Below are 56726 nucleotides of genomic sequence, written 5' to 3' on the forward strand. Positions count from 1 at the left end.
TGCTCCATGCCGGGTGCGGTCTTCGCGGCGTGCTCGACGTCGGCGAGGGTCCACCCGGACACCGCGGCCGCGAGCAGGCACAGGTAGCCGGTGCGGGACGGGTCGCGGCCGCCGGCAACGGTTCCCATGTGCGCCTCACCCCACGCCGGCAGCGACCGGTGCACCCGGTGGTGGGCGTCGACGGGACCGGTGGGGGATGAGTCTGCGGGATCCACGGTCGGGCGGAGCTCGCGGAACGCGGCTGTGACGCGGAGGAGATCGCCGGCGGTGACGGTCGGGGTGCGGAGCACGTCGACGTCGTCGGCGCCCGCCATCACCTCGGACGCGCCACCCCGTGCGTGCGGGGTCAGGGGCGGGCGGACGGCGCCCGTGCGGTCGTTGCAGAGCAGCCCGTGGTCAAGGGACGGCAGCACGGCACGGGCGGCGCCGGCGAGCTGCACCATCGTGGCCTTGTCGACGCCTGCGAGAGGTACCCAGACGTGGAACCCACCTGTCGGGCTCGAGCGGCACACCACGTGCGGCACCTGCGCGTCGCGGAGGATCCGCACCAGCACGCCAAGATCCTCAGCCGCCTGGTCGAAGTCCTCCGGGGTCTTCGCGTCGAGGTCGAACGCGGCGAACCAGAACCGTCCGTCAAGATCGGTGAGATCGATCGTCCACGGCGTCGACGGGGGAGTGGGCCCTGCAGTCGGGAACTTCGACGGGTAACTGTTCGACCGAATCGTCCCGTCCGCCTCCGCGATCATGCGGTTCACGTACCGACGAGGCGCGATCGAGCGCGTCAACGCCCAGGCGGTATCCGGAGAGGACACGCGGGCAGATTGATCTATACCGGGCGCAGCAACGTGCGTTACGATGGCGACACCTCCTCCTCTCGGGGTGGCGGTACGACGAAGGCTCCCGGCTCCAACCGGGCTTCTTCTATCGGAAGCTCACGACCTGATCTGTTTGGCGACGTAGCAGGTAGTGAGAAACATGACTTGGGGCCTAGCCCCGAACCCCCGCCTCTGGCGGGGGTTTTGTCGTTAAGCGGCTGGGATCGGCAACTCCACTCGGTTAAGCCGACGGGGGTCCTCGACGAGCGGCATCGCGCCGTTTTCGGCGACGAGCGAGCGCGCTAGCGCGTCAAGGTAGTAGGCGACTGAGACGCCGCTCTCTTCAGCGGCGTCCTTGAACGCCTGGCGGGTCTCAGGAAGCACACGGCCCTGCAGAAGGACCGTAGGGGCGTTCTGCGCTCGGCTGGCGCGTCGTCCAAAGTCGCTCATAGTCACACCTTGGCGGGAACATGCATGCGCGTGGTCGCCTGGGGCGGCGTGTCGCGAGACTGCATGGATGTTCCTTCTCCTTGCGGGGTAGACGACTCGAGCGACTGGCGAGCACGACTCCATGGTGCCGAATGTCGCAGCCTGTCCAAAGCGCTAAGTGCCACCAAGGTACCCTATTCGTGCTCCGTGGATGCCGTGGATAGAGCCGCTTTCCGGGAAAGGAAGCGTGCGATCGAGCCGTGGAACAGCTGAGGCTCGCGGTTAAGTTCCATGCCGTGCGGGCAGGGCGCGATCTCCACGAGGGTGGCTGCCGCGCCAGGCGTGGCCGCGAATCGCTTGGAGACACTGAGGGGGACATCGCGGTCGCCAGAGCTGTGGACGAGGAGGATTGGCAGCCCAGCGGGCGGCGTGGGGCGCATCCAGCGCATGGGGATGGCTTTCTGGAGGCCGGCGAAGCGAGCGAGACCCGGGATCGTGAGCGTGACGGCACCCATTGACCCGAGGAACCCCGGGAAGCCTGCCTTTGACGCGCCTGCACGCAGGGCAGCGAACCAGTCGAGTGCTGGACAGACCAGGATCATGGCGTCGATCCGCTTGCGGAGGGTGGAGCGCGCGGCCGCGTGAAGAGCAATCGTCGCGCCCATCGACCACCCGACGAGCACCAGGCGCTCTGCTCCGTGGTCGACAGCGTGACGCATCGCCGCATCCAGGTCCTGCCACTCGTCTGTGCCGAACGTCGCGGGCAGGCCGCGGCCGTCTTCGACGTCGCCGCGGTATCCGATGACGAGGGAGCTCATTCCGGCAGAGAGGGTGTCGGGTACGGCGCGGAGGATGGCTTGCCGGCCCGAGTGGATCCCGTGCACATGGATGGCCCAGGTGGTGGCGCCGTCGACGGGGAAGTACCACGCCTTCCGGGTGTCGCCGTCCGCGGTGATCGCAACCTCTTCGAAGGAGGACGACACAGATGCTGGAGTGTCGAGGAGGTATCCGCTCCAGACAAGCTTGTCGTCCGCAGCCGGGAGGATCTCGGGTTCACCCAGGATCGTCCGGCGGACGTGACGGCCGTCGTCGTCGAGCACGTCGCCGACGAGGATGCTGTGCTGGCCGTCGTGGAAGTACACGCGGTACTCACCGGGGCACCGAGTCTGCTCGTCCGATGGGATGGTGATGCTGGCGGAGTCGACGTCGACGACGGTGACGGTTCGTTTCGGCCGCGGGTGAATCGCCTTCTTCGCGACCACCACGCCCGCGGCAGTCGCCGCCGCGATGACTGTCAGGGTCGCCGCCCCTGCTGCTACACCGATAACGCCCATGCCGTAACTCCCTTCGCGAGCCGTTCGTCTACTCGCTGCAAGTAACGCTGCTCTTGTTCTGTGACCTCGAGGCGACCGGCGACGATTTTGTCGCGGAGCTCGATGTACCGCTGCGCTGCGACAACTTCAGCGCTGCCCCGGAGGCGCAACGACAGCCTGCCGGCGCTCTGGTCGCGGGCTGACATGACGAGCAGGCGGAGCGAGATCACACGCCACCCGAGGACGGTGATGAGACGGCGCAGGGTCCGCCATCCGTGTGCGACACCAATGGCGACGATGCCGGGGTAGAAGAGGCTGTTAAACACGACGAGCATCGCCCGCGAGAAGGGGGTTTGCTGTCCGTCGATGAACACTCTGGTGACGTCGACGAGCTCGGCGATGATCGCGAGTACCACGAGCGCAAAGCCGATGATGAACAGGATGTTCGCACCGCGGGGCTGGGGCAGGAGCACGCCGATGGAGTCGGCGGCGAACCAGCCCATCGCAACCATGTAGATGACGATGTGCACCCACGTGGCCGGGTACTGCAGGTGCTCGTGGATGTAGGTCGTCGGCTCCCCGTTGTGATCGGGGATCGCGATGAAGGTGGCCGTCTCCGCGACGAGCACGGCGATCAGGATGGGCAGGCGCGATCGGGCTTCCGAGCCAGCGTGAGCGCGTGTGGCGTCGCGCAGGAACCAGAACGCTGCAGTCGCTGCGAGTACCTGAATCAGATCGATCGCGTTGACGTCACCCAAGAGCGCATCGATGTGCTCGACGGGCCAGACGACGCCCACCGTGGCGATGCCGACGACGGCCAGCGCTGCGGCGAGGAACGCCGGACGTCGCGCTGCGTTACCGATCGCATTGACACGGAGGAGCAGGAGTCCAACGGCAGCCCAGAACGCAGCTGGGATCACGCGAAGGCTGCCTCGCTTGCAGACAGCGTGGACTTCTGGAGGCGTTCGAGCAGGAGCATCGCCCCGCGCTCCGCCACGAGCTCCTCGACGTCAACAGCGTCAGCGTCCTCGAGCGAGGTCCGCACCGGAACGCGTGCCCGCGCCGCGGTGATCTCTGCGGTCACGCCGGCATAGCCCCGCTCCATCACCTCGACGGGCACGTGGCACCCTCCATGTCCCGCGGCGATGTGCATGAACTCGTGCAGGATCACGAACAGCTGGTAGAGGCGGGGGTCGTCAGGGTGGAAGTACACCCGTCCGGCGTCTGCAGTGTCGAGGTACAAGCCCGTCACGCTCGCGGGGTGGTCACGCGGAGGAAGCGAGTTCAGCGGATCGATGATGAGTGGCTTACCGAGCCAGGTGGTCACGGCCGTTCGCAGCGCCTCAAAGGTGAGCGGGCCGGCGGGCAGGGACAGCCTGGCGATGGCGTCCTCAGCAAGCTGAGTGGTGAGTCGTTGCGTTCGGATCTTCTTCATTCGGTACCTCCCCGCTCGTTCGGCGCCGCTGCGCGGATCGCTTCGGCGATCGCCAGGAGCTCGGCCGGAGACGCTGCGTTGACCGAGCGAGCTGCGATCCCCACACCAGTCTCTGCCAAGGCGATTTCCACTTCCAGCCGTGCGTCGACGAGATCGACGACACCAGGGAGTGCGATGCGCAGCAGGTACTCCGGCGGCACATCGAAGAAGTCCGCGATCGCGCGGAGGTCATCGCTGGTGACGTCCGTCGGTTCGCCAGCGAGGAGGCGTTCCCAGTCGGCACCGGCGAGGAGCCGTCCGCGCTTCGCCAATGCTGCGCGAATCGCGCGGTCGAGCGGGGGTGCGGGGGTGCGAGCGACGTGCAGGGCGACAAGCTTCCGGAGCCGGTAGCCGAGGAGTGCCGGTTCGAGGCGTTCGTCCCGAGGAGCGTGCAGCCGCTCCATCTCGGTGATCGCCGGTTCCAGGAGCTCGCCGACTGAGACACCGAGCGCTTCCGCGATCGTCTGCACGTCATTCGTATTGAAGGAGGTCTCGCCGCGGGTGCGCTTGTAGTAGTAGCCGCGGCTGAATCCGGCCTGCGCGATGAGGGCCGGCGTCGTGATGCCTCGGCGGATGCGGAGGTCGTCGACCGCGTCGACGAACGCCCTCGAGAACTCGTTTGGTTCGCCGCTGCCCTGTCTACCCACGCGCCGACTCTATTGGCGTACTGCGGGAACTCTAGACGCCTCATTTGGAGCGCATCGCAACACGGCTTGCCCTAAATAGGGCATACTAGCGGAACGGTACTTCTACCCCAGCAGAAGGGACACGATGGATATGGGGTCTAGCCCGATTCGTGCTTCCCGTCCATGCTCGCGGACCGGGCTTTCTGACGGCTCTGGTTCCGCGTCCGTCGTCGGCAACGGCGACGACGGTCAGGTGCAGACGCGTCGACCCCTCTCGCGCCTGCACCTGGCCCACAACCCGCGCGCGACCATCGTGCGGAACGTTCTCGCGGCTGCAGCGGCCGCGGTCGTGGTTGGTACCTGCATCACGGTGGCCGTGGTGGCTCGTCCAGCTGAGCAGCTTTCTGCACCCACAGCGGCGCCGAGCACTGCGGTGTCGATTCCGGTTCGTCCCGGCCCGTTCCGTGCTTTGACCGCGGGCCAGGTGTCCTCCCTGCCGGAGGCTCGGTACGACGCGGTGATCCCGGGCCTGATCCGCTACGACAGCACGAACACCACGGCGTTGACCCGATCGGCGACGCTCACGAAGGACGTCGCCCTCTATGGTGCCGCGCAGAAAAGTGCAGTGGCGCACCTTTCTGCAACGAACTTCCTCGGCGATCCAACGACCGTCGTCCCGGTCCGGACGGACGGCGCGTGGACGCTGATCCTGACACCGGCCCGCCAGCAGCTCCCCTCGAGCACGAACGGTGACGCTGCAGCGCAGACCTCCGCGTGGATCCGCACGGACGCCCTCACCGCGGGGGAGGCCCTGCCGTCCCGCGTGGTCGTGTCCGTGAGCAAGCAGGCCCTCAGCATCATCACCGGCAAGGACGTCGCCACCTACCAGGTGGGTGTCGGCACGAAGACAACCCCGACGCCGACCGGTGTCACCGGGTACCTGCAGGCCCGCTACCTCGACCCGAAGCAGGGGCAGAGCGTCCACCCGATCGAGCTGACGTCGCTGCACTCCGCTGCGAAGGACGAGCCGTTCGGCGGCTCGGACGGCGGCCTGATCGGGGTGCACTTCAACACCACCAGCTCTGGTGCGGTCTCGCATGGATGCATCCGGCTCACCGCCGAAGCGATCACGGCAGTCAACCGGCTGCCGCTGGGTACTCCGATCACGATCACGAAGTGAGAGCACGATGACGGACACCACACACGACTCCGCAGACGTCGACGAGCGTCCCGCAGTCACCTGCCCGTTCTGCACGGAAGCGGTGCCGCAGGCCACGTTCTGCATGCGCTGCGGCCGTCAGATCGGCCAGCTCGACCTGACGAAGATCTTCACCTCCTCCGAACGGGCCGCCGGATACGCCGAGGTCGACCAGCGCACACCGCTGGCCCGGACCGGGGACGTCGACAGCTCTGCGTTGGACGAGCCCGATGTGGAGCACGAAGAGCCCGTGGGTGAGACGGATGCCCGCCCGACGCTTCGCGTGCTGTTCGGTGGCCTGTTCGGCCGCGGCACCCGCCCGACCGACGCCGCCGCCGATGCGCCAGCCGTTGAGGGGGAGGCCGTCTCGGGCGCAGAGGACGAGAACCCGAGCCTGCGGACCTTGTTCGCCAGCTGGTTCCACCGCGCACCGGTGGACCCCTCGGCCGAGAACGACGAGCAGGGCGGCGTGAACGCTGCCCCGCTTCTCGACGAGAGTCACCGCCGGTGGGTCTGGGTTGCGGCTTTCGTCGTCGTCGTGGTGGGTACAGCGGCCTTGTTCGTGGCCGGCAGCGGACACGAGGATCAGCAGAGCTCGACGGCGCAAGTCGCCTCGGCCCCCGCGACGACGCTGCCTGGGTGGTCGAAGCAGCCTACGTGGGTGAAGAGCGGCGCGGTCGGCGCGGTCGGTGTGACCAGCGACGGGAACTACGTCGGCTACGCCCACGGGCGCACCGTCACCGTCCTGCACGCCGGGTCCGGCCGCACCGCCGCCACGCTGACCCTGCCGGGGAAGGCCGTCGGTGGCGTGTCCGCCGTGACCGTCGACGGCAAGCCGGCACTCGCGGCCGCGTCCAAGACGGCCGTGACCGTCTGGGGTGCTGGGAAGCTGCAGCTCGAGGCAGGGATCCCGACTGCCGGCGAGTTCCAGGTGCGCGCCGGAGTGCCGTTCGTGACCACCGACACCACCGCGGCGATGCTCACCGGACACGGCGCCGTCCCTGTCACGTTCCCGCGGCCGGGGGCGCTCATCATGGGCGGCACCGCGAACGGGCAGGTGCTGTGGGCCTCCGCTCGAGGTGAAGTCCTCACCGCGGCAACGAACGGCACCGTCACCCGCACCGCGAAGCTCGCTGCCCCGAAGAACGCAACGGAGATCTCCTCGTGGGTCGTCGCCACCAACAGCACGGTGTGGGTGCGGTGGAAGACCCGCGAGAAGGGTTCCGTGCTCGCCGCCCACGACGTCCGCGACGGCAAGGCCATCAGCAGCACCGGCACGAGTTCGGATGAGCCGGTCACGGCCAGCCAGGACGGGAAGACCCTCCTGGTGCAGGGGACCGCGTTCACGGCCGCCGGGAAGACCGTCGCCATGCCGAAGGGGTTCGTCGCGGACGGATTCGTGGGCAACCACCTCTACGGCGCTGACCAGGACGGCACGACCGCGTACGTGGCCGGCGACGACGTCCGCACCGGTCCTGCACCGACTGTCGTCCCGGTCGCCGAGACCGGATCCGGCGCCCTCATCGCCGTCACCGACGGCCGCATCAGCACCTACGCCACCTCCGACCAGACCACGAAGCAGTAAGGACCCTCCATGCACCCCCGCACCCGCATCGCGCTCACCACCGCCGCGATCGCCACGATGACGCTCGGCCCCGCCGCCGTCAGCCACGCCGACACCGCAGCCCCCGACGCCTCGATCGCCGTCGACGTCCCGGTCGACCCCACCCAGCCGGTCGACCCCACACTGCCCGGGGACCCGACCGTCCCGGTCGACCCGATCCCGACAGACCCGATCCCGGTTCCGACCGACCCGACGGACCCGACCGCCCCGGGCACAGACCCGACGGTGCCGACGGACCCGATCCCGGACCCGTCGGAGCCTGCCCCTGCGGACCCGACGACGCCGGTCGACCCGAATCCCGCCCCTGCGGACCCGGGCACGGATCCCACGCAGCCCACCGACCCCGGCACGCCGGCACCCGCGCAGCCCGCCGACCCGGCACCCGCGCAGCCTGCTCCGGCTCCGACGGCAGCGCCGTCCTCGGCCGCGAGCTCGCCGGCGCGGGCTGCCGCCCCTCGCTCATCCGGAGCGTCACAGACCCGTGGCACCAGCAACACCGCCACAACTCCCCGGCACACCACTGACCCCGGAACGACCCTCCCGGTCGTCGCCGGCTAACCCCGAAAGGCAACGCTCATGAGCGCACTCCTCGCCCCGGTCATCAACATGACCACCAGCGCCGTCATCGCAGCACACACCCCCTCGCACGTGGTCGCCGGCAACGCCGACATCAACCCGTTCGACGGCGTCAAGCCGGACTCGTCGTGGCTCGGCGACAACTTCACCACTCAGTGGAAGGCCGCGCTCGGCGGCGTCTGGTTCGTCTGCATCCTGGCGGCGGCGTTCTTCCTGCTCAAGGCCGTCACGAAGCTGCGTCACTTCAAGAACGCGAAGATGCCGCAGAAGGCCGAGGCCGCTAAGGGCGAGGTGATCGGCACGTCCGTGATGACCGGGGCAGTCATCATCGTGCCGGCGATCTTCGGGTTCATCCTCAACGCCGTCAACGGCTGAGCCGTTCACACCAGCGAGGGGAATCGCACATGAGCAAGCAGACCGCACCCCAGCCCCGGCGTCGCCGCCGGTGGTGGCTGATCCCAGTCGGGATCCTCGCGGCGATCGCACTCGTCGCGGTCGGCGTCACCATCGCGAACCTCGCCTCGCCGAACACCACCCGAACCCCGGCCGGGGCAGCCTCGGGGGCCCCCACAGGCACCGGGAGCACCGCCCCGGTCCAGGGCGTCGACTACGCCTCTGGCTGCGTCGCCGGCCTGGACATCACGTCGAAGGATCTGCTCGAGCTCCGCGAGAAGAAGCAGTTCACCCCGGCCGGGGCGGCGGAGTTCCTCGGCGCGTTCATGCAGGTCTACAGCGCCGCGGACCCCGACCGCCGGCCGAACCTGCGGGAGACCGTCAACGACGTCACGGACGGGACCGCGCACTCGATGCTCGCCGCGTCCGATCTGTCGAAGTCGGGCTACGACGACGGGCAGACGCACGGCGTTGACCTGTCCGGGTCGGCGTACCTCGTCCGGGACAGCACCGACACCACCGTCACCATCGCGTTCGCCGGGCTCACCACGACGAACGGCAAACCCGACCCCGCCGAGGACAGCGCCTCCAAGTACCAGTACACGGGCGGCACCTTCACCCTCACCACCAGCGCGCAGGGCTGGGTCATCTCCGACGCCGACCCCTCTCCCGGCTGGGACGAGGGCCTGACGTCCGGCACCAAGTACAAGGAGGGCTGCTGATGGCATGCCAAGCAGGAGCAATCGTCTGCGGCGGCGGTGACGCAATCGCCACGGGCCTGTCATGGATCTCCGGCGTCTTCGCCAAGGGCAAGGGCGCGGTCGAGGGCGTGAAGAAGGGCATCGAGTTCGCCCAGGATCCGCTCGGGTTCATCACGCAGCAGATGCAGGAAGCGGTGCACGCCGTCGCCGGCGTGCTGATCCCGTGGTTGCTCAGCGCCCTGCACCCGAACTACGACGCGCAGTGGTGGCTGAAGTCCTACGCGGTGTCGTTCTCGATCTCGATGTTCGTCCTCGCCGTCCAGCTGCTCATCATCACCAGTCGACGCAGGAAGGGCTCGCTGGGCGCGAAGGAGATGCTCGAGTCGATCTTCCTCGCCGCACCCGCATTCCTCATCGGCGCCGCGTTCGGCCCCGTGGTCGGTATCGCGCTGACGAAGGTGTTCACCGCTGCCGGCGACTCGATCGCCGCGTGGGCGGTGAACTCCACCACCCAAGAGTTCTTCACCAAGATCGCCGAACTCGCCGCCGCCGACGATGCCGGAGCGCTGCTGAACTCGTCAATCGTCTCGATAGTCGTCCTCGGCACCCTGTTCCTGAGTCTGCTCGGGGTGGCGTTCATCTTCATCATCCAGCTCGCCACCCAGTACCTCGTCGGCGCGGTGCTGCCGCTCGGGTTCGTGTGGATCGTGAACCCGGACACCCGGAAGATCGGCAAGGCCGTCCCGATCATCTGGGTCGTCATCGGCCTCACGCAGGTCGCGTTGATCCTCCTCGTCGGCCTGGCGTTCCGCGCCATTAACGGGATCTCGATCACCGCTGACCCGGGCACCCTCGGCAAGCTCGTCAACCCGATCCAGACGTTCGTGAACCTCGCGGTGCCGGCGGTCATCTCCTTCATCGTCGTGTTCGCGCCGCTGTCGATGCTGAAGTTCATCCCGCGCCCCGGCGGCGGTGCCGGCACGTCCCGCTCGAGCGGCTTCACCCCGCCACAGGTGGCGCCGCAGATCCCGAACACGCCCTCGCACGCCCCGCAGACCGCGCACCAGACCGCGGCGTCACAGCCGGCCGGACAGAGCGGTGGCGGCGGCTACCAGTGGAACATGCCGACCGCCCCCGCGCAGGTCGGCGGTGGGTACGGCGGCCAGGCGTCCCAAGTCGGTGCTGCCGGGAACGCTGCGGCTGCCGGTGGCGGGGGTTCGGTCAACGTGACCGCGTCCGCTGCGAGCACGGCCGGCAAGCACGCCGCCGGTGCAGCCGGTGCTGCAGGGAAGGCCGGAGCCGCAGGTGCGGGTGCCGGCGCTGGCGCTGTCGCTGTCGGTGGAGCGGGAGCGGGAGCGGCGGCCACGGCGGGCACCGCATCGACCGGTGTCGGCGCGCCCCTAGCCGTCGGGATGCTGCTGGCCAACTCGGCACTCAAGGTCGCGCAGCAGGCCTCCCAGGCCGCGTCGACGGCCGCTGAGCAGGCCGTCGAGCACGGCACCCACCAGGAGGCATGAGCATGCGTACCTCGATCATCGGCGGCGACAGCGCCCACCGTGGGCTGTTCGGCGGTCGGATCTCCAAGCCTCGGCTCTGGGCGCTCGGATCGAGCGTCGCGGTGACGCTCGTCCTCGTGTTCGTCATCGGGCTCTGGGCGCTGCTGGTTGGCGTGGTCCTCATCGGGGCCGCCTGGTTCGCGACGATCGACACGGCGAACAACACCATCCTGCAGCGCCGGATGAAGGCCGCCCGGTGGAAGGAGCGCCTCCGCCGCGGGACGACGAAGTTTGTCCCGTTCGACCAGGACGGGTGGGACATGCTCACCGACCGGTGGGCCGAGGCGAGCACCCGCGAGGAGAAGCGAGATTCCATGCAGGAGCTCCACGCGATGCGGGACACCCCGGACGGCGTCTCCGGGATGCTGTGGCTGCAGGACGGTGTCGGCGAACCGGGGATCCAGTGGCACCAGACCCCGGAAGGGGAGGAGTACCTCGCGGTCACGTTCACCACGACCGGGCAGGTCACCGGCATCGAGACCGACCAGGTCTTCGACGTCGCCTCCGCCGGGTTCTCCGCCGTCGTCGCGTCGCTCGGGGACCCGCTCGGGTTCGCCAAGCGCATCCAGACCATCAGCCGCAACATGCCCACCGACTCCGCGCAGCACGAGGCGTGGATGGCGGAGAACGGCGACAGCAGCGTCCCCGCGGTGTTGCTGCACTCCTACAAGGACGTCGTCGACGGTGTCGCCGCTGGGCAGCTCATGCAGCGGCCGATGTTCACCGTCTCCTGGCCCGTCTCGGACCGGTTCGTGCGCCGAGCCGCCCGCCACGGCGACGCGGCGCTTGGGTGGCGGCTGTTCATGGCGAACGAGATCGAGGGGATGCGGCGCATGCTCGTCGGCGCCGGCTACAAGAACGTGCAGGCGATGAGCGCCCGGCAGACCGCCGCGGTGATCCGGCACATGCAGCACCCCGGCTTCCCGATGGAGCAGGTCGCCGACGTCACCCCGAACACCGGGTGGCTGCCCTCCGAAGACGCATGGTCGTACACGACGTACGTCGGCGCACCCAAGGGCGGCCAGGTGTCGGTGTCGCTGTCGCGCACCGCACGCATCACGGCGAAGAACCTCGAAGTGATCGAGCGGAACGCGCTGTGGATGGCGCCGCTGCTTGGCGGGATGCAGTCCCAGGTGGTCCGGACGATCGCCTGGCACATCGAAGGATCCCCGCAGGACGAAGCCCGCCACCTCTCCGAGCAGGACCGGGTCTCCGACATCGCCGACCAGATCAAGCGCTCCAAGGACGGGCAGATCGAAGACGTCGCCCTGAACGTCGAAGCCGACGCAGCCCGGCGCCGCCACCAGGACCTCATCCCGGGAACCGGCCACGTCGGCGCGAACTGGGTCGGCTACATCACCGTCACCGACGGCACCGAACGCGGCCTGGCTGACGTCTCCGAGCTCATCGAGGACGCCGCGAGCCGAGCCGGGATCCGCACCCTCGAGTGGCTGGAGGTCGACTCCGCCACCGCCAACGCGTTCACCTGGCCCGTCGGCCGGGGAATCGCGCCGGCGAACGTGTCGATCGGCTCGAAGGTCGAGCAGTTCGCACAGGGCAAGGAAGCGAAGGAAGCCCTGTGAGCGGCCGCCGCCTCCGAGCGCCCAGCGAGCACACCACCGTCGAACGAACAGGAACGAACCGATGACCGACACCACCGTGCTCGAGCAGACGCAGCTCCCCATCGGAGATTGGGAGTTCCCCCGCCTCGAACCCCGCGGCTACGTCGAACCGCGCAACCGGATCTTGAAGCGCACCGGCTACTACGGCGGGCCCGTCAAGGGTGCCCCGTCGACGTCGCGGCAGGTCGAGGTGCTGAACCAGGGGATCCTGGAATCCCCGATGCAGTTCGAGGGCCTGCTGTCCGGGGTCGAGACCCTGTCGAAGACGCCGAGCGTGAACGATCAGTTCCAGGCGTACGCGCTCGGTCTGGTCGACTCCCCGAACGTCGTCGAAGCCGGCGACGTCGGCGTGGGCAAGTCGACGCTGATGAAGTGCGACTACGTCCTCCGCGCGCTGACGCTCTTGCGTCGCCGGGTGGTCGTCGTCGACAAGAAGCAGCAGTCCCCGACGGAGCCGTGGGGCGAGTACACCAACGTCGCCCACACCGCCGGGGTCGACCCGATCCGGCTCGCCCTCGGCGACCGGGACGGGTCCCGGATCAACATGCTCGATCCGGCGCTGTCGCAGACCCGGTTCATCGCCGGCGACACCGGCGCCCTCATGGTGCTGCAGCAGGCGGCCGCGCTCCTGAACGACGGCACCCCGCTGGACACGTGGGAGCGGAAGGCGCTTCGAGCAGCGCTCCGTGACGGCGCCGCCCAGGCGCGGGCCCGGGGCCGGGTGGTGAACATCTACGACGTCCTCGACCACTGCGGTGTCATCAGCGACGAGCTCACCAGGCAGATGAGCCCCACCGCGCTCGAGCGGATGCACGAAGCCGGCCTCACGCTGCGGTTCATCCTCGAACGTCTCCCGGAGGAGATGCCGGGCCTGTTCGACGGCGAGACGTCGGAGAACGTCAAGCTCGGCGAGAAGCTGACCGTGTTCGACATCTCGCAGCTGCCCGAGGACGGCCCCGCGGTCCCGCTGGCGATGATGCTCGCCAACGCGTGGACCCTCGGCACGATCCGCCGCTCTGAGCCGGGATGGAAGACGACGTTCTGCGTCGACGAGGGCTGGTTCCTCGTCGGCGGGCCGATGGGGAAGGTCATCCAGTCCAACGCGAAGCTCTCCCGCGCGCTGGGCCTGTCGAACGTGGTGAACATCCACCACATCTCCGACATCCCCGCCGACGACCCCGCGGTGGCGTTCATCAAGGAAGCCGGAACGATGCACCTGTTCCGGCAGTCGAAGGCCGACGACGCTGTCGCGGCCGCGCAGATCGCCGGGCTGAAGCCCGGCGCGGCCGAGCAGCTGATGACCCTGCCGAAGGGGCAGCACTTCAAGAAGGTCGGCCTCGCCGCGGAGGTTCGGATCGCGCACTTCCGCTCCGAGCTCGAACGGCAGATCACCGACACCAGCGCCGGCCTGACGGGAGCAGCACTGTGAACCGAACCACCCTCGCGATCGCCACCGCCGTGGTGGTCGCCGCAGCCCTCACCGGGTGCGCCAGCACGCCGGCGCAGCCGGCCGTTTCCGTCCCCGCAGCACCCACCAGTGTGGCCACGAGCGACGACGGGCAGCCGAAGGTCACCGGCCCCGGCCAGGTGACCCCGTCCGCGCAGCCGACGGCACCGGTGAACGCGGAAGACCCGATCACGCCAACGCAGGAGGGCGCCGCGACCGGGACGGCGTCCGGGTTCGTGTCCGCGTACGTCGACAAGAGCGTCACCGGCGACGCATGGGCCAAGGGATGGATGCCGTACCTCACCACCCAGGCGCAGGCCGCGTACGAAGGCACCAGTCAGCAGGCGGTCCCCGGGACCACCCTCTCCGGCACGGTGAAGCTCGAGGGCGGTGGCACCAACGGTGCCGCGATCGTCGACGTCCCCACCGACGCCGGCACGTACACGGTGCAGCTCAACCAGGTGAACGGCTCCTGGAAGGTGCTCCGCGCGGTCCTCCCCGGCGAGGACGACTGAGATGGTCAAGTTCGTTGTCGGCGCCGTCGCGGTCATTGTGCTGTTCATCGGGATGCTCCTCGGAGCCTCCGGTGGCGGCTCGACCGCGGCCGCGGCGTGCGGTGCAGGCGCCGGCGACACCGCGGCGGTCACGAAGGACCTCCCGAAGAAGGTCGGCACGTGGGACACCGACCAGGTGAAGATGGCCGCACGTCTCGTCGGAGCCGCGCACGAGGTGAAGGCCAACGAGCAGGCCACCACCATCGTCGTGATGACGGCGATGGGTGAGTCGTCGCTGACGAACCTGAACCACGGCGATGCCGTCGACAACACCACCATCGGTGTGCTGCAGCAGGACGACAGCTACGGAGAGCGCGCCGACCGGCTGAACCCGGAGAAGGCCGCGAAGGCGTTCCTGGCGAAGCTGGTCAAGGTGCCGGACTGGGAAACGCTCGAACCGACGATCGCCGCGCACAAGGTGCAGGTCAACGCCGACCCGTACCACTACGCGAAGTTCTGGACCGACGCGCAACAGATGGTTGCCGCCGTCACCGGCGCTGCGACAACGTCGGGCTGCGACGTCTCCGGCGACCAGGTCGAGCTCGCGAAGACCCTCAAGGCCGCGTGGGAGAAGGGAACCTTCACCGACACGTACCACCCGCAGATGGTGAAGCAGGAAATCCTCCCCATCGTCGACGGCACCACGAAGGACGGCTGCCAGGTCGACACCCGGATCCTGCAGCTGCTCGTCGCGGCGCTCAACAAGTACGGCTCCGTGCAGATCAGCGACATGAACCGTCCCTGCGTCGGCATCGGCACGCACTGCGAGTCCGGGTCGCTGCACTGCAAGAACCCCGCGGTGGCCGTGGACTTCAACGCCGTCGGCGGGAACGTGCTCCTCGGCTCCGGGAAGCAGGACATCGAGTTCCTGAAGTGGCTCGACACCGTGATGCCGAAGGGCTCCCAGGCGGGCCAGGTCCAGTGCCGGCCCAACACGCCGCTGGAGAACTTCCGCCAGTTCGAAGACCCGTGCTCGCACCAGCACATCGACCTCGGCTCCACCACGGAGCCCTTGACCCTCGGCAAGGACGCCTCATGAGCACCCTGACCATGCCGCTCGACGCGGCGACCGTCACGTTCGAGATCCTCGACCAGCTGCAGGAGCACGCTCCGGTCAGCTGGGGCGAGCTCACCGCACCCGCCGGCGAGCTGCATTCGCCGCTGCGGGGTGACGCGTGGCCGGACTACTCCGTGTTCCCCGACCGCGAGAGCACCGACCAGGTGCTCATCCTGCGCCGCTGGGCCGACGTCGGCCGCGGCCGCGACGTCGTCCGCTTGGAGCACCGCACCATCGGCGACGCCCTCGACCACCTGCAGGCGGCAGGGCCAGTGTGCCGGTTCATGATCGGTCACGACATGGACCCGTTCGACGGGGACGGCTCCCGCGACCTGCCCGTGCTGTCGGTATGGACCGGACCTGTCGTCGACGCCGGCGACGTGCCGGCGTCCAGGCCTGGCCCGGAGCTCCGCGGCCGTGTGCGGTTCCGCGGCCGTCTCTCCGACCGCACCAACGTGCTCGAGGAGCATCCCGGCCTGGTGGTGTGGGAGAAGCTCGTCCTCGAGCAGGCGGCCTCGCTCGAGGAGTGGGTGCTGCGGTCCGGGCCACGCGTCGCGGACGACCTGCAGGTGCACGAGCACGCGTCGGAGCTTGGCACCCTCGACGACGTGCTGACGTGGGCGGAGCAGTTGCTGCACACCTCGTACGACTCGCCCTATCCGATGGCCGTGAGCTCGTTCGTGGTTTCCTCCCGCGGCGCCGGGCAGCCGATGACGGTGCGGGTCTGGTGAGCGTCGTGGGGAAGATCGTCGGCGCTGTCACGGGCGGGGTTGACGAGGTGCACCGGACCGTCGCCGCGTACAAGGCCGCCCGTGAAGCACGCGACCTCGCGATCGCCGAGGCCGCCCTGACGGTCGGCCACCACCGAGTCGCGCAGGAAGCCGGCCTCTCTCCATCGCGGGTGCGGCAAATCCTCCACGACGTCACCGCGCCGGAGGGCCACCACGGTGACCGGGAAGGGGACCCCCAGTGAGACGCCGCACGAAGCAGCAGCTCGTCACGGCGGCCGCCCTGTTCGCGGCCGCGGCTGTCGGCGCGATCGCCGCACCCTACGTGCACCCCACGACCGCGACCGGCGAGGTCCGGTCGACGTCGACGGGACAGCCGTCACCCTCGAGCACGGTGTCCGCGGCCGAGGCGCTGCGAGATCTCCGAACGCTGGAGATCTCCGACGCGTACGTGCCGGCGCGCTACGACCGGGACGCGTTCGGGCCGGCGTGGGCCGACACCGACCGGAACGGCTGCGACACCCGCAACGACGTCCTCCGACGCGACCTCACGGCCGTCGTGGTGAAGCCGGGCACCAACGGGTGCGTGGTGCTCGCCGGGACGCTCCACGACCCGTACACGGGCCGGACGATCACGTTCGAGCGTGGGAACACGTCGAGCCTGGCCGTGCAGATCGACCACCGCGTCCCGCTCGCCTACGCATGGCGCCACGGCGCCGCGTCCTGGACGCCGAAGCAGCGGGAGCTCTTCGCCAACGACCAGGCGACGAACCTCGTCGCCGTCGACGGGCCCGCGAACGAAGAGAAGTCCGACTCCGGGCCCGCGGAGTGGATGCCGGCGAACGCCGGCGACACCTGCAGCTACGCGGCGTCGTTCGTGACCGTGGCCACGAAGTGGCACCTGTCGATCGCCACCGCCGACGAGCACGCGCTCGCACGCACCCTGACCACCTGCAGCTGAAGGACATGACGATGACCGACAAGCCCGTCGACACGGACCGTTCCCGCGCACCTCGGTTCGGCCTGTCCCGCACCCGCGTGGTGTTCCTCATCCTCGCAGTGGTGCCCGTTCTCGCCGGCATCGGCTGCGGGCTCGAGTCCTTCCGCGCGGGGTGGCAGCCCTACGTGGCCTACTGGGGCGCTCCGATGCGGGCCGTTCCGGCCAACGACACCGCCACCGCCTGGTGGATCGCGGGCGTGGCGGCAATCTGCGCCGGCGCCGGAACGGCGATCAGTGCCACGGCGCCGAAGCCGTTCGCGGCCGCCGCGTCGATCGCCGGCGCCTGCGTCGCGGTGACCGCGGTGTTCTTCCTCGTACTGGCGGCGATCGCATGAAGCGGCCGACAGCACCTGAGCCGCGGGCGGCGGTGCGGCGTGGTCGCCTGGCGATCGCGCGGCTGTGTCTGCTCCTCGGCGCGGTGTGCGGGATCGCTGCCACCGCGGTGGGGCTGCCCGTCGTGCAGCTGCTCCCGGGCGGCACCACGGTTCCGGTCGAGCTGCATCTGACCGCACAGGCGGTGTGGGCGCTGCTCGGCATCGCACTGCTCATCGCCGGCAACGCACTCGTCGCCGCCGAGTTCAACCGCATCGACTGGGAATGGCAGCTGGAGGGCCTCCTATGACCCCGATCCCCACGGAGTGGGACATCACCCACACCTGCGGTCACACCGTCCGCAAGAACCTCTCCGACAAGCCCGCCGGCCAGCGTGCAGGCACGGCACGGTGGTTCGCGAAGAACCGTCAGTGCCCCGCGTGCGAAGCCGAACAGCGGGCCGCGGAGGATGCCGAGCTCCGCGCGGAAGCCGAGCGGGACGGCATGCCCGAGTTGGTCGGCAACGACGGCGCCGTTCGGTGGGCGGTGCGGATCCGCCAGGAGTTCCTGCGGGCATCGTTCCGCGAGCTCGTCGAAACGAACCTGGTCGACCCCGCGGTGTTCCAGCGGGACGTGCTCGCGGCAGCACGCCGCGTGACGGCCGCGCGGTGGTGGATCGACAACCGGGAGATCGCCGCCTCCGACCTCCCCGAGCTGCTCGCCGAGCCCGGCCCCGGAGCCATCGCGAAGACGCGGGCGCCGGCTGCTCGTGCAGCCGCATCATCCGAACCAGCACCCGCCGCCGACAGGGTGTCCTTCTTCGACAAGAAAGCGAACCGCTGATGGACACGCTCAAGGAACTCTGGACCACGGTGTCGGTGTACGTGTGGCTGGCGGTCGTCGTCGTCGCGGCCTGGACCGGACTGCACATCGCAGCCGTCCAGGACCCGAAGGTGCGGGATCTGTCGTGGAACCCCCTCGACGTCGCCATGGACGCGTTGAAGGGGCGCTTCCGGATGCCGGAGAGCGGCATCGTGTTCGCGATCGGAGCGGTCATCGTCGCCGTGGTGATCCTCATGGTGCTCTGGTTCGCCCTCCCGGCGATCTGGCACAAGGTGTTCGGGCCGTCGAAGCCGAAGGCGGAAGAGGGTTTCGCCGGCGTGCAGGAGCTCCAGGACCGCGCCGAGATCGGCTACAAGGTCGAAACGACCGCGCCCTACGCCTACATGGGTGACCACCCGATCCGGGCGACGACCGAGGACGTGGCCACCGTCGTCGCACCGCCCCGGTCGGGCAAGACGATGCGCTTGGTCATCCGGCTGATCCTCAAGGCGTTCGGGCCGGTCGTGTCGACGTCTACGAAGCCCGACGTCGTCCGGCTCACGGCCTGGCTGCGGGCCAAGGTCGGCACCGTGCACGTGTTCGACCCGGAGGGCGTGACGAACTGGCCAACCCGGGTGAAGTGGAACATCCTCGTCGGCTGCGAGTCGGCGAAGGAGGCAACGCAACGGGCGAAGACGATCATCGCCGCCCGTCCGTTGAATGACGCCGGCAACGCGAAGTTCTTCGCCGGCACCGCGCAGAACGTGCTGCAGTGTCTCCTCCACGCCGCGGCGCTCGGCGGCTACACCATGCGCGACGTCGTGCTGTGGTCGAAGGACTTCTCGATCGATACCCCCTTCGACGTGCTGCGGGAGCACCCGAACGCGAACCCGGGGTGGCTGTCGGACCTGCGTCGGTTCTGCCGCTCCGAGGCTCACGACACGGTCGACAGCACCGACATGACCCTGCGCCTGGCGCTCGAGACCCTGGCGCTCGAGGAGATCCTCGACGCCGTCTGCCCGAACGAAGGCGACCGGGTGTTCGACGTCGACGCGTTCATCGGTTCAACGGACACCCTCTACCTGCTCAGTGAGTCTGGCGACGCCTCGCTCGCAGCGCCCGTCATCACCGCGCTGGTGTCGACGATCGAGCGGCGCGCGAAGGCGCACGCGACGAAGTACCGCACCGGTCGTCTGCCGAAGCCGCTGACGCTGGTCCTCGACGAGGTCGCGAACATCGCCCCGATCCCGGGCCTGCCGGCGCTCGTCACCGACGGCGGCGACCGCGGCATCATCGTGTGGTCGTTCCACCAGGACCCGAAGGACGCTGAGACCCGGTGGGGGAAGGCCGGCGGGAACAAGATCCTGAAGTCCTCGAACATCCTGATGGTGCTCGGCGGGATCAAGGACGACGACTACCTGGAGAGCCTGTCGAAGCTGTGCGCGGAGAAGGAAGCCGAACGCGTCGGCACCACCGAGGGCATCAACGGCATGTCCACGTCGACGTCGACGATCAAGGAACGCGTGATGACCGCCGGCGCGATCCGTCAGCTCGAGCCCGGCAAGGGGATGCTCTTCTACCGTGAGCTGCCGGTCGCGATCGTCGACCTGCCCGGCTGGTGGGAAGAGGACGACAAGGCCGCTATCGAAGAGGGCCAGAACTGGGCGTTCGAGCAAGAAGGGATCGCAGCATGAGCGACGTCGACGGCGCAGCACCGGAGCAGGACGAGAACGCCGGAGAGAACGGGACGCCGCTGACGCCGGAAGAGCGGATCACCGCACTCGAGCAGCTCATCGTGCCCATGTTCAAGGACTGGGCCAGCCGCGACACCGGCGAAGACGACAGACCCGCTGTCGGGACCGCGGGCGCCGTCGCCGAGACCGCTGAAGAGGACGCCGGCGGCCCCTGGGCCTGGGACCGCGTGAACGATGAGCGACGGCAGGCACTCGCGGGCGAACTCACCGCGTTCGTCACGTACCTGACGGACCGGTACCTCCGGTTCCTCAGCGCGGAAACGTACCCGTTCGCGGCCCGGTGGTTCGAGAACCCGATCGCGGTCGAGATCCTCACCGGCGTGATGGTCGCCCACCAGGCGGTGTACACCGACTACAAGACCGAGCCGAGCCGAGACCTCGCAGACTGGCACGAACACATCCTCTGGCCCGCCCTCGCCCGCATCAAAGCGCTCGCGCTGTTCCCGAACGGCGAGATCAAGCCACGCACCCGGAAAATCGACGTCGACAATGAGGCGCGAGCGTTCCTCACCGGCAAGTTCGCCGAGCCGGGTACGTCGGAGCCGACCTCCGCAGCAGTGAGTGTGCACGAACCTTCGACCGGTCCGATCGCGTCTTCGCAGCAGTCAAGAGGCCTTGATTGAAGTTCGCGCGAGTAGGGGAGTGGCAACAGCGTGTGTGACTTGGACCTAATGATTGAATTGCCTTTTTCGAAGGGGATGGCTACTCACTACCGCACCTGCTCCTAGAAACGACAAACTACTGGATTTGATCCAACCATTCACACTGAACAGCTTGAATAGTATCGCTGCTAGGTGAGGCGTCAGGAGCATATGAGTACGAAACGCGACCGACCGACGGAACCGCATTACTAGACGCCTACTTCACGTGCAACATTTCCCGAGCAACTTGGCGTAGTTCCGGGCCGAGGAGCCCGACAATAGGGGACCGTCGACCGAGACTTTCGACGAATGAAACAGCTATCGCATTCTGCAACCATTCCTCACCGCTGGCATAATCGATTTCTAAATCGTCAAGCGTCTTTTGAATGCGTGCATCCGTGGGATCGAGCCGGTATGCGGCGGAGATCTGGATGACAATGTCGCCTAGGAACAAGTGCTCCATGAGATCCTGGTTGTCATCCCAATTGACCGGGTCGTCGAGCAGGTGCTTGTATTCCGGGTGCTTGGCCACGAACTGTTCGCCCCATTTGTTCGGTGTCAAGGCTTAGCCTCCCATCGCGTTCTGCAGATCGTCCAAGAGCGCCTGTGCCACTTGGCGATCGTGTTCGGAGAGGGGTCCTGACTTGCCCTTGAGCAGGTTTCGCAGACCGTTACTGTCCTGCTTTCCCTTGATCATGTGGTTTTTCCCACCGACCAGCTTTCCGGTTGCGCGCTCCCATCGGATTGCTGACGCCGTCGTGCCGTCACCGATGCGCTTATAGCTGTCGCCTCCCTTGAATTGGTTTTCAATGATGTTCGCGAGCTTGGGGTTCGACACGACGGGTCTGACTGCTGGTCCGGTGCTACCGGCGCTTGCGACCGTCGTTGCGACGGTCCCGAGGACTGTTCCAGTCGTGTACCACCCGGTGTTTGATCGCACCTGGCATGCGCCAGTGGGCGCAATCGCGTCGGTGAGCTGTGCAGTGAGTCCCAAGCTTGCCCCGTCCCCGAACCCAACGACAAGGCTTGTTATCTTTCCTGTCCAGCCGGTGGTTAGTGCGTCGCCGAGAGCGAGCCCGGCGTCGGAGAGCACGATTTGGTCCGCTCCCGCTTGCCAGTTCTCGGCGTACCAGTCCCATCCCTCGCTCAGTGACCAGAGGCCGCTCGGGTCGGTGTGATTCAGCGGGTTGTTGTAGGTGTACGCGTACGGGGTCGCTGTGTCGCGTGTCAGCGGGTCGACCGTGAGAAATTGACGGGTGGTGGGGTCGTAGTCGCGGGTGCGGAGGTAGACGAGCCCTGTGTCGGGGTCTGTCAGGTTGCCGGAGAAGCCGATGGCGCTGTCTACTGTGCCGGTGTGCGTGGTTCGCTTTCCGAACGCATCGTAGGCGTTAGCGCTGACGACAGCCCCGCTCGCGTTGGTGATGAGCCGTGTGGAGCCGACGAGATCCGCGGTGAGGTACTGGACCGCGCCGGAGGCTGTGTCGATCTGGTAGATCGGGTTGGACTCGGGCCCGTAGACGTAGCTCTTTGCGCCGTCGTCAACCAGTAGCGGCAGGTCTCCGTGAAGGTCCCACAGGTACTTGCTTGTGGAGGAGGTGCCCTTGGTGCGCGACTGACGGAGTCCGTCGCCGTTTTCGGTGTATTTCACAACGTTTGCAGATGTCGTGGACGGTGTGACAGAGGCAAGTCCACCTTGCGGCGTGTAGGTGAACTTGGTGGTGGCGGCCGCGGTGCTACCGGATGCAGCAACGGTCGAAGCAGAACGAGCACCGTTGGCGTCGTATGTATAGCTCGTCGACGGCCCGCTTGTTGGCTTGAGGGCAATTACTTGCTCTGCTGCGTTGTAGGTTTGAGTGTCACCGTTCGCAGCCTTCGTCAAAAGCCCGGCGGCCGAGGATGTGTACGTTGTGGTCGCTGAGCCCGTCTTGACGGACTTCAACTGGTCGATCGCGTCGTAGGCGTAGGACCGGGCGAGCGAAGTCGCAACGGGGTCGGTACTGGTGTCCGCGGCGACGTTACCCGTCGAGGAATAGGTAGTTCCGTAGGAGCCGAGAGTTGCAGACTTAGTGGTCGCAACGATCTTGGTGGCTCGGTCCGCCGCATCGTAGGTGAACGTCTGTGTGACGCCGTTTGGCGTGGCCTGCGATGCCAGGCGCCCGTTACCCGTCCACCCGAACGTAGTTTTGTTGCCAAGCCAATCGCTGGCTGCAGTCATCTGACCGGCGGCGTCATAGGCGTAGGAAACTTTTTTAGCACCAGGGTAGGTGATACCTGTGGTTTGGCCCGCAGCGTCGTAGGAGTAGGTCATTGCTTGACCCGCGCCGTTGATCGAGGACGCAAGCTGACCTACTTTTGTATACGAATACGTTGTGGTTCCTGACGAATCAACCATCTTGGTACGTCGCCCCAGGGCGTCATAGGTGTATGACTCATCAACGGCGTTCTTCGTCGAATTCTGAATTTGAGTCACCTGCCCGTTGCCGTTGACGGTGCGCTTATCTGAGGTACCGTCTGGTCGGGTGGTCAGCGTGAGATTACCACGCGCATCATACGCGTAGGTTGTCGACAATCCACCGGGTCGGGCCTCGTTTTGTAGTAGCCCTCGGCTGTCATACTTATAGGAAGTTGTCTTGCCATCCTTATTTGTGAAGGAGATTGGCAAACCCAGCGAGCTGTAAGTCGATGTTTCGCTCGTATTATTTGGGTAACTCACTTGAGTAATTTCGCCATCTGGCGCGTATCCATATACCGTAGACCGTTTCGCACCATCCGTTGCTACTATCAGCCTGTTGTCGGCAGAATATTCAAAGGTCTCGGTTGTTCCAACCGCATCGGTGGTCTGTGTGACATTGCTCGCTGCGTCATACGCGAGTGAAGTGGTCGCTCCGGTCGGAGATTTGGATGTGGTTCGACGATTGAGCAGGTCGTACGTGAACGTGCTGGTTCGACCAACTCCGTCGGTTGTTGCCACAACGTTTCCGCGCTTGTCGCGAGAGTAGGCGATTGACCGTCCCAGGGGGTCGGTCGTACGTGAGAGGAGACCATCTTGGTCGTACGCGTAAGTGGTCTTACCACCGGCGACGTCCGTGTCCGATACATGTTCGCCTGCCGCGTTAAACCCCTTGGACTGCGTCTGACCGAGAGGGTCGACGACAGACGTCAGATTGCCAGCCGCGTCGTATGCATAGGAGGTCACATTCCCGGCACCATCCGTGCTGGAAAGGGTTCGCCCGACCTTATCAAGTGTGATCCTGCTTATCACTCCGAGAGCATCTCGTGTGCCTGTGACAAACCCGGCTGGATCGTGGTCAGTAGTTATTACCGAGCCGCTGGGGTCCGTCGTTGTAGATAGGTCGTGAGTGTCGTTGTAGCTGTATTTCGTGACACCCCCCGCGGGGTTTGTCATTGATGTTGTTGTGCCGTCGCTTCCATATGCCCAGGTCTGCTTGCGACCTCCAGGGCTGGTGAGGGACAGCAAACGAGACTGATCATCGTAGGTCATTATAGTGAACCGGCCGGCGGCGTCGGTTACTTTGCTGACATTACCGGGGGAGTCGTACTCGAATTTTGTGGTTCGATAGTTGGGCTCCGCGATCGACAGTACATGGCCTTGTGCGTCGTATGTGTAACGCGTCTGATTCCCTAACGGGTCGGTCAGGCTCATCAGATTGTTGGCGTTATCGAACGAATAGAGTGTTGTAGCTTCCTCAGGGCTTCCGGCAGCAACCGTTTCGCGAACTAGAAGGCTGTTGAAGTATTGCAATACCCGCTTGGTACCACTGGGCACTGTGACCGTTGTTTGACCGTCGGCGTAGTCAAAAGTGGTTACTCGACCCAACGGATCGACCTGCTTGATTACCCTGGATTTCGTGTCGTAAGTATTTGCGGTGGAGCCGCCACCGGCGGCTGTCACCGAGGTTACGCGATGCTGAGAATCGTAATTGATAGTGGTTTGTGCGCCAGCCGGGTCCGTGAACGAGATTAAATTGCCAGAGGCGTCGTAATCGTAAGTCGTGCTCCGGCCGGTGGAATCAGTCGCTTTTGTAACGTGAGCGTTTGTCCAAGTGAGCGTGATGGATCGCCCAGATAGAATGTCAGCAATTTCGCGGAGCAGGCCGGCCTCGTCGTAGGCGTACCGGACCGCTGAACCCGACAAGGTGCCCGTCTCCATGAGACGACCATCGGTGTCATAGGTTGCAGTGCGTTGGTCCTGGTAGACGAACTTCGTCCCACTCCAGGCACCAGAACCAGTGTCGTAGGTAGGTGTTGCCTGGGTTCGGATGCGTTCAGCTGTCTCGTATCCATTCCGCGACCCCGAGGTGTAGCGCGCAATTGAACCGTTTTCCTGCACCAATGCAATAGACCGTGGAGCTTCGCCGTAATACGGCGACTCTTCGACCGTTTTCACCTGCGAGCTGAAACTTGCCGTCGATCCGTAGCCAAACGGCCCGTCGTTCATAGCGTTGGCAGTGGAATAAAAGCGTGTTAGTTGCACTCCGCCTCGCTCACCTGGCATAGACAGATCAACTTTCGAGTCGTAAAACTCGCCGGTCGCGGTGCTGACGGGATCGCCATGACATTGCTGGCACGTAGTTTCGGATGGGTTTCCACTTCCGACGGTCTCGCCGGCCCATTCCGGTTCGCGCGATGCTGACCCAAAGTACTGAAGCCGAGTTGTGGGCGCGCTCGTTGAGGTATTGGCGGATACTGTTACTGGAGCAGCGGATACATAGCTAGACACGCCACCGTTCCACTGTTTGAGAAACGGCGTTCCTTGGTGAAGCGACCATTCGCCGCGATCAGTATCGTAGGTGATACCGTCTGTCCCATTGAACCCCAGAGTATAGCTACCCGGATTAAGGTGGTCTATCTCGTAGTTGCCCGCCTTGTCCGATTGCCCCTCCGTCACCACCGAATTTTGGCGATCCCGGGTACCGCCTTGATAGACAGCAATGCTTGCATTCTGAACAGGGTTGCCGGCGGGATCCACTACGCGGCCTTTGATGCTGCCGAACGGTAGCTGGGCGGTGGTGTCGAGAGTTACGGTCTGATTTTCTACCCGCACGTATGTCGCGGTAATAGGGCTCGCTCCGCCGCCGTAGAACTGCTTGGAGCAGAAGTTGGCTGTGGTCAGGTAGTAGAAGCAGTACTGTACCGAGTAGTTGCCCGGCGCGAGGCCACGGAAGCTGAACGCGCCGCTGGAATCGACATCGACCGTTTGGTACGCGTACTCGCCACCATTCGCACTACTGAATAGGCGAATTGCGGTTTGGACGCCGTTGGGGCTCACAGTCGGGCCTGAAACTGCCCCTGCGAGGATCCCCGTGTTGGTTGCGGCCGAGGCCGAAGCAACAGGGCTCAGCAGGGCAGCTAGGACAACTGTGGCGAGCGCGGCAAGAAGCCGGGAACGAAGCATCGATCTCTCTCATTTGACCATGGGAGACTCACGGACGACCCCCGGTAAAAATGTAGGAGATCCTCAGGTGCTCGTCTGCCCCCTTGTTCGGGGGGGGGGGGCACTATGTGGCCGGGCGGCCAGTAGAAAGCCGGTGGCAGGCGTGCACAAGCTGACATAATTTATATTATCGGCGCGTGACTGGACCGTGTTTCGCGCAGAGGCTTACTAGCTGAGGCCGCGGCACTGCTGCTCCTGCTGTCGTTGCGCGTCCGCAGCCGCCTGCTGGCGGCGAACCTGTTCGGCACGTGCCTGCCCCTCGGCGTCCGCCGCAGGGCGTTGGGTCGATTCGTCTGGCCGGGCGGCACGGCCGGCCCGCAGGTCGGCGGCGATGTGCGAGGCGTCGTCTGGCGCGGCCGGATCACGCCGGCTGATCTGGCGGACCTCAGCGGCATACTGCTGCACCAGGCCAGCGGCGCTCGGCGACCGAGTGCCAACCGGTTCGGTGGCTTCCTCGCGGTTCGCTGCAGCACGCGCCGCGACGCGGCCGCCGTCGTAGGCGAGCGCGATCGCGGCGCCGCCCACGACGAACAGTTGCGCGTGCTCGCCGGCGTTAGCCAGGCGCTCCGAGAGCTCCTGGAAGAGGCCACCGAGCCTGTCGGCGTTGAGTTCCTCGCCCTCGTCGCTCACGCGCGCCAGAGGGCTCGGGGGGGTGATGAGGATGCCGCGCTTCAGAAACGCCGGCGGGCTGTCAGAGACCGCCTCTTCGCGGAACATCGCCGGCGTCGTTGCGAACCACTGCCCGGGAACCGTCCGGGACGGATCGGCGGTCCAGTATGGGGCCTCCCATCCGTCGGCCGTGGCCAGGTGGTCAGCGAGCGCGGCGAACGCGGCGTCCAGCTCGCGGGCGCCGGTCGCTTCGGGAGCATCGGCGAAAACGGCGGCCGCAGTAACGGGCCCGCCACGTCGCAGGGTCGACTGGTAATCGTCGAGGGTCTGGAGAATCCCGAACCGCCATGCCACGGCCAGATCGTCGCCGGCGCGCAGAAGAGCGGCGACGTGGGCAGCGTTACCGGCAGCAGTGTGCCGGACACCAGCGTCCGCGAGAGCGGCGCTCGGTTCCATGCCCGAGCGACGCATCAGTTCGCTGACGGACAACACCTCACCTTGGAACACCACGGCAGGCCCTCCTCTGTCTCTAGTGTCCTCGCGATCAGCAGAGATCGCCACCACCACCGCAGGGTTTGGCCTGGGCGAAGCCACGTAGGTGACGGCGGCCTGTCGTAGTGTCCCCTCATGACTTATCGCGCCACCGTCATCACGGTGATGATCGCCTCACCGTTCGACGTCGGCGCGGAGCGCGACGCCGTCGAAGAGGCGATCCACGAGTGGAACGTCAGCAACGCCGGCAACAGGAAGGTCGTCCTGCTGCCATGGCGGTGGGAGAAGAACTCCGTCCCGCAGCTCGGCGGTCACCCGCAGGCGCTCATCAACGCTCAGGGTGTGGACCAGAGCGACGTCGTCGTGGCGATGTTCGCTGGTCGCCTCGGCAAAGCCACACCTGAAGCCATCTCGGGTACCGCGGAGGAGGTAGCCCGGGCGCAGGAAGCGGGCAAGCCGGTGCACCTGTTCTTCTCCAACGGCTCGATCCCCGCGCGCACCGACCCGGAGCAGCTCGCGGCACTCAACGAGTTCAAGGCGCAGATGGAGACGGCGGGCCTGTACGGCGAGTTCTCGGACCCTGCCGACCTGGCATCACAGGTGCGAAGGGCGCTCGACTACGACGTAGCCCATCTGCCGGCGGCCGAGGAAGAAGACGAGTCGGGGCCCGCGGTTCCGGTGAGCAAGCCCGTCGACTTCATCGCTCAGCCCGGATCCGAACGGCTGCCGAACGGCGTCACCAATCGCGGGAAGCCGAAGTGGAAGACCAACCACTGGGCGGATGTCACCAACGTCGGTACCGAGGACGCTCAGAACGTCCGCTTCCAGACCGTCGGTGAGGAGAGCCCGATGATGCTCATCGACCGCGGGACGTCGGTGTTCCCCGCCGGACAGACGCGGCCCGTGCGGTTCGTGTTGATGATGGGCCAGGGGGAACAAATCATCCGCGTGACGTGGACACGCGATGGAGTGGACTACTTCAAGGATTTGTTCGTCGGATAAAAAAACGAGACGCCCCGTGCGGTTGCACGGGGCGTCTCGTTTTTTTACGATCACCAGACCGTATAGATGTTTTCCAACCAGTTCCACGCGGCGTACGCGTAAGACGCGACAGTGACGACGGAAGTTATGACCGTTACGGTTTCGACAAAATTGTGGGCCACGCGGATACCACAAAATTGTTTGAAACTGAAGACGCGTGTAGTACGGTGGTGGGACGGATCGGGACAGTGTTGACTCAAAACAGTCATGGCAGTGCCGTTCTGCCAGCGGCACGCCCGCGCCCTAGGAAGTGAAGGCGTGCCACTGGGCTTGTTCAAGCAGTCGCCCCGGCCTTGTGCTGGGGCGCTCTGCTGCACTAGGTGCCTTTCTACGATACAGCCGACCCAGCACATTTGAGGCGGGTCCTGGAAAAAGTGCTACGCCCGCGTGGAACTCTCCAGAGTCAATGTGGGGACGCAATCTCATCCGATCCGCGTGTTTATGCGGAAGGGCCTTTGCCTCAGCTGAGGCGCCTTGTATGAAATGTCGAAAGCGGGGCTGGGCGCAGTAACACAGCTTCGGCGTGTCGCCCCGTCCTGCGAGCATGACAAGGGGGACCATCCCCGGGCACGGCAGCGCTCGGGGCCGGACGGGGAACACGACCAGCGGCTAGACACCTCGGGTCAGAGACGCGGTCCGCGACGCTGTTCCTGCTGCCGTTGACGCTCGGCGGCCTCCTGCTGCCGACGGATCTGCTCGGCACGCTGCTGCGCCTCGGCGGCAGCGGCCTCTCGCTGCCCTGCCGTCGGCTGCGGGGCCGCGCGATCCGCGCGAAGCTCGGCCGCGAGGCGGGCGGCCTCGTCGGCCGCGGATGCGGGCTGCGCCGGCGGTGCACTGTCGACGGTGTGCGCCTCTACGTCGGCCCCGGCCCGGCGTGCCTGGATCTCTTCGATGCGCCTCGCCAGCGCGTCGGGGTCCTCGGTGAGCTGCCGGAGGTAGTAGCGGGGGTCCTCTCGACCGGCCGCGGGCTGCTGCTGATCGTCCGTCCCGACGCCGAGGCGTTCGGCGGCCCGGTTCGTCGGGGCATCCGGTGCCGTCGGAGTGGCCTCGAAGGACGGGGCCGTGATGTTCCGTTCGACGCCGTCGCGATCGCGCATCCACCCGGTGCGGCGGAGGTCCTCGTGGGCCTGCTCCGCGGCCGCGAACGCGTGGCGGGTGTCGCGCGCGACCATGCCCGGGTCGGTGAGGCGGTAGGCGTCGTCCGGGACGGCCTGCGCGTCGCGGTACGCCGCGACGGTGGCGATCTGTTCACGCCAGGTCTCGCGTGCGTCGCCGTCCGCCGGCTGCGTGCCGTACTGCGCGACCCATGCCGGCTTCTGCTCGAGGAGCCGGTCCACGTCAACGGCGATCTCGGGCAGGGTTGCCGTGGCCGTCGCGGTGGTGCGCGATGGCGGGTCGATGCCCATGCGCTCGAGGGCGTCCGCGGACGCCTGCTCACGCGCCAGGCGCTCCTGCTGGGTGCGGAGGTCGAGCCCTGCTGCGCGGGCGTCCTGCCATGCCTGGACGGCGTGGGAGTCTCGGCGTTCGTCGCTGAGGACTGCTTCGCTCGCGGGCACCTCGAACGCTTCCCTGTAGGCGACGATGCGGCCTATGTTCTCCCGCCACTGCTCCGCCTGCGCGGGGTCGGTGGGGATCCTGCCGAACGGTTCTGCCCACGCCGGTGGCTCGGCAACAACCTGGTCGACGAGGGAGGTGATGCGGTCGCGCATCAGCTCCTGCTGGCCGTGGAGCCAGGTCCGGACCTCGGGGTCGCCGAGCTGTTCGTTGAACGGTGTGACCCACTTCGGGAGGCCGTCGACCGGCTTGAGGTCGGTGCCGATCGTGGTCGCTGGGCCAAGCCGCCACCAGTACACGCGGGCCGGGGACTCGATCGGGTCGATGGTGTCGAGGTCGCGCGGGCGAACGAGGCCCTGCAGGCGGTCTTGGAGGGCGGTGCCGGCGAGATCGTGGTCGACCAGGCGCGCGGCGAACGTCGACCATGCTTCGTCGTCGACGATGCGGCTCGCGAGATCCACGGGCAGTGCGTCGCGGACGGCCTGCTCAGCACGCTCGATCGCCTTCGGATCGAGGACGGTGACGCGGCCGTGGTCGTACTGCGGCAGCAGCGTCGTGAGGGAGTGCGCGGTGTCCTGCTCGGCCCGCAGGGTCTCCGTGGCGCTCTTGGTCGCGCCCTCGCGGCCGAGGACCTGCTCGAGGGCGCCGCGGATCGAGTTCTCACGCTCGTCATCGGTGTGGCCGGAGGAGTCCAGCGGCTTGTCGATGACGACGTAGAGGCGGTTCTCCTCCTTCGCGCGGGTGCTGTCGACGTAGAGCTCTTCGCGGGTGGTGCGGTCCGGGTCGATGACGGCGCCGCCGGTGGAGACGGTGTCGCCCTGGGTGCCGTGGCTGGTGCGTGCGTAGCCGAGCTGCACGTGCTCGTCGACGTACTCGAGCGGGAGCGTGACGGTGCCGCCGTGCAGGTGCGACTTCGCCATGACGCCGTACGGGCCGACCGCGGTAACGGTCCACATGGCGTTGTTGGTGACCCAGTCCTTCCCCTGGTTCATCCGCAGCGACCGGTCCGTGTTGCGGGTCAGGATGACGTCTCCAGTGCCGACGGTGTTCCCGTCTGCGAGCAGCCGGCCGTCCTCCTGCACCTGACCCTGGGCGACGCGGTCGGCGCGGGCCCGTGCGTTCAGGGCGGACACTTCCTCGTTGGTGCCGGCGATCATCAGCGACGACTTCCCGGCGGTCGTATCGGCGTGCCAGTCGGTGTAGATCCGGTCCATGACTTCGTCGCGGGTACCGGCGAACACCCGGCCGCGCTCGATGTAGAAGTCGAGACCGGTGGTGTCGCCGGTGCGGAGCTTCAGGGAGGCGGCGGCTTCAGCGGTGGCGTGCTCGCCGGTGAAGCGGTGCACCTCTTCCAGGCGGGTGACGTCGGTCTCGCGCTCGAGGAGGCGGAGGACGCCGCCGGCGCCGATGGAGCCGTGCTGTGCGGGGTCGCCGAGGGGACGGAGCGCGGCGCCGTGCTCGTCCGCGAGGGCGAGGAGACGTCCCATGAGCGGTGTGCCGGCCATGGATGCCTCGTCGACGAGGAGGAGCGTGTTCGCGTCGATGCGGTGCTGCTCCGCCACCGGCCGTCCGCTGCGCTTCGCGTTCGCGTGCGCCTGCAGGAGCATGTCGGCTGTGTCCGCCGTCGCGCCGAGCTCGCGGCCGAGAACTTCCGCCGCCTTGCCGGTGGTGCCGAGCGCGAGGACACGACCACCGCCCGCCTCAACGGCGTAGATCGTGGCGCGCATGGCGGTGGTCTTCCCGGTGCCGGCAGGGCCGATACCGGTCTCGATCCGGTGGCCACCGGTCGCGAACTGCCGCGCCAGCTTGATCTGGCCGGCGTTGAGTTCGTGGTGCCCGTCGGCGATCGCGCGGTCGTTGAAGCGACGCATCGCGTCGTCGAACGCCTGCGGCTCCATCGCGAAACCGCCCCGCGTGCGGGCAGCATCGAGGATCGCTTCCTCGGTGCGGAGGGTCTTCTCGGACGTGAACTCGTCGGCACGGTGGATCCGGAAGACGCTCTCACCGTTGCTGCGCTGCAGCTGCGCCGGCGTGGGGTTCAACTCCGGCGGGGTGAGGGAGATCGACCGCTGCACCGCGGCGGCAGTGATATCGCGAGTGAGCGCCTGGACGTCCCGCCGGGTGGCCTGCGCGACGCGACGTGCGACGCGCTCTGCCTCGGCCTGCAGGTGCGAGTCCTTCCACGTCGACCGGTCCTGCTCGACCCGAGTGACGACGAGCGTACCGAGCTGTTGCAGCGACGCGGCGGCCAGGGAATCCTGCGCCGGCATCGCTTTCGACTGAGCGACGATGCCCGCCGCCCACCCGTCGACATGCACCTTCTCGGAGGCAGCGCGACGCCACTCGGCGACCTGGTCCTGCTCCGACGACGGGGGTGCTTTGTGGTCGCGGGTGGCGAGGTTCGCCTGCTCGTAGAGCTTGTGCTGGATGTTCTTCGGCGGGGTGTGGCCGTGGGAGGCCACGTACTCGTCGACGAGCTCGGCGTACGCCTGCTCGATCCCGACGCGGCGGGAAGAGAAGCCCTCGCGGAGGCTGCGATCGACGCCCATGATCTCGCGCACGTCGCGCTTGCCGGCACCCCGGGACTCGTCGACGAACTGCACGCCGAGACGGTTCCGGAGCTCTTCCTCGACGAGCGAGTTGTACCGCTCGGATGCGGCGACACCGAGGCGGTGCAGCATGCGCCCGTCGAGCGATCGCCACTTGCCATCGACGCCCTCGACCTTGGTCGAGACGGCGACGTGGGTGTGCAGGTCGGGGTCACCGGTGCGGGAGTCGCGGTGCTCGAACGCAGCGACGATGAGGCCCTTCGTTTCGACCTGCGCGACGCCGCCGGCACCGGTCCGGGTGAACGCTGCTTCCTCCTGCAGGAACGTCATCGCGCCCTGCCACGCAGCCTCGTGGGAGGCGTGCACCTCACGTGCGATGTGCGCCTCACGGGGGTCGTTCCGGTCCGCCAATGCCCACAACAGGGAGACCGACTTGACCGGGCTGAACACGAGGTCGTAGCCCGCGACGGGCTGGCGAGGCGGTGTGCCACGCTCGGTCAGGAACCGTGCGACCTCACCGGTTGTGGCCTCGCGGCCGAGCGCACCGCGCAGGTGATCGGCGGCGAGGTTGTGCTTCACCAGGTCGCGTTCCGGACCGGTCTCGGGGTTTCGGCCGACCTCGTCGCGGAACCCCTGGTAGCCGCGGGAGACCTGCTGCTTCCAGTCGGGAACACGGAGTGCGACGAACCAGGAAACCTCGTCCGACGTGGCGGGTCGACGCAGTGACTTCTGCAGCATGGCGGACGCGACGTCGGCCTTGATGCCGGACAGTTCTGCGTCTGCGGGGGCGCGGTGGTTGTCCCGCTCGAACGCGACGGACGCGGCGTGGATGTGCACCTGCCACTCGGTGTCGGGGTCGTTCGTGGTCATGAACCGACGGCCCAGACGGGCGGCGTCGATGGCCTCGGAGGCGGACGCGCCGGCGGCGATCTGCTCCTGGATGAAGGCGGTTGCGTCAGGGCGCAGCCCCTCACCGAAGAGGGCCTGCATCTGCTCTGCGGACACCTGCCCGGACACCCCCAGGGAGGCCAGGCCGTTGCCCCACCACTGGCCGGGCTTGGCACCCTCAGCGGTGTAGTAGTCCGTGAGGTCTTCGCTTCGCCGGACCTGCTGATCGCCCGCCGCAACCTGGTTCGTCAGATATGAATATCCGTCACCTGCGTGCAGGACGTGCACCGTCATCACGAGCGATCACCTCCTCCCACACACCCACCGTAGCGGGTTTTGGAGGGCCACACACTGTTAGTGCAAGAGGTGTGTAAGTTCGGTAGTGTGATGTCAGGCGGTCGGTCAGACTGCGTCAGCACCTATCAAAGCTGTCGTTGCGATCGTCGGAACTCGTTGAGGGGACCAGCGAGAGGGAACCAACCATGGCTCGAACCAGCACGAAAAAAGACAACCGAGAACGAGCACGTCAGCGCCGGGCAGAACTCGACGCTGAACGAGCACGGCGTGACGCCGCGATCGAAGAAGCCGCCTCGACGTTCTTCGACGCCAACGACGATCGCGAAGAACTCATCGCCAAGCTCGACGCGATCGACGTGGACCGCGCCCTCGCGGTCCAGTCCCTCGTGGAACTGAAGGAAACCAACCCGCGCATCGCGCAGCTGCTCGACATTCCGGCATCGGAAGTGCGCCGGCTGCGCGAGCTCGGAGCGGGCGAGACACCGGCACCAGCCGCGGAGACCAACGGGAACGAGGCCGCCACGACTGACGACATCGAGCGAGACGATCGTGACAAGGAGGCAGCATGAGTACCGCACGGTTCGTGCAGGACCCGGCTATCGAACGACTGATCGGCGAAGAGACTCGTGCTTCGCTGGAACGGACCGTCGAACCGGTCGGCGACTGCCTCATGTGCGGCAAGCAGCTCGGCGCTGGGCCCCTTCGACTGAGTGCGCAGGAGTCAGAACTGAATCCGGTCGTCGCCGCGATCCACGCGACATGCGGTGGCGGGGTGCTCCCCGACACGGGCGTGCTCATCGTCCCGCCGGCGACCTGGCTGGCGGGCGCGTTCGTTATCGACGGCCGCCCACCGGGCCTCCTGAACAAGCTCTTCAACCGACGCGCCTACCTACCGGTCATCGTCGTGAAGCCGAGCTGCGACGTCTTCTCACTGAGCCGGGTCGGTGGCGGTTGGGGTGACTCACTCGCGTATTACGAGACCCGCGGGTTCCGCCCATTCGACGACGCGATCGCTGGGGCCGACACTGCTGACGAGAAGGCGCTACCGGTGACCGTGCGGCTAGCGCGGGACGAGGTGTCTGCGACGATCCTCGTCGACACCTTCACTTCCGATGCCAACCCGCGGCTCGGCGCCGGTATCGACGCCGCCGGCGGAGCATTCGTCGCCCTCACTGCGGAGCCATTCCCGTCGTTCGGGCACCCCGGCCGTGTCGACGGAGTCATGACCGGACGCACCGTCTTCCGGTGGATCCCGAGCGCTGAGATCGAACGCGTGTGACGCGGGGCAGACCGCGTCCGATAGAAGTACGAAACGAGGGGGACACATGGCGAAAATGAGCGCCGGCGACACAGTGGTCGCGGTCAAGGACATCGGCGGGCTACTGCGTGAGCACGTCCCGAAGGGCTCGAAGGGTGTTGTTACGAAGGCGTCGTGGGGCGAGTACAAGGTGCTCTTCACCATCGAGCGATGGCACGGCGACAAGAAGGTCGAAGTCAGGGTCGAGCCCGACGAGGTCGCGTAATAACCAAGGCGAGGACTGCCTGCTGGCCGTCAGCAGTGCTCAGTGATGTAGGAGAGTGACTATGGGTGCACGAGCCGCGATGGTCATCACCTGCGACGTCGCTGGCTGCGACCAAGTCATCGTCCCGATAGCCGGACCCGACGACAACAGCAGCCGCACCGAAGCACGCGCCTACGCCCGCGCCCATGGGTGGACGACCGCCGACCGCTCCCCCAGCTGGACCGACACCTGTCCCGCCCATGCCGGCGCTCGGACCGCTGGCCATGTTGGGGCCTCTGGCCGTTAGGTGTCGGTGGTCACCAGAGCGTCGGGGTGTCCGGCGCGATCCCTGTGCGGCACGCACGGATCGCTGCCTGGTCCCACCCGTGATCCCGGAACGCATCGCGGAGCTCACGAGACAGCGCCACCCGTTCGCTGCGCTGCAGGCCGGCCATCCGAACCGCGGTCGCCCCGTTGCGGTGACGGCCGCGCTGCACACGCTCGAGCATGTTCCCCCGATGCGTGCCCGGTGCCAGGTGCGACACCGAGTCGTCGACGTCGACGTGGACGCACAACGGGATATCGCACGCATGCAGCAGCAGCACCGTCGGGTGCAACGCCGCGCCAGTGAGGTGTTCGTACAACCACCGCTGCGGCCGCATCGCGCGCTGACCACCGTCGGGTTGGCGAACCCAGAAGCGGCCGTAGCCGTCGTCGCCAATGGCACCGGTCCAGATCCAGCAGTCGCTGAGCGCCGGCCCCCGCACGACGTGCGAGAAGAATCGTTCCTCCGCGCTCACCGGAGTCGGCCCGCCCATGGTCAGCGGCCGTCGTGGCGGGGGTCAGTAGTGCCGTGCCCGGCGCGGTAGCTTGTGCTCACTTCTGCCGCTTCCGGTTGCGGCGGACCACGTACACAGCTGTGGCCAGCCGCTTACGTCCGGCGCTCATGGCGTCAACCGCAACACAGTCAGCACCAGTAGACACACCACGCCAACTGGCAACAACACCCAGGGGATAGCCCTGCCCGCTGACGTCATCTCATCCACACGAGCCGAGCGAACAACCCCGAGCGCGAACCCGCCACCCCCAAGACACACGACAGTGATGGCCAACAGGCCCCACTCCCCTACGTTCATGGTTTCAGTCTCCCTGGTCAGGCGCGGGTGCCGGCGTACTGGGGGAACATGCGGTCGATCGTCGCTTCGTGGCAGGCGGCGCGGTCGTGCTCGCCGCGGATCCGGGACAGCTCCGCGTAGGAATTCTCGGTCGCGGTGTGCTCGGCGGGGGCGGGTCGGCGGCACATCTCGGCGTAGTACCGGTCGGCGTCGTGCTCGGCCTGCTCGAGGCGGGCCCGCAGTTCGAGGACCTCGGCCATGAGCTCCGGGGCGGCCATCTGGAATCCGACCATGTAGCCGGCCTCCCAGACCTGCCGCTGCTCGTCGGTGAGTTCCCACTCGCGAACGTGCTCGGTCGGGTCAGCGGTAGCGGCGTCGATGGCTCGGAACGCTGCGACGGTGTCGCCGGCGTAGAGCTCGTCGACGGCGTCGCGGGTGGACTGCTGCACGACGTCGGGACGGATGGTGGTCGAACGCTCGAGGGTCATCGTCATCACGCGGCCGCGCTCGAGGCGAGTTCGCCGATCTTGTCGGGGCGGAACCCGCTCCAGGACCCGGTCTCCGTGTCGGTGACGACGATGGGGGCGTTCATGCCGAGGGTGGTCTTCCACTCCTCGATCTGCGCCTGGTCGACGTCGTCGAGGATCGCCTCGGTGTACTCGATGCCGGCGGAGTCGAGGGCACGCTCGGTGGCCAGGCACATGCCGCAGAAACCAGACTTGGTGTAAACCGTGATGCTCATCGAAATCACCTTCCGAAAGATTGTGATGCGGTGGGGGCCCCTCCCCCATTGCATGCTTCTATTCTACAACGCGCGGGCCTATATGGGTACTCTTTTCCGCACATTCTTTGACTATTTTTCTGCCGGGCGACACGCCTGTTGGCAACCTATGCACGTGCATTGTTTGGCACCAACGCATGACGTTTACGAACGTGCGGCTGGGGCATCGATAACAGCGGGAGGGCTGAGAATCCCCAGGAGCATTGAACCGGTAATGCAATCACGGGAAGCCGTTAGGGATAGTGGGCTGCGCATTCCTAAACTGTGTCGTCCTGGCGCTTTTCACCATCTCGCCGACCGCCACCGCCCCGGCGGGTCAGCCCGCGACCGGGTGCGGGGTACTGGTCGCGATGGTCTGCACGGTGACGTCGTCGTGGTCACACTCCCAAAACACGGACCGCACCTCCTCGGCAACCGATTCGGGGAGCTGCTCGTTCGTCCATGCCGTTGACGGGAACGACACGGTGACGGTGACCGTGGTCATGGGTTCGGCGGAGGACGGGCCGTGGCCGGCGCCGCCCCACTCGTACTGCCACGCGAACGCGACCTGTCCGACGGGTCCGCCGTGGTACCGGTCGAACACCGCCCGGTGCTCATCGTCGGTGTGGCCCGGGCGACGCGTGCAGGTCCACTGGGTGCCGTCGACGTCGTAGGTCGTCGCACCGCACACCGACACGCGGGGATCGACGTCCGCGCCGGGAGCCATATCCGCGGCCGGGGCCTGCGGGTCGGTCTGCTCGTCGTCGAGGTGGGTGGGGCGTTCGTAGGTGATGAACATGGGGTGCGCTTCTCTCTAGGCTGGTTGGGGCGGCGGGGATGCACGTATGGGTACGGGACATCCCCGCCGCTGCTTCAACTACTGGCGGGCGGGTGTCGAGGTGAGGTCGACGTGCTGCAGCAGGAACCGGACCGCGGACCAGGCTGAAAGTTGCGGCCGGTCCCAGGCGTGCTGTCCGTCGTTGAACTCGCAGCCCTGCCCGCCGGTGATGTCGCGACCCTCGACGAGCTCGCCGGCGTCCTCGCAGAGGATCAGGTGCGGCATGTTGCTGCACTCGCGGATGATCCGCTGGGCTTCGAGGTGCCCGGCGACGGTGAAGTCGCGTGCGGTGTTGATGCCGTCGCAGCCGTACTGCACTTCGGTCGGCATCTCCCCTGGCTCCCCGGCGACCAGGGTGGTGCCGTGGTCGGTGTAGGTGTCGGTCATGCCGTCGAACGAGCGGCCCTGGTACTTGCGGCAGATGTCGTCGACTTGGGCGCTGGTGGGGCCGTCCTCGTGGTGGACGTTGATCCACGTGGCCGCGGTGCCGGTGGAGCAGCGCACCGAGAAGCGGACGCCGGGGAACGTGGTTCGCAGTTCCTTCCGGAGCAGCGCGGCGACGTCCTTGGTCGGGATGATGGTGGAGGTCATGGGGTGTCCTTCGGTCTGTGCGATCGGTGATGATGGGTGGAGCGGGAGGGGGCGATTACGGTTCGTCCCCTCCCGCGTTGGATCACTCCGCGGGCGGCGTGTAGGTGATCGTGTCGACGAACGTCGCGAGTTCGATGCCCTCCAGGACAGCGGTGTTTGTGAGCGTCCACCCCATGGACGCCGCGGCCTTGAGTTCCGCGCGCCGCTCTGACAGGGCCGCCTTCCTCGCTTCCGTTGCGTCGTCTGCCTTACTGACCGCGGTAACGATGGTCTCGATCTGGTACTGCATTTGTTTTTCCTCTCCCTCTCGTTTTTTTGCCGTGAAGGCGACTTGTCGCCGCTAGGACGAGCACCCGGAATGCAACCGGTCGTGGAATATATGGAGGGGACCCGCTTGCGGGGAGGGGCCGTTTATGCCGCGAAAGCCGGTTGCATTCCGGGTGATCGTCCGTACGCTGCCGAAGGCTTCACGGCAAAGAAACGGGCCGCAGGCCCCAACAGCGCCGGCGAAGCCGGCTCCTCTTAGAAGCTCTGGACGCACCCGGTCTCGGCGGGTCCGGCAGGGCGGGTGCCGGTGCTGCTGGCAGCATCCGGGGCATGAGATCTCGACGCGGCGGCCGGAAGGGCCGGCCCAGGAACCAGGGCAACCCGAGCGACGTCCTGCTCGAGCACGACGACACCACTCCCCCGGCATCCGCCCCCGCCGACGTCGACCACGTCCGTGGTCGGTCGATCAAGGTGCTGCACTCGTTCTGGGTGCAGCCGGCGGATCTGGTGCCCTGCGACGTCGCCGGGTGCACCGATTCGGCGGAACCGGAGGCGTGGGAACCGGTCGACCTCGACACGGGCGATGAGTTGCCTGGCCGGTTCTGCTGTGAACATCAGCTCGCATGGATTACCCGCCCGCGTGAGACGACGTCGACGACCGGGTATCTCGTCTCCCCCTGAGCGCTCTTGGTCGCGGCGCCGCTCTGCGGTGTCGTCGCGCTGCGAGCTCCGTCGAGCAGCGCCGAGGTCGGGAGGAGGCGAAGCCTCTTGCCGCGGCGGCGGAGCCGTCGCGCGGCCCACGGACACCAGGACGGCCTGATGGGACATCTGCGGGCGGGGATGGGACACGAACCGGTGCCGGGCGGGCGTGGGGGCCGCGGGTTGCGACCCCCACGCCGGTTCATCTACTCGGCGGGCGTGGCTTCGCCGTCCTCCGGTTCTGCGTCGGGCTGGATGCCTGCGGCGATCTTCTCGACCTGGCTGAGCGGGTAGCCCCACGCGGCCAACTGGTTGAGGTAGCCGCGGGAGTCGGCGTTCGGGGTGCGCCACCACTCACGGTTCGCCGTGTTCTCGAACCCGGCGAACACCACCGCGAGGGACATGTGGTGCCCCTTCGCGGGGTGCTGCTCGACCCACTGGGAGAGCGTGTCGCCGTCCCACCCGCTCGACTCGATGCCGAGCAGACTGCGGGCGCTCACCATGCCGGAGGCGTACCGGGTGTTGGCGTGGCGCGTGAGCGCGATCGCCAGGAACCGGGCGGCGTCCTTCGGCGCGTTCTTCCGCTGCAACAGGCCCGCGATCCACTCACGGCGCACGTCGTCGGCGGCGTCCCACGCCTTGTTGTTGGCGACCAGCAGCCGACGTGCGGCCTTCCGTTCCTCCGCCTCGGCTTCGGCGTCCGCGTCGGACTTCGGCTCGACCGGGGCCGACGCCGACGCTCCGACGCCGATGCGCCCGACGCGGAGCGTGTGGACGTTCGGCGTCGCGCACACGGGAACGGCCACGACCTCGCCGTACTGTCGCACCTCGTACGCCGCGCCGGGGCACTCGGCGTGCTCGTCCTCGGTGATCGGGGTTCGGTCGTCGTAGGCGATCACGTCGTCACCGACGCCCGTGAACCGTGACAGCGGCGCGTAGTCGTCGTCATCGGTCACAACCCGCTTGCCCGCTGCGGTCAGTTCCGCGGTGAGCGCGTCCACCGCGGCGGCACGCTCCCGGTCACGGCGGAGGCGCGCAGCGACGTGGGTCAGTTCGTCGTCGTCGTATCCCTCGGCGATCCACTCCGTCAGTTCCTTGACTGCTTCGTCGTCGCCGTCGAACTCGGCGAGGATGAGCGCCTGAGTGAACGTCGCCTGGCCGGATGCAACGGCGGTGGCCGCCGCGTCGGACTTCGCGACGGTCAGGGTCTGCTTCACGGTGTCGCGCTTCGTACCTGTCTCGCGGGCGATCGCGGTCACGCTCAGGCCCTCGATTTCCAACTGGCGGTACGCGGCGAGCCGGTCACCGTCCGTCAAGGCGGTGCGACGCTCGTTGGCGACCAACTGCTCCGCGATCCGCTTCGCAGTGCTGTCGTCGCGAGCCGTGACGAACACCGGCACCTCTCGGCCCGCCTCGCGGGCGGCGAGGACGCGCATCTGCCCGTCACGGACCACCACGGCCCCATCCGCGTTCCGGTAGCCGATCGTCGGTAGCAGCACCCCGTGCTGCTTCACGGAGGCCAGGAACGCGGGGTCGAGGTCGGACGCGGTGCGGACGTTGTTCTCGATCACCACATCCGCGGCGGGGACGTGCACCAGGTCAACACCGGCCGCGGCCGGTGCGGCCTCGACGGTGGGCGTTTCGGGCTGGGGCTGGTCGGTCAGGTGGGTGACGGTGATGTTCTCCGTGATGGTCATGTCGTTTGCTACGCTTTCCGGTAGTGACCGGGTGCGGGTCCTGGCAATTAGTGGTTGTCGGGAACTCCGCACCCGGTCTTTTCCTATGGGTGGGACTGCTGGGTGTTACTGCTGGCGGAACACTGCGGACAGTGCTTCCGCCCGGGTGAGCGCCGCACGGGCCTGCTGGAAGGCGCGCATGACGGCCGTGTACTGATCCGGCGACAGCGACCGGGTGTCCCCGGCTTCGTCGTAGGTCAGGAACAGGACCGTCCCGTACAGCGGCGACGCCGCCCGGGAACGCCCGAGAGCAACCACTGCGACGGTGGCGAGGTCGTTGCGCTCCCCCGCGTACATGCCCTCGTCATCGATCCACGCATCGATCCGGCCGTCGAGGCGGACCACGTCCACCAGGCGGCACCCGATCTGCTCCCGCGTGCCCTGCAGGGTGGACTGCGCCGCGTTCACGACGACGCCTTCAACCGCACCATCTGCGGTCGCTCGAATACCCATCAACTTCATTTCCTTCTTCCTCTCCCTTTCGTTGTTTGCCCGGGAAGGCACGTAGTGCCGATAGGACGAGGAGCCGGGGTGCAAGCCCAAAGCGGCGACGCACCGAGAAGTTTCGACCGGCGCCGTCCATTGACGGAGGAGATGAGCACGACGGCGCCGGTCGAAAGTTCTCGCGTGCGGCGGTGGCGACGGCTTGCGGCCCGGAACCTCGTCCGTACAATCGCCGAAGGCTTCCCGGGCAAACAACGAACCCCTTGGGGTTCGACAAGCACTGGCCGGCTTGCCGGCTCCTCTCAGACAAGATCAGCCCGCCGAAGGCGGCCCGCTCAGACCAGAACAGGCCGCCGCCAGGCGGTCCGCTGAGATCCCCGTGCTCGAGGAGCTCGCCGGCGCGCAGAGGCCAACGAACGTGAAGCGGCCCCGGCCTGTTGGGGGGAACAGACCGGGGCCGGCTGCAGCTCGAGCGATTTTGGGGGCTGCTCGAGCCGCGGGCGCCCGAAGCCACTGGGGGGAATGGTCCGGACGCAGACCACCACGGTACGCACGGCCCCCGACACCGGCAACCGGCGCCGGCTATGACGTCGCTGAGACCGCCACGCGGTGCTTCACAGCCGCCCGCCACACCCACGCCGCGGTCGCGGCCTGGCCGCTCCCCCACTCGATCAGCACGGCGTCATTGGTCGCGGCGATCGCTTTCGCTTCCACGCGGCGATCGACACCGCGGTAGGTGCGGATCCACGCGTGCACGGGTGCCGGTGGCCTAACGTCGCTCACGGGGCCTCCACGGGCGTCTGCGGGCAGCGACACGGCTTCCTCGGGCACCCAGCGGCCGCGCCGGCGTTGCCCCATCAGCGGCGCCCCTGCGGCTTCAGAGACCGCTTCTTGATCCGCTCGAGGGGCAACCACAGGTGGTGCACGAAGCCCATGTGCACGAGCTGCACGTAGACGACGTCGGCGTCCGCCTGCTCCACGAATCCGGGACAGGTCTGCAGGCCAGACCGGGTGAACTCGACCCGCACCCACACCGCCGGGTAGCGGGACACGCGATCCGGGGCCGGCGGGGCGTCGATGCCGAGCGGCTGGTCCTCGGGCGGATCGGGGTGGATCGGTGGCGCCCACCGGTGTTCGGGCATGCCACCGATGATGACCGCGGCCGCCGACACCGCAGGTGTCGGATCGCGCTGCGAGGATGGATCCATGATCACCGTCCGCGGCACGATCCGCTCCACGAACACCATCACCGCTGACGGCAACGGAGACGACCAGAGCACCGCGCGGGCCCGCGCCGTCGATGGCCTGGAACTCGCTGGGTACGACGTCGTGCAGACGAACACGCTGAGCTCGACCGCGGCCGGGAACATCACCGTCCGCGCTGTCGCCCGGTCGACCGAGATCCAGCCACACGAAGCGTCCGGGCCGAACTATGACGCCGCCCTGGCCGCCTACCTGCAGTCGGTTCCCGATGGGTGGATCAGCCTGGGCATCACGGTCGACGCCTGACGTCGAGGATCACTGCCGGCGACGCTCATCCTGCACCAGTCCGATCAGCGCGAGCGTGCGCTGCAGCGCAGCCTCGGACTCCCAGCAGTCGGCCGCGGAACTGTTGAGGAGGTTCAGCTGCTTGATCGCACGCCGCCGTGCGGCGGCGAGCTCGTCGACGGTGAGCCACTGCAACGCCTCGAGCTCATCAGTCACGCCGCGGAGCGTACCCGTCCATCAACTGCCCTCTTCACCAGCCGGGCACCTCGAGCAGCTGTACCGACGTCACACGCCTGACCATGATCCCTCCGATGGCCTGCGCAGCGAAGCGGAGACAGGGCGCCGCGCGTAGCGCGTACTCGTGTGCTCTCTGCCGGTGCCCCGAACTACGGTGGCCGCATGAATACCGACTACGCAGCACCCCGCGACGGCCTGCGGATCCTCGTTGAGACGGCCAGTGAATACGAAGGCATCCGGGCGGCTCGACTCTTCAACCCGAGCGGCGGCGAGCCGTTCGACCCCGGCCACCGATGGGGCAGGATCCTCGCCTACGCGTGGCCTATCGACCCTGACTTAACCCTGTTCTCCGGGGTGTCCTACATGGCCGGTCTCGACGCCGAATGTTCTCGTCTCCGCCTGCGCTGTCCTGCATGGTCGACGGTGGTGGACCACCTCTCGATGGCGATCGACGTCCGCCGATATCCCGATCTGCCCCTGGGGGACATCGACCGGTTCATCAGGGGTCAGGTGCCGCATCTGTTTGGTGCGGCGATCTGACACGTCTCGGTAGCCGATCCGTCATGGGGAACATGACAGAGGCTCAGGCGACGGCGTCCCGGAATTCGTTGACGGCGTTGTATCCCGCAGAGCCGAGCTTTGAAACCTGGGGAAGGAAAGGCAGCACGCCCTCAATTGTGTCGCGCCGACCGCCCTCGGAGACTTCCCCATTGCGCTCAGACAGGCCTAGATAGAGAGCCCACAGCTGCCCATAGAGCTCTGGATGAGCGGGCTCGTCGACGGCGCCTACAACGGCCCCAAGGAGCCTACGGAGTGCTGCTGTATCAGGGACTGTCATGCCTAGATGTTGGCAGAAGTAGGTGTCTCGATAGCCGATCGACTGCCGCACGGCCCGGCGCCAGTGTCGGTGACCTCGGAAGTCCGCGGACGCAGGTGTCGCAGCCGACCCGCCCGGTGAGGTGCCCGGCTGTGGAGCGCTACGCGAGACTCAGCGAGCGTGGTCGCCCAGGTCATAAAGCACGGCAGCGTCCTCAACGGCACCCCGGACTTCGTTGCAGAGCGGAAGTCCCCCGTCGAGCTGGGCACCGAGAGGCGCACAGCGTCGCGGGGCCGCTCTTGGGATCATCGAAACCTGCAAGAACCACAGCGACCCACGTTCAAGCACACCAGCCGTAGCGTGAACCCGTGGACGAGATCCGATCTGACAGCTACCCGTTGCATCCAGCCTTCGACCCTGACCTCGCGGCATGGCTCACTTCGCTGGAGGAACTAACCTCATCCGAGTTCACGATCCGGCAGGCAACAGCAGGTTCCGGGGACGCTCGTTGGATGAGATACATGCAGGGCGCTTGCGAACCGATCACCCCCCAACCAGAGTCCAAAAACAACAAAACGATCGCCGGACAGTTGGTGTACTTCGCGACGATCGGCGCGACACAGGTCGGGTTTAGCGTCTCGATGACCGGCACAGCGGCATCGGATCCGGTGTTCATCCAGGCCGTGGGGGTCGTGGGAACCGCACGTGGCCGCGGCATCGGTCTTGCACTGATGCGCACCGTCGTGGAGCAGGCCCCGCACCGCAACATCGCCCTTGCCACCCAGAATGACAATCTGGCAGCGCGACGCATGAACGAGCGCTTTGCAGCGTCGATCGGCGCTGAGCTCCGACGAGTGAACCTCGGCACGTTCAAGGACGCGGACCTCGGGATCAGACGCGGTCTCGGCTACCGATCCTGGACGATCGAGCGGTCTCATCCAACTGCCGACAGCGCGACAACGCGCATGGAATAGGCGCCTGGCTGAGCGGCCCAGTCCGCGGCGTACCCGAACCAAACTTCGCCCTGAGTCTGTAAAGACGTGTGCCCAACGAGATATCTGACACAGTAGAGGCAGCTCCCAATCGAAAGGTAAATTCCATGGCGCAGAAAGTCACCACTCACCTGGTCGATGACCTCACCGGCGACACCATCGAGGAAGGCAAGGGCCGCACCGTGTCCTTCACCTTCGACGGCGGGCACTACGAGATCGATCTCACCGACGACAACGCTGACGCGCTCCGCGAAGCGTTCTCTGACTACGTCGCTGCCGCGCGAAAGGTCAACGGCCGCGCCGGGCGTACCAGTGCCGGCAGCGCGCCGAAGCGTGGGAACTCGGAAGAGCTCGCGAAGATCCGCGAGTGGGCCAACGCGAACGGCCACGAGGTCTCCTCGCGTGGCCGTATCAGCCAGGCCGTCCGCGACGCGTACGACGCCGCACACTGACGCCACTCCCCCCACGAAAAGAGCCGGCCGCCCTCGAGGGCAGCCGGCTCTTCTCATTGACGCCGATACGGCGCTCTTATGTCAGCCTCCTTGCGCGGGTCGCTCTCCGCCACGCATTCCGCGTCTTCCCACCTCGGTGTAGGCGAAAGGGGATCGCCAACGCATGACGTTGGACGCTCGATCAAAGCCGGCCGTGGGACTCCCAAGGTCGCCTCTCCCCTGATGCCATCCGCTAACCGTTGATTTCACTCATGTTCGTGCAGCTCGCGCTACAAGTACGCGTTGTGCGACGAGGCGAAGCAATTCGAGGTCTGCCTGCAAAGAACTCGCTTCCCGACTTGAAGGAAGCAGAACGTCGTCGCTAGACCCCCCGCCGTCTTGTTTCGAGTGTACGATACGACAACGAATGGCGTAAATGCGGTCTGCTATCTGGTCGCGGAGATCCGTCTGATTGTTCTTCGCCTGAATCGAGTCCACGCCCTTGATAACTTGCTTCTTTGAGGAGAAATGGTCAACATACTCCGGAAGCGACTCAATAAAATCTTGGACATCCGGCTCCATCATGCACGCTCGGATAGTCGCACGAAGTTGGTCTCGCTCTCCCATCCCACGTCGAGCCTCTGGCGCTGAGGCGTTGATTAAGCGACTTAAATCTGCGTCGTCTCGTGGATTAAAAGCCGGGTGTAGCAGTTGGCTCCTAACTGCATTCAGAGTCTGTTCACGAGCAAAGAAAGGAAAGAAATACTCGACCGCCTGGTAATAGGCCAAGTATTGGAGTAGCGGTAAGCCCGAAGCGGCGCGGCCGTACTGATACAACTCAAGGGCTTGCGCCGCATACTCATTGACCGGGAATTTCGGTGGGCGGTCGGGTTGCTCACCACGCGTTCGACGGTTCGGTCGTCGCTGCTTAGCCAACTGAGTAGGTACTCCGTAGACAACGTCTAGTTCGAATAGCATTGCCGATCCATAACGCTCCAAGACTCCGAGCGCTTCGTCATGGGTCGAAGTTGAAGCGCCGCTAATCTTGAGCGTAACCCCTCCCCCAAAAAGGATTTGGAACTCGTCAGAGGCAGGGGACAATTCTAGAGACATACCGCCCTCGCTCAAAATGAGCCGCCACTTATCGGCAGCCGCCCCGCGACCTAAATACGCGTCCTCCTCCGTTTCAGGGCTGGCGTCGGGCGCATCGGCGACGCCTACTTCCACTCCGGGCAGCCGCTTTAACTGGTGTTGCCCCCCAAGACGCCCCGCAGCTCCGAACGCGCCCGTCGTCAATTGTGCCTCAATTACCCCGCTCCCCGTATCAACGAACGCGTCGTAGTCCCCTAATACGACGTACTCCTCGAATTTAGTCCCGATTAGGGCGCCAAAATGGCGCTCCGCCACCATTACGTTCCTCGTCTGCCGCCCGTTGGGCATATCGAGAATCACGTAATGTCGGATCGTGCGAGGATCCTCGACCCCGAAGGTTCGCGTCGAGGCCGTGATGCCAGCATGAGTCGCCCTGTCCACCAGTTCCTTGATGTCGGGGTTTTCGATAGGTAGAGCAGCCGAAGCGTCAGAGTCCTTCACAGGATCACGATATCCTCTTCCTGCGGGCTGCTGCGCATCCCCGTCTCACGACCCGCACTACGTCCGCTTATTCGAACGCAACAACCGGCATTTGCTGGAGGCCAACGGTTTAGGCGTACCACGCTAGAGCGTTCTTCAGCCAGTTCGACCGCGACTGCCGGAGTGAAGCTGCATTCAGGAGACGCTGCCACGCAGATCCTTCCCGTAACAAGATCAGATTCGGTTTGGCGCAGTCGGTCTGGCGCGCTCAGCCCATCGGCGCCCTCCGCCGCCAGAAAGCCTGGGCAGGGACCGTAGTGCTGGATTGAGGTATACCCCAGCGCCACGGCTCCTGTGCGGTTGAGAGCCGCGGACATGGGGTCGGTTCAAGGGGTTCCGCGACAGATCCGGTTTCGGCTCTAGACATGTCGTAAGCTCCCCGTGCGCATCGGCCGCACGGACCGCGCGGTGCCCGATGGTTAGCCGGACGTCTTTCGACGTCGTCCCGCGACTGGCTCGCTCTCGCGTCGGAGTGCCCTATACACCGTGGTCCTACTGACTCCGAGAACGTCCCCAATCTGCGCGACCGTCATGTCCCGTTCCTCGTACAGACGCCTGGCAGTTCGTACCTGATCGGCCGACAGCCGAGGCGGCCGGCCGCCATTTCGGCCTCGAGCTCGAGCGGCGGTGAGGCCGGCGTGCGTGCGTTCTCGGATGAGATCCCGTTCGAACTCGGCCAGGGCGGCGAAGACGTGAAACACGAGCCGGCCGCCGGGTGAGGTTGTGTCGATCGTCTCTTGCAAGGATCGGAATCCGACCCCTCGCTCCCCCAGCGCCTGCAGCTGGTCGATCAGATGCCGGATGGATCGCCCGAGCCGGTCGAGCCGCCACACGACGAGAGTGTCGCCTGGTCGAATCTGATCGAGCAGCTTGGTGAGCTCCGGACGGTGCTCGAGCGATCCGGAGATTGTGTCGACCCACACCCGGTAGCAGCCGGCAGCGTTCAACGCGTCGAGCTGCAGCGCCGCGTCCTGATCGGTTGTCGACACCCGCGCGTACCCGAGAAGCTCACCCATAGCTCAGAACGTAGCGGAACCCGTAGGACGTCGATGGAAACGGCACGTAGAAACTGGCACAGAGTTCCGCTACGTGCAACGCCGGCGCGGCGCGCTCTGCGCTGTGGGCGGCTTCGCTCCGTGTCGTCGGAATCGCTTCCTTCGGTGTCGGGACGTCGCGGGTGCGCGAGACGGCCCGCGTGACTTGGGGTTCGGGTGCATAATGGTGGTGTCTTCGGACCCGGTAGTGGGGCTTGCCGGACCCAACCTCGACAGTTGTCGACAACAGTCCCTATCTCAGCTGGTCGCGCTTCTGCGCGCCTGAGGTAGGGAGTGTCATGACAGCACCAATCGGTTCCGGACCGGTCGTCGTCGGCGTCCTGCCCGGCCTCGCTCCGGGGGTCATCGAGGTTGCGTCGTCTATCGCGCGGCGCTTCGGTACGACGCTGGTGTGCGTCAGCGTGGATGCATCGCTCTTCGATGCCGGTACGCGCTCGGACGGGTCGGTGATGGTGGAACCGATCGACCCTGACACCGCTGACACGACACCGCAGGGCTTGTCGGACAGTGACAAGGCGGCAGTACGTGCTGCCGCAACGACCTACGGCGTCGACGTCACGTTCGTCCCGGGTGTCGGGGATCCGAGCCGGGCACTGTCGCAGGTGGCCGAAGACCGCGACGCGGCGATGCTGGTCGTCGGGGCCAGGACGGGAGCGGGTCGAATCGCGGAGTTCTTCACGGGGTCGGTCGCGGTACGGCTGACCCATCAGCAGCACCGTTCAGTGCTCGTAGTGCCCGTTGATCCGGTCGGGTTCGATGCCCCACTGCCGTTGGACACCCCGTGACCGGCCAGCTTGTTCTGCTCCGCCACGGACAGAGCACTGCGAACGCTGCCGGTACCTTCACCGGCTTGCGAGACGTCGCGCTGACCGAACAGGGCAGCGCCGAAGCGAATCGGGCTGGGTTGCTACTTCTGCATGCCGGCATCCGACCGGACCTCGTGCTCACGTCGACGCTCGAGCGGGCGCTCCACACGGCGGAGCTCGTCACCGACGTCCTCGGACGTGATGCGCCGATCGAGTCGACGTGGCGGTTGAACGAGCGGAACTACGGCGCCCTCACCGGCATGTCCAAGCAGAATGCGCAAGCGGCGTTGGGGGCGGAGCAGTTCTTCGCTGTTCGTCGGACCCGCACGGGACGGCCACCACGCATGTCGATCCGCGCGTGGCTGGCGCTCCGGCGGACGCCGGCGCTTCGTGGACTGCCGTGGGCGGCACTTCGTCGAACCGAAACACTCTCCGACGTCATCCGCCGGGTCCAACCCGTCCTGTCGCACAGCATCACCCCGGCACTCCGCGACGGGCAGACAGTGCTCGTCGTCGCGCACGGCAACTCACTGCGGGCACTGTGTGCCTGCATGGACGGCCTAACTGACGGTGAGCTCGCGGACCTGAACCTCCCCACGGGCGAACCCCTGATCTACCGGTTCGACGGCGACGGTGGGTTCTGTCCGCGGGGTGGGGAGTACCTGCATCCGGCAGCACGAGCAGCAGCGGCAGCGGTCGCTGCGGAAGGTGGAACATGACCTCCCGAACGGACACGCACCTGCCCGATGGGCAGCTCCCGCCCGACCCAGACATCGACGCCAACGACCCGGAACGTATCGACCGGCCAGTGCATCTGCGGTGGCGGTACCTCGGTGTCGTCGCACTCGGCGGCGCCATCGGTACCGCCGCACGCGACGGACTCAGCACCGCCTTCCCCGCTCAGCAGGAGGTGTCCTGGGCGATCTTCTGGATCAACATCGCCGGCGCGCTCCTACTGGGTGTGCTGCTGGAACACCTCGCGCATCGCGGACCTGACGAGGGTCGCCGCCGGACACTGCGCCTGCTTCTGGGAACCGGTGTCCTCGGCGGGTTCACCACCTACAGCACCCTCGCGACCAGCACCGCGGTGTTGTTCCTCGCTGGCCGCGGGTTGGCCGGCACCGGGTACGCGCTCCTGACGGTCCTCGCCGGCGCGATCGCCACCGGTAGCGGCCTCGCGATCGCGGGTTTGGTCCGACCGAACGGGGCCACATCATGAGCGCCCTGGCCTTCCTCAGCGTCGCGGTCGCTGGCGGTGTCGGCGCGGCCGCACGGTTCTTCGTGGATGGTGCGATCAACCGGGGTCGGCAGTTCCGGCTCCCGGTCGGGACGCTGACGATCAACATCACCGGCTCGTTCCTGCTGGGCTTGATCACCGGCGCCGCCGGTCACCTCGGCGCCACCCCCGTCGCGGTGCTCGGAACAGGGCTCATGGGTGGCTACACCACGTTCAGCACCGCCAGCTTCGAGACCGTCCGCCTCGCACGCACTGGCCGCACCACCGCGGCTGCCGTGAACGGGCTCGGGATGCTCGTCGTCTCCGTCGCCGCAGCCGCCGGGGGCGTCACCCTCGGCACCCTCACTTGACCATCCGACTGGGAGACGAACAGCTCATGCACTTCGACATCACGATCGAGATCCCCCGCGGCAGCGGCAACAAGTACGAGGTCGACCACGCCACCGGACGGATCCGCCTGGACCGGGCGGTGTTCACCAGCATGGTGTTCCCGCAGGACTACGGCTCGATCGACGACACTCTCGGCGATGACGGCGACCCCCTCGACGCGCTCGTGCTGCTGCCCCGGCCCACGTTCCCCGGCGTCGTCATCGACGTCCGCCCGGTCGGGATGCTCCGCATGGTCGACGAGAACGGCGGCGATGACAAGATCCTCACCGTCCCCGCCGGAGACGTCCGCTTCGACCACGTCCAGGACATCTCCGACGTCGCCGAGCCGGTCCTGGCGGAGATCGAGCACTTCTTCGCCCACTACAAGGAGATCGAGCACGGCAAGCACGTCACCACCAACGGGTGGGCGAACCGTGTCGACGCCGAAGCCATCATCCGCGCCGCACAGGAACGGTTCACCCCGCACCCCTGACCGGCACCCGCGCACCCGACACCATCCAGTGCGCGCCCTGAACCGCCGTGGGGAGGCAACTGGCGCCCAGTGATCGCCAGGAGGTCGTCCCTCCGCCTCCCCGCGGCCCACACCCGCACGACCAACCCGAAAGGCGACAACCGCCGTGAACGACTACATCAGCAACGTCCACCACACCACCCACCATCAGGGCGAGTACGTGACCCACACCAGCCGCCCCGTCACCATCAGCAGCCTGCACGGCTCCCGGATCCTCGACTCCCGCGGCTACCCGACGATCCAGGTGCGTCTCGAGCTCGAGGACGGCACCGTCGTCACCGGTGACGCCCCCGCAGGCGCATCCACTGGCGCGCATGAGGCTGTCGAGCTTCGCGACGGCGGCAGCAGCTACGGCGGCCGCGACGTGAGCCAGGCACTGCACCTCATCACGACGGACGTCGCACCGATGATCACCGGCCAGTCGTGGACCTCGATCGGGCAGGCCGACGCCGCCCTCGCTGCCCTCGACGGCACCCCGAACCACCGCCGGCTCGGCGCGAACAGTGTCGTCGCGACCTCGATCGCGATGGCACGCGCTCTCGCCGCCGCAGCGGAGCTGCCGCTCTGGCGTTGGATCGCAGACGTCACCGGCAGCACGCCCCGCCTGCCCGTCCCGCACTTCAACGTGCTCAACGGCGGAGCGCACGCAGCGAACGCGCTCGACTTCCAGGAGTTCATGATCGCCCCGGTGAACGCCGAGACCATGACCGACGCGGTTCGGATCGGATCGGACGTCTACCACGCGCTGGCGGCACTGGTCCGGGAACGGTTCGGCAGTCTCGGTCTCGGGGACGAAGGCGGCTTCGCCCCGTCGATCGCCGCGCCCGAGGAGGCCCTCGACCTCCTCGTCGCCGCGATCAGTGCCGCCGGTTACGAGCCCGGCGTGGACACCGTCGCGATCGCACTCGACCCGGCGGCGAACGAGTTCGCGCTCGGTGACGGTAGCTACCGGGTCGTGGACCGCCGGCTCGACCGCGCAGGCATGGTCGACTACTACCGCGACCTCATCAGCCGGTATCCGATCCGGAGCATCGAAGACGGCTTCTCCGAAGATGACCACGGCGGCTGGAAGGCGATGTCGTTCGCGCTCGGCGACATGCTCCAGATCGTCGGCGATGATCTCTACGTCACCGATCCGCAGCGCATCCGCGACGGTGGGAAGGACGGGCTCTCGAACGCGGCGCTCATCAAGCCGAACCAGATCGGCACCGTCTCCCAGACCCTCGACGCGATCGGCGTCGCACGCTCGCTCGGGATGCGGAGCATGGTGTCGCACCGGTCCGGCGAGACCACCGACACGTTCATCGCGGACCTCGTCGTCGGCACCGGAACCGGACAGATCAAGTCCGGCGCACCCGCCCGCGGAGAACGCGTCGCCAAGTACAACCGGCTCACCGAGATCGCGGAGAACAATCCGGAGCTGCCCTACGGGCTGCGCTGACCCCGACCGGTCACCTCGTGGGCGACGCGCAGGAAAGCAGAACCAGCTGGCTGAGGCTCTCCCGACCAGATCGCCCGCAACGGCCGGGCAAGTGGCGGCCCAGCGAGCGGGACCCGCACCAGCGACCCGTCGTTGATGTCGGCGGCGACCGTGCGAAGGCTCATCACCGCCGGTGCAATTCCAGCCTGCGCGTTCGCCCGGATGATGCTCGTGGTCTCCAGCACCGCGGCCGGAACCGACATGCTCAAACCGGCCTCCCTGAGCCATGCGGCGAGGGTCGCGCGAGTTCCGGAACCTTCTTCCCGCAGGAGCAGAGCCGTCGCCGCCAGGACCTCCGCAGTGATCCCGGTCGACCGAGCCCAGGGATGTTTCGGCGCAACGACGACCGCGAGCTCATCGTCCGCGATCACCTGCGCGGACACACCTGCCGCCGTCACCGGGGTCTCCGTGAACCCGAGGTTCGCGCCACCCGACTGCACGAGGTCCGTCACCGCGGCGGAGTTGCCCGCGATCAGGCGCACCCGCACGTCGGGTTCGCGGCGGCGGAATTCGAGCAGCCAGCCCGGCAGCAGCAGCTCCGCGATCGTCTGTGACGCTGCGACGACGAGCGAACCCGTGGGAGTCCGCAGCGCAGCCACTCCTGCTTCGAGGTGGCGAGACGCGTCGAGGACCGGTCCGGCCAGCCCGACGACGAGCCTGCCGGTCTCGGTCAGCACCGACCCCGTGGTCGAGCGGTGCACCAACAAGTGACCGACCATACGCTCGGCGACCCGGATCCGAGCAGACACTGCCTGTTGCGTGACGCCGAGCGCTCCAGCGGCAGCGGAGAGGGAGCCGGTCTCGGCGACGCGTGCGAGCACGTCGAGTGTGTCGAGGTCGAGGGTTCGGTCCGTGAGTCGCCGTAGTGCCACAATCATTGATTGTGCCCTGCCAAGAGGTTCCGGGTACCGCCAGAGGCAGGATTCGCGCAGGCTTGGCCCATGACAACGCTCCGCACGGACCCTGCACCCGCGAACGGTAGCCAGCTGCCCCAACGGCCGCAGACGGCGTTGTTCCGTGACCTGGAGCGGCCAGGCCTGATCGTGTCGAATCTCACACCGAACTGGTTCGCGTCGATCATGGGCACGGGGATCGTCGCTGTCGCAGCTGCGTCACTGCCGCTGCAGTTCCCCGGGCTGCGCCTCGCGGCGACGGTCGTGTGGGCGATCGCCGCGGTGCTCCTCGTCGCCCTCACGACCGCGACGGTGCTGCACTGGATCCGCTACCGGAGCACTGCAGCCGGGCACCAGCTCAACCCGGTGATCTCGCACTTCTACGGCGCACCACCGATGGCGTTCCTCACCGTCGGCGCCGGGACACTCCTGCTCGGCAAGGACTGGGTCGGCCTGCCCGCCGCCGTCACCATCGACTGGGTCCTGTGGACCATCGGCACCATCGGAGGACTGCTCACGGCAGTGCTCGTGCCGTACCTGGCGTTCACCCGCCACGAGAACAAGCCCGACTCCGCGTTCGGCGGCTGGCTGATGCCGATCGTCCCGCCGATGGTGTCCGCCTCCACCGGTGCGCTCCTGCTGCCGTACGCCCCCGCCGGGCAGGCGCGGGAGACGCTGCTGTGGTCCTGCTACGGCTTCTTCGGCCTCAGCCTCATCACGTCGCTGGTCGTGATCACGCTGATCTGGAACCGTCTCGCGCAGCACAAGGTCGGGGCCGCCGGCATGGTCCCGACTCTGTGGATCGTCCTCGGGCCGGTCGGACAGTCGATCACCGCGGTGAACCTCCTCGCATCGAACGCCCCCACCGTTGTCGATGCGAGTACCGCGCATGCCCTGCTGGTCGTGGCGCTGGTGTACGGGTTCGCGATGCTCGGCTTCGCGCTGCTGTGGACCGTCATCGCCCTCGCGATCACCATCCGCACTGCCCGCGAACACTTGCCGTTCAGCCTGACTTGGTGGTCCTTCACGTTCCCCGTCGGGACCTGCGTCACCGGCCTGAACGGGCTCGCCCTGCACTCAGGCCTGACCGTCGTTGCCGTCCTCGCCGTCATCTACTACGCCGGCCTCGTCGCCGCATGGATCACCGTTGCCCTTCGCACCTTTCACGGATCCGTCATCCGTGGCACCCTGCTGGCACCGCCACAGCCGGCATGAGTACCCCCGAGGAACTCGCTGACGTTCGATCGCTGAACGGTCTCGCGGAGACGTGGCGGACCGCGCCCGACGGCAGCCGACGGTTCGTCCCGAGCTTCGACCCACGATCCGGCGGCAGATTCAGCCGTGTCCTGGTCCTGATGCAGTCGCCTGGCCCCCAGACCATCGCCGCAGCGCACGCAGCGATCTGCAGCGAGGACAACCCGGGCCCGACCGCGGCCGCGTTCCGAGCAGCCCGTATCGAGTCCGGACTCGCACGCGGCGAGTACGTCCGCTGGAACCTTGTCCCATGGGAACTGCCCGACCGCGTGCGACTCGAGGACATCGACGAGGGGCGGCATGCCCTCGCCACACTGCTCGCGGCCCTCCCCGCTCTCACTGCGATCGTCACGTACGGGGCCGTTGCCCTCGACGGCGTCATGCGACACTTCACCCTGGACGAGCACCCCCGACTCCTTCCGGTCATCGCAGCACCACATCCGTCTCCCGCCAACGGCCGCCACCGATCGGAACAACACCTCCGTTCCGTGCAAGCACTCCGGCTCGCCGCGCGAGCGCGGCAGACGTAACAAATACGAACGATTCCGCTACAACTATCCGTACCGGCGCTCAGTCCGGGTGCGAGGCGCCGTGTCTTGTAGCGGAACCCAGTCCCAGAATCTACGTGCCGCCACTACCCCTCCTGGTCGAGTTTCGCTACGTTCTCTTCATGGGTCACCTTCTCGGGTATGCGCGCGTGTCCACCACAGACCAGGACGCGTCGCTGCAGATCGACGCGCTCAACGCCGCTGGCTGCTACCGCGTGTTCGTCGACACCATGTCCGGGTCGCTCCAACACCGGCCCGAGCTCGACAAGCTCCTCGACCAGCTCCGCCCCGGCGACACTCTCGTCGTCTGGCGACTCGACCGGCTCGGCCGGTCCATCCGGCACCTCATCGATCAGCTGCACGCTCTCGCCGAGCGCGGCATCGGGTTCCGGTCCCTGCAGGAGACCATCGACACCACCTCGCCCGGCGGCCGGCTTGTGTTCCACGTCTTCGCCGCGTTGGCGGAGTTCGAACGGGACCTCATCAAGGAACGCACCAACGCCGGCCTCGCCGCCGCTCGAGCCCGCGGCCGCACCGGCGGCCGACCATCTCGGCTCTCCGCGGACCAGGTGCGCACCGCACGCCGGCTCTACGAACAGCAGGACATGACCGTCGCGCAGATCGGCGACGTGCTCGGCGTTAGCCGCACCACCATCTACCGTGCACTCGCGAAGCACGCCGAGCCCGTCGCGGCGCGACGAACCAAGCCTTCCCCAACGATGTAGCTGGCTATGGACGCGAGCGAGCGGTGGGGCATCCTTCGACTGCACGTCGAGGACGCCATCCCGCTCGCCACCCTGGCCCGCACCACGGGCGTCGCTGAGCGCACCCTGCAACGCTGGTTGGCCCGCTACCGAACCGGCGGATACCCGGCTCTCGCCGACGGCACCCGCACCGATCACGGCGCCCGACGGACGGCACCGGAACTGGTGCGCCTGATTGAGGGGCTCGCACTCACCAAGCCACGACCTTCGATCGCCACGATTCACCGCCAGGTCGACAATTACTGCACCAAACGAGGTCTCTCAGCGCCGTCGTACTCCGTTGTGCGGTCGATCGTGAACGGGCTTGATCCCGGGATGGTGACGCTCGCGCTTGAGGGGCCCGCGTCATATCGGGACAAGCACGAACTGCTGCTCCGACGTCGTGCGGATCGCCCCAACGCGATCTGGCAGGCGGACCACACGATGCTCGATCTGCTCATCGTCGGACCCGACGGCAAGCCCGAACGGCCGTGGTTGACGGTGATCCTCGACGACTACTCCCGCGCGGTCTGCGGGTACATGGTGTTCCTCGGCGCCCCATCCGCCGCGAACACCGCGCTCGCGCTCCGGCAAGCGATCTGGCACAAGCCGGAACCGGACTGGCCTGTCTGCGGGATCCCAGACGTGCTCTACACAGACCACGGGTCCGACTTCACCAGCCACCGAATCGGCGACACCGCCGCCGTGCTGCACCTCCGCATCATCCACTCGC

General features: G+C 67.0%; 58 protein-coding genes and 1 pseudogene (1 of these 59 running past the window's edge). 37 read left to right on the forward strand and 22 right to left on the reverse strand.

Annotated features, from left to right (window positions below; translation table 11 throughout):
* The 5 genes and pseudogenes from EDF33_RS18840 to EDF33_RS18860 all read right to left on the reverse strand — a co-directional run.
* Nucleotides 1-812: pseudogene (locus EDF33_RS18840) on the reverse strand (hypothetical protein); the annotation flags it as partial.
* A gap of 626 nt (nt 813-1438) precedes the next feature.
* Complete coding sequence (locus EDF33_RS18845; RefSeq protein WP_132100841.1) at nt 1439-2578, reverse strand: alpha/beta fold hydrolase; 1140 nt, start codon at nt 2576-2578, stop codon at nt 1439-1441.
* The gene (locus EDF33_RS18850; protein ID WP_132100842.1) at nt 2560-3477 is read right to left on the reverse strand and encodes a hypothetical protein; all 918 of its coding nucleotides are present in this window, start codon (nt 3475-3477) and stop codon (nt 2560-2562) included. Before EDF33_RS18850 ends, EDF33_RS18845 begins: the two co-directional genes overlap by 19 nt.
* Nucleotides 3474-3992 carry a hypothetical protein gene (locus tag EDF33_RS18855; protein WP_132100843.1) on the reverse strand — a complete coding sequence of 173 codons (519 nt, stop codon included), beginning with the start codon at nt 3990-3992 and terminating at the stop codon, nt 3474-3476. Before EDF33_RS18855 ends, EDF33_RS18850 begins: the two co-directional genes overlap by 4 nt.
* On the reverse strand, nt 3989-4678 hold the full coding sequence (locus tag EDF33_RS18860) for a helix-turn-helix transcriptional regulator (protein WP_132100844.1): 690 nt from the start codon (nt 4676-4678) through the stop codon (nt 3989-3991). The genes EDF33_RS18855 and EDF33_RS18860 overlap by 4 nt, the downstream gene beginning before the upstream one ends.
* 463 nt (nt 4679-5141) lie before the next feature.
* Between EDF33_RS18860 and EDF33_RS18865 the strand changes: the two genes are divergently transcribed.
* The 18 genes from EDF33_RS18865 (at nt 5142) to EDF33_RS18945 (ending at nt 20624) form a co-directional block, all read left to right on the forward strand.
* Nucleotides 5142-5837 (forward strand): L,D-transpeptidase, encoded by a 696-nt coding sequence (locus EDF33_RS18865; RefSeq protein WP_165918882.1) that lies wholly within the window; start codon nt 5142-5144, stop codon nt 5835-5837.
* 7 nt (nt 5838-5844) lie between these two features.
* Nucleotides 5845-7440 carry a hypothetical protein gene (locus EDF33_RS18870; protein ID WP_132100846.1) on the forward strand — a complete coding sequence of 532 codons (1596 nt, stop codon included), beginning with the start codon at nt 5845-5847 and terminating at the stop codon, nt 7438-7440.
* Between the two features lie 9 nt (nt 7441-7449).
* Nucleotides 7450-8037 carry a hypothetical protein gene (locus EDF33_RS18875; RefSeq protein ID WP_132100847.1) on the forward strand — a complete coding sequence of 196 codons (588 nt, stop codon included), beginning with the start codon at nt 7450-7452 and terminating at the stop codon, nt 8035-8037.
* Between the two features lie 18 nt (nt 8038-8055).
* On the forward strand, nt 8056-8430 hold the full coding sequence (locus EDF33_RS18880; protein WP_132100848.1) for a hypothetical protein: 375 nt from the start codon (nt 8056-8058) through the stop codon (nt 8428-8430).
* A gap of 29 nt (nt 8431-8459) precedes the next feature.
* The gene (locus tag EDF33_RS18885) at nt 8460-9170 is read left to right on the forward strand and encodes a hypothetical protein (RefSeq protein WP_132100849.1); all 711 of its coding nucleotides are present in this window, start codon (nt 8460-8462) and stop codon (nt 9168-9170) included.
* Nucleotides 9170-10666: a hypothetical protein gene (locus EDF33_RS18890; RefSeq protein WP_132100850.1), complete on the forward strand. Its 1497-nt coding sequence runs from the start codon at nt 9170-9172 to the stop codon at nt 10664-10666. Before EDF33_RS18885 ends, EDF33_RS18890 begins: the two co-directional genes overlap by 1 nt.
* Nucleotides 10667-10668: 2 nt before the next feature.
* Nucleotides 10669-12288, forward strand: coding sequence for a hypothetical protein (locus tag EDF33_RS18895; protein WP_207906722.1), 1620 nt, complete (start codon nt 10669-10671; stop codon nt 12286-12288).
* A gap of 61 nt (nt 12289-12349) precedes the next feature.
* The gene (locus EDF33_RS18900; protein ID WP_132100852.1) at nt 12350-13756 is read left to right on the forward strand and encodes a hypothetical protein; all 1407 of its coding nucleotides are present in this window, start codon (nt 12350-12352) and stop codon (nt 13754-13756) included.
* Nucleotides 13753-14289 (forward strand): hypothetical protein, encoded by a 537-nt coding sequence (locus EDF33_RS18905; RefSeq protein WP_132100853.1) that lies wholly within the window; start codon nt 13753-13755, stop codon nt 14287-14289. The genes EDF33_RS18900 and EDF33_RS18905 overlap by 4 nt, the downstream gene beginning before the upstream one ends.
* Nucleotide 14290: 1 nt before the next feature.
* Nucleotides 14291-15367: a hypothetical protein gene (locus EDF33_RS18910; protein WP_132100854.1), complete on the forward strand. Its 1077-nt coding sequence runs from the start codon at nt 14291-14293 to the stop codon at nt 15365-15367.
* Complete coding sequence (locus tag EDF33_RS18915) at nt 15364-16116, forward strand: hypothetical protein (RefSeq protein ID WP_132100855.1); 753 nt, start codon at nt 15364-15366, stop codon at nt 16114-16116. Before EDF33_RS18910 ends, EDF33_RS18915 begins: the two co-directional genes overlap by 4 nt.
* A complete protein-coding gene (locus EDF33_RS20310) occupies nt 16113-16358 on the forward strand; it encodes a hypothetical protein (RefSeq protein ID WP_165918883.1) in 246 nt (81 codons plus the stop codon). Before EDF33_RS18915 ends, EDF33_RS20310 begins: the two co-directional genes overlap by 4 nt.
* Entirely contained in the window at nt 16355-17074 is a 720-nt protein-coding gene (locus EDF33_RS18920; RefSeq protein WP_132100856.1) for an HNH endonuclease family protein, read from the forward strand. Before EDF33_RS20310 ends, EDF33_RS18920 begins: the two co-directional genes overlap by 4 nt.
* 11 nt (nt 17075-17085) lie before the next feature.
* Entirely contained in the window at nt 17086-17448 is a 363-nt protein-coding gene (locus EDF33_RS18925; RefSeq protein WP_132100857.1) for a hypothetical protein, read from the forward strand.
* Nucleotides 17445-17735, forward strand: coding sequence for a hypothetical protein (locus EDF33_RS18930; protein WP_132100858.1), 291 nt, complete (start codon nt 17445-17447; stop codon nt 17733-17735). Before EDF33_RS18925 ends, EDF33_RS18930 begins: the two co-directional genes overlap by 4 nt.
* Nucleotides 17732-18268, forward strand: a complete 537-nt coding sequence (locus tag EDF33_RS18935) for a hypothetical protein (protein ID WP_207906723.1) — start codon at nt 17732-17734, stop codon at nt 18266-18268. Before EDF33_RS18930 ends, EDF33_RS18935 begins: the two co-directional genes overlap by 4 nt.
* Complete coding sequence (locus tag EDF33_RS18940; RefSeq protein WP_132100859.1) at nt 18268-19941, forward strand: type IV secretory system conjugative DNA transfer family protein; 1674 nt, start codon at nt 18268-18270, stop codon at nt 19939-19941. Before EDF33_RS18935 ends, EDF33_RS18940 begins: the two co-directional genes overlap by 1 nt.
* Entirely contained in the window at nt 19938-20624 is a 687-nt protein-coding gene (locus tag EDF33_RS18945; protein WP_132100860.1) for a hypothetical protein, read from the forward strand. Before EDF33_RS18940 ends, EDF33_RS18945 begins: the two co-directional genes overlap by 4 nt.
* 235 nt (nt 20625-20859) lie before the next feature.
* On the opposite strand, the gene EDF33_RS18950 is transcribed toward EDF33_RS18945, so the two are convergent.
* The 3 genes from EDF33_RS18950 to EDF33_RS20440 all read right to left on the reverse strand — a co-directional run bounded on the left by EDF33_RS18950 (nt 20860) and on the right by EDF33_RS20440 (nt 27216).
* Entirely contained in the window at nt 20860-21204 is a 345-nt protein-coding gene (locus EDF33_RS18950) for a hypothetical protein (RefSeq protein ID WP_132100861.1), read from the reverse strand.
* 3 nt (nt 21205-21207) lie between these two features.
* Complete coding sequence (locus EDF33_RS18955; protein ID WP_132100862.1) at nt 21208-26058, reverse strand: RHS repeat-associated core domain-containing protein; 4851 nt, start codon at nt 26056-26058, stop codon at nt 21208-21210.
* 207 nt (nt 26059-26265) lie between these two features.
* The gene (locus EDF33_RS20440) at nt 26266-27216 is read right to left on the reverse strand and encodes a hypothetical protein (RefSeq protein WP_207906724.1); all 951 of its coding nucleotides are present in this window, start codon (nt 27214-27216) and stop codon (nt 26266-26268) included.
* A 147-nt stretch (nt 27217-27363) separates the two neighbouring features.
* Here EDF33_RS20440 and EDF33_RS18965 point away from each other — a divergent pair, with 147 nt between their 5' ends.
* Nucleotides 27364-28200, forward strand: a complete 837-nt coding sequence (locus EDF33_RS18965) for a DUF4062 domain-containing protein (RefSeq protein WP_243692507.1) — start codon at nt 27364-27366, stop codon at nt 28198-28200.
* 662 nt (nt 28201-28862) lie between these two features.
* Here EDF33_RS18965 and mobF read toward each other — a convergent pair.
* On the reverse strand, nt 28863-33524 hold the full coding sequence (gene mobF / locus EDF33_RS18970) for a MobF family relaxase (RefSeq protein ID WP_132100864.1): 4662 nt from the start codon (nt 33522-33524) through the stop codon (nt 28863-28865).
* A gap of 188 nt (nt 33525-33712) precedes the next feature.
* On the opposite strand from mobF, the gene EDF33_RS18975 reads away from it, so the two are divergent.
* Genes EDF33_RS18975 through EDF33_RS18985 form a run of 3 tightly spaced genes read left to right on the forward strand, consistent with a single transcriptional unit; the run spans nt 33713 to nt 35050 of the window.
* The gene (locus tag EDF33_RS18975; protein ID WP_132100865.1) at nt 33713-34096 is read left to right on the forward strand and encodes a hypothetical protein; all 384 of its coding nucleotides are present in this window, start codon (nt 33713-33715) and stop codon (nt 34094-34096) included.
* Nucleotides 34097-34110: 14 nt separating this feature from the next.
* Nucleotides 34111-34806, forward strand: coding sequence for a hypothetical protein (locus EDF33_RS18980; protein WP_132100866.1), 696 nt, complete (start codon nt 34111-34113; stop codon nt 34804-34806).
* Between the two features lie 46 nt (nt 34807-34852).
* Entirely contained in the window at nt 34853-35050 is a 198-nt protein-coding gene (locus EDF33_RS18985) for a hypothetical protein (protein WP_132100867.1), read from the forward strand.
* A gap of 296 nt (nt 35051-35346) precedes the next feature.
* On the opposite strand, the gene EDF33_RS18990 is transcribed toward EDF33_RS18985, so the two are convergent.
* The 6 genes from EDF33_RS18990 to EDF33_RS19015 all read right to left on the reverse strand — a co-directional run bounded on the left by EDF33_RS18990 (nt 35347) and on the right by EDF33_RS19015 (nt 38622).
* A complete protein-coding gene (locus tag EDF33_RS18990) occupies nt 35347-35829 on the reverse strand; it encodes a hypothetical protein (protein ID WP_243692504.1) in 483 nt (160 codons plus the stop codon).
* A 353-nt stretch (nt 35830-36182) separates the two neighbouring features.
* Nucleotides 36183-36632, reverse strand: coding sequence for a hypothetical protein (locus EDF33_RS18995; RefSeq protein WP_132100869.1), 450 nt, complete (start codon nt 36630-36632; stop codon nt 36183-36185).
* Nucleotides 36633-36637: 5 nt separating this feature from the next.
* Entirely contained in the window at nt 36638-36886 is a 249-nt protein-coding gene (locus EDF33_RS19000; RefSeq protein ID WP_132100870.1) for a glutaredoxin domain-containing protein, read from the reverse strand.
* Between the two features lie 355 nt (nt 36887-37241).
* The gene (locus EDF33_RS19005) at nt 37242-37703 is read right to left on the reverse strand and encodes a hypothetical protein (RefSeq protein ID WP_132100871.1); all 462 of its coding nucleotides are present in this window, start codon (nt 37701-37703) and stop codon (nt 37242-37244) included.
* Between the two features lie 78 nt (nt 37704-37781).
* Nucleotides 37782-38333: an LPD29 domain-containing protein gene (locus EDF33_RS19010; protein WP_132100872.1), complete on the reverse strand. Its 552-nt coding sequence runs from the start codon at nt 38331-38333 to the stop codon at nt 37782-37784.
* An 82-nt stretch (nt 38334-38415) separates the two neighbouring features.
* On the reverse strand, nt 38416-38622 hold the full coding sequence (locus tag EDF33_RS19015; protein WP_132100873.1) for a hypothetical protein: 207 nt from the start codon (nt 38620-38622) through the stop codon (nt 38416-38418).
* Nucleotides 38623-38930: 308 nt separating this feature from the next.
* Here EDF33_RS19015 and EDF33_RS19020 point away from each other — a divergent pair, with 308 nt between their 5' ends.
* Nucleotides 38931-39281, forward strand: a complete 351-nt coding sequence (locus EDF33_RS19020) for a hypothetical protein (RefSeq protein WP_132100874.1) — start codon at nt 38931-38933, stop codon at nt 39279-39281.
* A gap of 224 nt (nt 39282-39505) precedes the next feature.
* Here the strand turns inward: EDF33_RS19020 and EDF33_RS19025 are convergent, their stop codons facing one another.
* The 3 genes from EDF33_RS19025 to EDF33_RS19035 all read right to left on the reverse strand — a co-directional run bounded on the left by EDF33_RS19025 (nt 39506) and on the right by EDF33_RS19035 (nt 42687).
* A complete protein-coding gene (locus tag EDF33_RS19025; protein ID WP_132100875.1) occupies nt 39506-40996 on the reverse strand; it encodes a ParB N-terminal domain-containing protein in 1491 nt (496 codons plus the stop codon).
* 105 nt (nt 40997-41101) lie between these two features.
* Nucleotides 41102-41443 (reverse strand): DUF3846 domain-containing protein, encoded by a 342-nt coding sequence (locus EDF33_RS19030; RefSeq protein WP_165918884.1) that lies wholly within the window; start codon nt 41441-41443, stop codon nt 41102-41104.
* An 893-nt stretch (nt 41444-42336) separates the two neighbouring features.
* The gene (locus EDF33_RS19035) at nt 42337-42687 is read right to left on the reverse strand and encodes a hypothetical protein (protein WP_132100877.1); all 351 of its coding nucleotides are present in this window, start codon (nt 42685-42687) and stop codon (nt 42337-42339) included.
* On the opposite strand from EDF33_RS19035, the gene EDF33_RS19040 reads away from it, so the two are divergent.
* On the forward strand, nt 42686-42988 hold the full coding sequence (locus EDF33_RS19040; RefSeq protein WP_132100878.1) for a hypothetical protein: 303 nt from the start codon (nt 42686-42688) through the stop codon (nt 42986-42988). The genes EDF33_RS19035 and EDF33_RS19040 overlap by 2 nt on opposite strands.
* A gap of 9 nt (nt 42989-42997) precedes the next feature.
* Here the strand turns inward: EDF33_RS19040 and EDF33_RS19045 are convergent, their stop codons facing one another.
* The gene (locus tag EDF33_RS19045) at nt 42998-43183 is read right to left on the reverse strand and encodes a hypothetical protein (RefSeq protein WP_132100879.1); all 186 of its coding nucleotides are present in this window, start codon (nt 43181-43183) and stop codon (nt 42998-43000) included.
* A 183-nt stretch (nt 43184-43366) separates the two neighbouring features.
* Here EDF33_RS19045 and EDF33_RS19050 point away from each other — a divergent pair, with 183 nt between their 5' ends.
* From EDF33_RS19050 to EDF33_RS19060, 3 genes are all read left to right on the forward strand, one after another.
* On the forward strand, nt 43367-43744 hold the full coding sequence (locus EDF33_RS19050) for a hypothetical protein (protein ID WP_132100880.1): 378 nt from the start codon (nt 43367-43369) through the stop codon (nt 43742-43744).
* A 645-nt stretch (nt 43745-44389) separates the two neighbouring features.
* Nucleotides 44390-44995 (forward strand): GNAT family N-acetyltransferase, encoded by a 606-nt coding sequence (locus EDF33_RS19055; protein ID WP_132100881.1) that lies wholly within the window; start codon nt 44390-44392, stop codon nt 44993-44995.
* A gap of 125 nt (nt 44996-45120) precedes the next feature.
* Nucleotides 45121-45465: an Lsr2 family protein gene (locus tag EDF33_RS19060; protein ID WP_132100882.1), complete on the forward strand. Its 345-nt coding sequence runs from the start codon at nt 45121-45123 to the stop codon at nt 45463-45465.
* A 249-nt stretch (nt 45466-45714) separates the two neighbouring features.
* On the opposite strand, the gene EDF33_RS19065 is transcribed toward EDF33_RS19060, so the two are convergent.
* Nucleotides 45715-47037, reverse strand: a complete 1323-nt coding sequence (locus EDF33_RS19065; RefSeq protein ID WP_132100883.1) for a hypothetical protein — start codon at nt 47035-47037, stop codon at nt 45715-45717.
* Nucleotides 47038-47495: 458 nt separating this feature from the next.
* Nucleotides 47496-48092 carry a recombinase family protein gene (locus EDF33_RS19070; RefSeq protein ID WP_132100884.1) on the reverse strand — a complete coding sequence of 199 codons (597 nt, stop codon included), beginning with the start codon at nt 48090-48092 and terminating at the stop codon, nt 47496-47498.
* A 233-nt stretch (nt 48093-48325) separates the two neighbouring features.
* Between EDF33_RS19070 and EDF33_RS19075 the strand changes: the two genes are divergently transcribed.
* The 6 genes from EDF33_RS19075 (at nt 48326) to eno (ending at nt 52516) form a co-directional block, all read left to right on the forward strand.
* Nucleotides 48326-48916, forward strand: coding sequence for a universal stress protein (locus EDF33_RS19075; protein ID WP_243692505.1), 591 nt, complete (start codon nt 48326-48328; stop codon nt 48914-48916).
* Complete coding sequence (locus EDF33_RS19080) at nt 48913-49656, forward strand: 2,3-diphosphoglycerate-dependent phosphoglycerate mutase (protein WP_055960826.1); 744 nt, start codon at nt 48913-48915, stop codon at nt 49654-49656. The genes EDF33_RS19075 and EDF33_RS19080 overlap by 4 nt, the downstream gene beginning before the upstream one ends.
* 89 nt (nt 49657-49745) lie before the next feature.
* Entirely contained in the window at nt 49746-50156 is a 411-nt protein-coding gene (locus EDF33_RS19085) for a CrcB family protein (RefSeq protein ID WP_055962328.1), read from the forward strand.
* Entirely contained in the window at nt 50153-50524 is a 372-nt protein-coding gene (locus EDF33_RS19090) for a CrcB family protein (protein ID WP_055960823.1), read from the forward strand. The genes EDF33_RS19085 and EDF33_RS19090 overlap by 4 nt, the downstream gene beginning before the upstream one ends.
* 26 nt (nt 50525-50550) lie before the next feature.
* Complete coding sequence (locus tag EDF33_RS19095; protein ID WP_055960822.1) at nt 50551-51036, forward strand: inorganic diphosphatase; 486 nt, start codon at nt 50551-50553, stop codon at nt 51034-51036.
* A 145-nt stretch (nt 51037-51181) separates the two neighbouring features.
* Nucleotides 51182-52516: a phosphopyruvate hydratase gene (eno, locus tag EDF33_RS19100; protein ID WP_083393829.1), complete on the forward strand. Its 1335-nt coding sequence runs from the start codon at nt 51182-51184 to the stop codon at nt 52514-52516.
* Here the strand turns inward: eno and EDF33_RS19105 are convergent.
* Entirely contained in the window at nt 52501-53433 is a 933-nt protein-coding gene (locus EDF33_RS19105) for a LysR family transcriptional regulator (protein WP_347812772.1), read from the reverse strand. The genes eno and EDF33_RS19105 overlap by 16 nt on opposite strands.
* A gap of 63 nt (nt 53434-53496) precedes the next feature.
* Between EDF33_RS19105 and EDF33_RS19110 the strand changes: the two genes are divergently transcribed.
* The 4 genes from EDF33_RS19110 to EDF33_RS19125 form a co-directional block, all read left to right on the forward strand.
* The gene (locus tag EDF33_RS19110; RefSeq protein WP_060915499.1) at nt 53497-54663 is read left to right on the forward strand and encodes a TDT family transporter; all 1167 of its coding nucleotides are present in this window, start codon (nt 53497-53499) and stop codon (nt 54661-54663) included.
* Nucleotides 54664-54803: 140 nt separating this feature from the next.
* A complete protein-coding gene (locus EDF33_RS19115) occupies nt 54804-55232 on the forward strand; it encodes a uracil-DNA glycosylase (protein WP_228506156.1) in 429 nt (142 codons plus the stop codon).
* A 140-nt stretch (nt 55233-55372) separates the two neighbouring features.
* Nucleotides 55373-55975: a recombinase family protein gene (locus EDF33_RS19120; RefSeq protein WP_055960814.1), complete on the forward strand. Its 603-nt coding sequence runs from the start codon at nt 55373-55375 to the stop codon at nt 55973-55975.
* Between the two features lie 6 nt (nt 55976-55981).
* Nucleotides 55982-56726, forward strand: the 5' portion of a protein-coding gene (locus EDF33_RS19125; protein ID WP_071301383.1) for a Mu transposase C-terminal domain-containing protein. 659 nt of this gene lie beyond the right edge of the window; 745 of the gene's 1404 nt are visible here — the first part of the coding sequence; its start codon is at nt 55982-55984; its stop codon lies off the right edge, out of view.

The organism is Curtobacterium sp. PhB146 (genome assembly GCF_004342995.1).
Lineage (GTDB): Bacteria > Actinomycetota > Actinomycetes > Actinomycetales > Microbacteriaceae > Curtobacterium.

Coding starts and splice junctions, on each gene's coding strand:
- EDF33_RS18870 (WP_132100846.1), top strand. CDS start 5,845: ATGACGGACACCACACACGACTCCGCAGACGTCGACGAGCGTCCCGCA.
- EDF33_RS18945 (WP_132100860.1), top strand. CDS start 19,938: ATGAGCGACGTCGACGGCGCAGCACCGGAGCAGGACGAGAACGCCGGA.
- EDF33_RS19040 (WP_132100878.1), top strand. CDS start 42,686: ATGATCACCGTCCGCGGCACGATCCGCTCCACGAACACCATCACCGCT.
- EDF33_RS18955 (WP_132100862.1), bottom strand. CDS start 26,058: ATGCTTCGTTCCCGGCTTCTTGCCGCGCTCGCCACAGTTGTCCTAGCT.
- mobF (WP_132100864.1), bottom strand. CDS start 33,524: ATGACGGTGCACGTCCTGCACGCAGGTGACGGATATTCATATCTGACG.
- EDF33_RS18965 (WP_243692507.1), top strand. CDS start 27,364: ATGATCGCCTCACCGTTCGACGTCGGCGCGGAGCGCGACGCCGTCGAA.
- EDF33_RS18845 (WP_132100841.1), bottom strand. CDS start 2,578: ATGGGCGTTATCGGTGTAGCAGCAGGGGCGGCGACCCTGACAGTCATC.
- EDF33_RS18900 (WP_132100852.1), top strand. CDS start 12,350: ATGACCGACACCACCGTGCTCGAGCAGACGCAGCTCCCCATCGGAGAT.
- EDF33_RS18880 (WP_132100848.1), top strand. CDS start 8,056: ATGAGCGCACTCCTCGCCCCGGTCATCAACATGACCACCAGCGCCGTC.
- EDF33_RS19115 (WP_228506156.1), top strand. CDS start 54,804: ATGCAGTCGCCTGGCCCCCAGACCATCGCCGCAGCGCACGCAGCGATC.
- EDF33_RS18975 (WP_132100865.1), top strand. CDS start 33,713: ATGGCTCGAACCAGCACGAAAAAAGACAACCGAGAACGAGCACGTCAG.
- EDF33_RS18940 (WP_132100859.1), top strand. CDS start 18,268: ATGGACACGCTCAAGGAACTCTGGACCACGGTGTCGGTGTACGTGTGG.
- EDF33_RS19015 (WP_132100873.1), bottom strand. CDS start 38,622: ATGCAGTACCAGATCGAGACCATCGTTACCGCGGTCAGTAAGGCAGAC.
- EDF33_RS19035 (WP_132100877.1), bottom strand. CDS start 42,687: ATGGATCCATCCTCGCAGCGCGATCCGACACCTGCGGTGTCGGCGGCC.
- EDF33_RS19005 (WP_132100871.1), bottom strand. CDS start 37,703: ATGTTCATCACCTACGAACGCCCCACCCACCTCGACGACGAGCAGACC.
- EDF33_RS19105 (WP_347812772.1), bottom strand. CDS start 53,433: ATGATTGTGGCACTACGGCGACTCACGGACCGAACCCTCGACCTCGAC.
- EDF33_RS18995 (WP_132100869.1), bottom strand. CDS start 36,632: ATGACCCTCGAGCGTTCGACCACCATCCGTCCCGACGTCGTGCAGCAG.
- EDF33_RS18930 (WP_132100858.1), top strand. CDS start 17,445: ATGAAGCGGCCGACAGCACCTGAGCCGCGGGCGGCGGTGCGGCGTGGT.
- EDF33_RS19020 (WP_132100874.1), top strand. CDS start 38,931: ATGAGATCTCGACGCGGCGGCCGGAAGGGCCGGCCCAGGAACCAGGGC.
- EDF33_RS19060 (WP_132100882.1), top strand. CDS start 45,121: ATGGCGCAGAAAGTCACCACTCACCTGGTCGATGACCTCACCGGCGAC.
- EDF33_RS18855 (WP_132100843.1), bottom strand. CDS start 3,992: ATGAAGAAGATCCGAACGCAACGACTCACCACTCAGCTTGCTGAGGAC.
- EDF33_RS19120 (WP_055960814.1), top strand. CDS start 55,373: ATGGGTCACCTTCTCGGGTATGCGCGCGTGTCCACCACAGACCAGGAC.
- EDF33_RS18985 (WP_132100867.1), top strand. CDS start 34,853: ATGGCGAAAATGAGCGCCGGCGACACAGTGGTCGCGGTCAAGGACATC.
- EDF33_RS18935 (WP_207906723.1), top strand. CDS start 17,732: ATGACCCCGATCCCCACGGAGTGGGACATCACCCACACCTGCGGTCAC.
- EDF33_RS19090 (WP_055960823.1), top strand. CDS start 50,153: ATGAGCGCCCTGGCCTTCCTCAGCGTCGCGGTCGCTGGCGGTGTCGGC.
- EDF33_RS18925 (WP_132100857.1), top strand. CDS start 17,086: ATGACCGACAAGCCCGTCGACACGGACCGTTCCCGCGCACCTCGGTTC.
- EDF33_RS18915 (WP_132100855.1), top strand. CDS start 15,364: ATGAGCACCCTGACCATGCCGCTCGACGCGGCGACCGTCACGTTCGAG.
- EDF33_RS18885 (WP_132100849.1), top strand. CDS start 8,460: ATGAGCAAGCAGACCGCACCCCAGCCCCGGCGTCGCCGCCGGTGGTGG.
- EDF33_RS18875 (WP_132100847.1), top strand. CDS start 7,450: ATGCACCCCCGCACCCGCATCGCGCTCACCACCGCCGCGATCGCCACG.
- EDF33_RS19110 (WP_060915499.1), top strand. CDS start 53,497: ATGACAACGCTCCGCACGGACCCTGCACCCGCGAACGGTAGCCAGCTG.
- EDF33_RS19025 (WP_132100875.1), bottom strand. CDS start 40,996: ATGACCATCACGGAGAACATCACCGTCACCCACCTGACCGACCAGCCC.
- EDF33_RS19000 (WP_132100870.1), bottom strand. CDS start 36,886: ATGAGCATCACGGTTTACACCAAGTCTGGTTTCTGCGGCATGTGCCTG.
- EDF33_RS19050 (WP_132100880.1), top strand. CDS start 43,367: ATGAATACCGACTACGCAGCACCCCGCGACGGCCTGCGGATCCTCGTT.
- EDF33_RS18895 (WP_207906722.1), top strand. CDS start 10,669: ATGCGTACCTCGATCATCGGCGGCGACAGCGCCCACCGTGGGCTGTTC.
- EDF33_RS18890 (WP_132100850.1), top strand. CDS start 9,170: ATGGCATGCCAAGCAGGAGCAATCGTCTGCGGCGGCGGTGACGCAATC.
- EDF33_RS19010 (WP_132100872.1), bottom strand. CDS start 38,333: ATGACCTCCACCATCATCCCGACCAAGGACGTCGCCGCGCTGCTCCGG.
- EDF33_RS19095 (WP_055960822.1), top strand. CDS start 50,551: ATGCACTTCGACATCACGATCGAGATCCCCCGCGGCAGCGGCAACAAG.
- EDF33_RS19070 (WP_132100884.1), bottom strand. CDS start 48,092: ATGGGTGAGCTTCTCGGGTACGCGCGGGTGTCGACAACCGATCAGGAC.
- EDF33_RS18910 (WP_132100854.1), top strand. CDS start 14,291: ATGGTCAAGTTCGTTGTCGGCGCCGTCGCGGTCATTGTGCTGTTCATC.